Raw genomic sequence first — 57,671 nt, forward strand, 5'->3', positions numbered from 1 at the left:
CGTTTGAACATGCTTTCTACTAGGTCACCAAGAACAGAAATCACAACTGTAATCAATGTGATGATTACCATGTGAATTGGGCTGGTAAATTGAATATCAAACCAACCTGCGAACAACCATCCAACAATTAATGCTGCAATGATGCCGCCAATCAAACCTTCGATAGTCTTGTTTGGACTAACATGTGGCGCCATTTTACGTTTACCCATGCTTTTACCAGCAAAGTAAGCTCCACTGTCTGCAGCCCATACCAAGAAGCAAACGTACAGCACAAGTTTTGCGCCGTGGTATGGATCTACTGAAATATCGGAAGCTCTAAGGATGATCACACTCCAAAGGAAAGGGATCAAAGTTAGAAAACCAAACACATGACGCAATGCTTTACTGTTTTGCCACAGGTTGGTTGTTTTAGGGTAAGTAATGGCCATCCCACTTGCGATAATCCACCATGCAAAACCGAGCGCTAACACTGTGTAGTGCGGAGTTGCTAGTTGGTTAAGGCTTGCCGCATCTGGCGAGATGAATAGAAAACTGAGTCCGGTTACGACAACGGCTGGTACAAGCGCAGCGATGCGTGAATTGCTTTCTGTAAACTGGGTCCACTCCCAAAAACCTAATAGCGTAATCGCAGTCAAAGCGATAATGAAGCCGATTAGGGGTAATTTAAAAATACCTAAAATTACAAGGGGAGCTAAAATTAGTGCTGTTATTATTCTCTGTTTCAAACTAACTAGTCCTTATTGAGCAGCCATCAATGCCTTTACTTGCTCGCCAGTACAACCAAAGCGACGCTCTCGGTTAATAAACCAAGTCACAGCCTCTACTAAGCTGTCTTCATCAAACTCTGGCCAGTACTCCGGAGTAAAGTACATTTCAGCATACGCCATTTGCCACAGCATAAAGTTACTGATGCGACACTCACCACTCGTACGGATCAAAAGATCCACTTCAGGGAGATCTGCCATCGTTAAATGCTGGGTAATTAACTGCTCATTGATATCCTCTACACGGATTTCACCGTTACGCGCTTTTAGCGCCAACGTTTTTGCCGCCTCTGTGATGTCCCATTTACCGCCATAGTTAGCCGCAATGTTAATCACCATGCCCGTATTGCCAGCGGTGAGTGCTTCTGCTTCGATGATTTTGCCTTGCAGTCGCTCACTAAAGCGGCTGGTGTCACCAATAACGCGCAAACGCAGATTGTTTTTATGCAGCTTTTTCACTTCGCTAGAAAGCACGGAAATGAACAGCTCCATCAGGAGACCTACTTCTTCCTCAGGACGACGCCAGTTTTCACTACTAAAAGCGAACAACGTCATGGCTTTAATACCGAGTTTAGAAGCAGCAGCGACGGTCTTACGAACGGCATTAACGCCTTTTTTATGACCGAATACGCGAGGTTTTCCTTTGGACTTAGCCCAACGACCATTACCGTCCATAATGATGGCAATATGTTTAGGGAGGGAATCAGAGAAGGCTTGAGAATTTTGCATAGGGAGTTAATTGAGTTCCATCAGTTGGATAGATTAACACAAAAAAACGCTGCACTGTGAGCACAGCGTTTTCCAACAGTGATGTAGGTGGGAGTATTAAACTTCCATCAACTCTTTTTCTTTAGCGGCAAGAACTTCGTCGATCTTCTTAACTGCTACGTCAGTCAGTTTTTGAATTTCGTCTTGTGCTTTACGATCTTCGTCTTCAGAGATTTCTTTATCTTTTAGAAGACCTTTTAGGTCGCTGTTTGCGTCACGACGGATGTTACGAACTGCAACACGTGCGCCTTCAGCTTCACCACGAACGATCTTAACTAGGTCTTTACGACGCTCTTCTGTTAGCGGTGGAAGTGGAACGCGGATGATTGTGCCAGCAGACATTGGGTTTAGACCAAGGTCAGACATCATGATCGCTTTCTCAACTTTTTGAGTTAGCTCTTTGTCGAATACAGTAATTGCTAGAGTACGTGCGTCTTCAGCAACAACGTTCGCTACTTGGTTAAGAGGAGTTGGCGCACCGTAGTACTCTACAGAGATACCAGATAGTAGGCTTGGGTGTGCGCGGCCAGTACGAACTTTAGAAAGGTTGTTCTTTAGCGCTTCAACGCTTTTGTCCATGCGCTCTTGCGCGTCTTTATTGATTTCGTTAATCACGGTTTCACCTTAAAAATGTCATCTTTCATGAAGAAAGCTTAAAGGGCTTAAGCAAAGCGAAACGCCATCCAATATCTCTTGTTGAATGGCGTTGAGATTTACGCGTCAGCGCAGATCAACGTGCCTTCAGCTTCACCCATTACCACGCGACGTAGTGCGCCTGGCTTATTCATGTTAAATACGCGGATTGGCATTTTGTGGTCACGAGCAAGTGTGAACGCAGCCAAGTCCATTACTTTCAATTCTTTATCCAGAATTTCAGTGTAAGATAGCTTATCATACAGCTCTGCGTCTGGGTTTGCTACTGGGTCAGCAGTAAATACACCATCAACTTTCGTTGCTTTTAGAACTACGTCAGCTTCGATTTCGATGCCGCGTAGACACGCTGCTGAATCTGTAGTGAAGAATGGGTTACCAGTACCTGCAGAGAAGATAACTACACGGCCTTGGCGAAGTTCGCGGATAGCGTCTGCCCAGTTGTAATCGTCACACACACCTTTTAGCGGAATTGCAGACATTACGCGAGCGTTTACATAAGCACGGTGAAGTGCGTCACGCATTGCTAGACCGTTCATTACTGTTGCAAGCATACCCATGTGGTCGCCTACTACGCGGTTCATACCCGCTTCTGCAAGACCTGCACCACGGAACAGGTTACCACCGCCGATTACCACACCAACTTGAACACCCAGTTCAACCAGCTCTTTCACTTCTTGAGCCATACGGTCAAGAACCGCTGGATCAATACCAAAACCTTCTTCACCTTGAAGAGCTTCACCACTTAGTTTTAATAGAATACGTTGATATGCTGGTTTAGGGTTCGTAGTCATGGAGTTTACCTTCCAAAGAGAGTTGTCGATTAACAGTCATGAATAGACACAAGCTCACTTATAGCTATTCATCACGGCTAATTTTGCCCGCTCTTTTCGTAAAAAGACCGCAGCCTAGGCTACGGTCTAATATTTACACAAGTCGCTAAGGATTAACCTTTTTGAGCTAGTGCTACTTCTTCAGCGAAGCTCATTTCAGCTGCTTTCTCGATACCTTCACCTACTTCTAGGCGAACGAATGTAGCAACAGAAGCACCTTTCTCTTTTAGCATTTCGCCAACAGATTTCTTAGGTTCCATGATGAAAGCTTGACCAGTTAGAGAGATTTCGCCAGTGAATTTCTTCATGCGGCCGATAACCATCTTCTCAGCGATCTCTTGTGGCTTGCCTTCGTTCATAGCGATTTCAACTTGAACTTCTTTCTCTTTAGCAACTACGTCAGCTGGTACGTCTTCTGGGTTAACGAACTCAGGCTTAGAAGCAGCAACGTGCATTGCAACGTGCTTAAGAGTTTCTGCGTCGCCTTCACCAGCAACAACAACACCGATTTTCTCGCCGTGACGGTAAGAAGCGATTGCAGTACCTTCAACGTAAGCAACGCGACGGATGTTGATGTTTTCGCCGATTTTAGCAACTAGAGCTACGCGCTCTTCTTCGAACTTAGCAACTAGCTCTTCAGCAGTAGCTTTAGTCGCTAGAGCGTCAAGTGCTACTTTGTCTGCGAATGCAGTGAAGTTACCGTCTTTAGCAACGAAGTCAGTTTGGCAGTTAACTTCAAGAAGAACAGCAACGCCGTTTTCTTCTTTGATGATGATTGCGCCTTCAGCTGCAACGTTACCAGCTTTTTTAGCTGCTTTCGCTGCGCCTGATTTACGCATGTTTTCAATTGCTAGTTCGATGTCAGCGTTTGCTTCTACAAGCGCTTTTTTACATTCCATCATGCCAGCGCCAGTGCGCTCGCGAAGTTCTTTAACTAGAGCAGCAGTTACAGTTGCCATTCTCTATTCCTCGTTTGATTCGAAATAAGGTAAAAAACAGGGGCCTACATTGTCGGCCCCCATTGCTAACTATAACTCAGTCTATGCTACAACAAGGTTTCACATAGACTAAGTGTGACACAGAGCCGTTATTATTCAGCTTCTACGAAACCGTCTTTTTCAGCAACTGCTGCAACGTCTTTGTTGCGACCTTCAGACACTGCAGATGCTGCAGCGTTTAGGTATAGTTGAACTGCGCGGATCGCGTCGTCGTTACCTGGGATGATGTAGTCAACGCCGTCTGGGTTAGAGTTAGTATCTACCACAGCGTATACTGGAATACCTAGGTTGTTAGCTTCTTTAATTGCAATGTGCTCGTGATCAGCGTCGATTACGAATAGAGCGTCTGGTAGGCCGCCCATATCTTTGATACCACCAAGAGATTTCTCTAGCTTCTCCATTTCACGAGTACGCATTAGAGCTTCTTTCTTAGTTAGTTTTTCGAAAGTACCGTCTTGTGCTTGTGCTTCGAAATCTTTTAGACGCTTGATAGACTGACGAACTGTTTTGTAGTTCGTTAGCATGCCGCCCAACCAACGGTTGTTAACGTAGTATTGGTTGCTTGCGATTGCAGCTTCTTTAACAGCTTCAGATGCAGCGCGCTTAGTACCTACGAATAGAACTTTACCTTTCTTCTCGCCAACTTTAGCTAGTTCAGCTAGAGCTTCGTTGAACATTGGTACAGTTTTTTCTAGGTTGATGATGTGAACGCGGTTACGAGCACCAAAGATGAATGGCTTCATTTTTGGGTTCCAGTAACGAGTTTGGTGACCGAAGTGAACACCAGCTTTCAGCATATCGCGCATTGATACAGTTGCCATTTTAAAGTCCTCTATGGGGTTAGGCCTCCACATCCCCCATAATTCCGACCAAGCTTCTGCTCAGCACCCCGGAACATGTGACGGAATGTGTGTGATTTAAAGATAAAAGTTAATTGGAAGAAGCTTGCTTCGCTACTCTTCTAATGAAAAGTAAAGAGAACAGTCCTCGATTCCGGCGCGCTTTATACCATATTTTAGCCTAAGATGGCTAGTAAAAATTGTTTCTTACAATTCTAATTTCCCTATCACACCTATCCCTACTCTCTTCTAAATTCCATGACTAGACTACAAGTAAGAATGACTCATATTCTTAACTGGCTTGGGTTAATCGCAAGATGTCTGATAGAATGCGCGCATTCGCACGTTTACGTGCTTACGAATAAGTAGAGAAAGCCAATGTCAATCAAGATTAAAACTGCTGAAGAAATCGAACGCATGCGTATTGCGGGCAAGCTAGCCGCAGACACTCTAGAAATGATCGAACCGCACATCAAGGCGGGTGTGACGACAGAAGAATTAAACAAAATCTGTCACGATTACGCTCTAGAGCGTGGCGCTTACTCTGCACCGCTTGATTACCATGGATTCCCTAAATCAATCTGCACGTCAATCAACCACATCGTTTGTCACGGCATCCCTGCGACAGAAGATGAAAAAGGTGCAAATGGCCAAATGAAGCCAGCTGTACTTAAAGATGGCGACATCATTAACGTTGATATCACGGTTATCGTACCTAACGATGAAAACGCAGATCTAAGCGTTCGTCCACAAGGTTACCACGGTGACACTTCTAAGATGTTCCTAGTTGGTGATGTATCTCCAGCAAACAAACGTCTGTGTATGGTTGCTCAAGAGTCACTTTACATCGGTATGCGTCAAGTTAAGCCTGGTGCAACTGTTGGCGATATCGGTACAGCAATCGAGAAGTACATCAAAGAGAACAACAAGAACAACCCACGCAACAAGTTCTCTATCGTGAAAGACTTCTGCGGTCACGGCATCGGTGATGAGTTCCACGAAGAGCCACAAGTGGTTCACTACAAGAACAAAGACCGCCGCGTACTAAAAGAAGGCATGTGTTTTACTATCGAGCCAATGATCAACGCGGGTAAATTCGGTTGTACTGTTGATGCTCAAGATGATTGGACGGTTTACACTGGTGACGGTAAAAACTCAGCACAGTGGGAACACACCATCGTGGTAACTAAAGAAGGTTGTGAAGTACTAACACTTCGCAGCGACGATACCATTCCACGAATGATGAAAAACGTTTAATCGCCCATCACTTTCCATATCCCCGCCCATGCGGGGATATTTTTTATCTGCAGCAAATTTGTTAGATTGCTAATAGTTTTAGCTTGCACGGATAGCAAATATGACCCTTCAGTCACCTCTTACGTTTACCGATGAACAGATAAACATCGGCGAACTTAAGCAAGAACTTGAAAAATTCAGTTCATACCAAAAAGAAGAATTTCTACAGCACCACCCTGTGACCAACCTTGTTTTGTCACGCGCTGAGTACATGGATTTACTCCTCAATCGTTTATGGCAACACTTCGGATTCAAAGACATCCATAATATTTCCTTAGTTGCCGTCGGTGGTTACGGACGTGGTGAATTACATCCTCTGTCTGATATCGACATTTTGATTCTGTCGCAGAACAAGCTGCCAAATGCTCTGGAAGCTAAAATCAGTGAGTTCATTACCCTATTGTGGGATTTACGCCTAGAAGTCGGCCACGCAGTGCGCACTGTGGATGAATGTGCAGAGATTGGACGTTCAGACTTAACCGTAGCCACGAACCTGCAAGAAGCGCGTTTGCTTTGCGGAAGTGAAGACACTTTCCAAGCCTTAAAGAAAGTAGTGTTGTCTGATTCTTTCTGGCCAAGCGAAACTTTTTACCGTGCCAAGATTCAGGAGCAGCGTGAACGCCACGCACGCTACCATGACACCACCTACAACCTCGAACCCGACATCAAGTCCACGCCGGGCGGCTTACGTGATATTCACACTTTAAGCTGGGTGGCACGCCGTCACTTTGGCGCAACATCGTTACTAGAGATGAGCCGCTATGGCTTCCTGACCGACGCAGAATACCGAGAGCTGGTCGAGTGTCAGGACTTCTTATGGCGCGTGCGTTTCGCCCTGCATATTGAGCTTCGTCGTTATGACAACCGACTGACCTTCGCTCATCAAGCTCAAGTCGCGGAGCATCTTGGTTATGTTGGTGAAGGCAATCGCGGCGTTGAAATGATGATGAAGGAGTTCTACCGCACCCTACGTCGCGTGGCAGAGCTGAATAAGATGCTGCTCAAACTGTTCGACCAAGCCATCATCAACGGTGGGGCTTCACAAGATGCTGAAATTATCGACGAAGATTTCCAACGCCGTGGTTCACTGATCGAGGCTCGCAAACCTGCACTGTTCCAAGCTCGTCCTGAAACCATTTTGGATATGTTCCTGCACATCGCCAATGATTCGAGCATCGAAGGTGTAAGCCCTCCTACGTTGCGTCAGTTACGTACTGCGCGTCGTCGATTGAACAAGTTCTTGCACACTATCCCTGAAGCGCGTGAAAAGTTTATGGCGCTGTGTCGTCATCCAAATGCGCTGCATAAGGCGTTCAGTCTGATGCACAAGCTTGGCGTACTAGCGGCATACCTTCCGCAGTGGAGCCAAATTGTCGGTCAGATGCAATTCGACCTATTCCATGTATATACCGTGGATGAGCACAGTATTCGTCTGCTCAAGCACATTAATACCTTCAGCTACGCCGAGAACCACAGCAAGCATCCAATTTGCTGCGAGGTTTATCCTCGAATTCAGAAGAAAGAGCTACTGATTCTGGCCGCGATTTTCCATGATATCGGCAAAGGGCGTGGTGGTGACCATTCGGTAATCGGGGAAGGTGAAGCGTACGATTTCTGTATTGAACACGGCTTGTCTAAGCCAGAAGCGAAGTTGGTAAGTTGGCTAGTAAGACATCACTTATTGATGTCGGTAACTGCACAGCGTCGTGATATTTACGATCCTGACGTGATTACCGAGTTTGCCAAGCAAGTGCGCGATGAAGAGTACCTTGAGTACCTTGTGTGTTTGACGGTAGCCGATATCTGCGCGACCAACCCTGAGCTTTGGAACAGCTGGAAGCGCACCTTGCTCGCAGAGTTATTCTATTCCACCCAACGTGCGCTGCGCCGTGGCCTAGAAAACCCTGTAGATGTGCGTGAGCGTATTCGTCATAACCAACAAATGGCCTCTGCCCTATTACGCAAAGAAGGCTTCTCTGCTCGTGAAATTGAAGTGCTGTGGCAGCGCTTTAAAGCCGATTACTTCTTGCGTCATACCCACAAGCAAATCGCTTGGCATTGCGAACATTTACTTCGTATGGAAGATCCAAGCAAACCATTGGTTCTGATCAGTAAGAAGGCCACACGTGGCGGTACTGAAGTGTTCGTCTACAGTCCAGACCAACCAGCGCTGTTTGCTACCGTGGTTGCTGAGCTTGACCGTCGCAACTTTAACGTACATGACGCACAAATCATGACCAGTAAAGATGGCTATGTACTCGATACCTTTATGGTACTAGACCAACACGGTAAAGCGATTGAGGAAGGTCGTCACAGTGCAGTGACTAAACACATTACGCATGTACTGGAAGATGGCCGTCCGACAAAAATTAAGACGCGCCGTACACCAAACAAACTTCAGCATTTCAACGTAAAAACCAAAGTCGACTTCCTGCCAACCAAGAGCAAAAAGCGCACTTTGATGGAGTTTGTCGCTCTCGATACACCGGGGCTTCTGGCGAAAGTGGGTCGTACCTTTGCTGATTTGGGCATTAACCTTCATGCAGCAAAAATCACCACCATTGGTGAGCGCGCTGAAGACTTGTTTATTCTGACGAGCGAAGCCGGCGGCAGGCTCAGTGAAGAGCAACAAGACGAGCTGCGTGAAAAGCTGATTGAAAAACTCTCTGACCCAGTTTCGGCTTGAGAGAAAACCAGCGCTTGATCAACAACTAAGGTGGGCAAGAACGATAGCGATCTTGCCCACAAGTTGAGCAATTTGACTAAATATCAGCTATCTAGCTCATAAATGGGCTGCTACAGTTGTATGGACTCCAATTCAATACACAGAGGTAGCCTATGTATCCACACCTCACTGGTTTGGGCATCCATGACCCAAAACAGATTGAACGTTACTCCCTGCGCCAAGAAGCACACAAAGACGTCCTAAAGATCTACTTTCACAAACAGAAAGGCGAGTTTTTCGCTAAGAGTGTGAAGTTCAAATACCCACGCCAAGTTAAAAATGTATTAGTAGATAGCGGCAGTCATAAATACAAAGAAGTAACCGAAATCAACCGTAACCTGACGCTTGTGATCGATGAGCTAAACAAGATCACCAAGCCTGTGAAAGTGGCTGAAGTGGATGTAAAAGAAAAGATTCTCTCTGATCTTCGTCACTTGGAGAAAGTCGTTTCCAGCAAGATCGCCGAGATCGAAGCGGATCTAGAAAAGCTGAAATAAAACATTAAGAACTGAAAAATCAAAAAGGGGTTGGTACCGATACCAACCCTTTTCTTTGTTTAATATTGCTAATAGCTGATTAACCCAACCGCTTATTGCACCAACGATGCATCCCACTCAAATCTCGCAAATAACCGCTGCCAAGTTTCATCGATATTGGCTTTCATCACGATTTCTTCATCGGTAAACGGATGCACAAAGCGCAATTCTGATGCATGCAGCAACAGTCGATGAGAGTCGAATTCGGTACGGTACAACTTGTTGTGCTTGCCATCACCATGTGTCGTATCCCCAACGATTGGATGACGTAGGTGAGCCATGTGACGACGCAACTGATGCTTACGCCCTGTCTTTGGCTTCATTTCCATCAAACAGTATCGTGTGGTCGGGAACTTACCTGTTGAATAAGGAACTTCCACTTTTGCCAGCGGTTTGTATGCCGTTACTGCTTCTTGTGCTTCTTTCTCTTGAGAAGCAAACTTATCGGCAATCTTATCGAGTTCGACTTTCAGAGCGTAATCCAGTACGCCTTTTTCCTCGATCCAGCCTCGAACGATCGCATGATAGGTTTTCTCCATCTTGTGCTCAGCAAACATAGGCATGACTTGTGAAGCAACTTCACTGGATAAAGCAAACACAAGTACACCTGAAGTTGGGCGATCCAAGCGATGCAGTGGAAACACATGCTGACCAATTTGATCGCGCAGCGTTTGCATCACGAATTGAGTTTCATGCTTATCCAACCAACTACGGTGCACTAGCATTCCGGCAGGTTTGTTGACCGCAACAAAGTACTCGTCCTGATAAACGATCTCTAATACAACGGGTTCAACGGATGGTGATGTTTCTTGTTCTGACATTGAGGTTACTTACATAGTTCGTCGATGGTTCGAATAGTCACTAATAGCTCGGCGTAATGCGGCTCTTGTTTCCACGCTTCTGCAAAATACGGCTCAATAGAAAAGCCACGTGGCAAAGGTTGGTTACTTTCCACTAACGCATGCATACGGGCAATAAAGATCCACTGCAACCACTCATGCGGATGAAGTGTATCAATAGCAAATGGTTCCGTGCTTTGCAGTGCTTGTTCCGATGGCATAGTGTGCTGCCACAGCTCATGATGGCGCAATTGTGCTTCAAGTTGTTGAAGTAAGTCGACCAATTGGGTGTTTGTTGCCATTAATTCCGTCTCGAACCTTGAATTAGCCGAGAATGATACCATTTCTTGTGAAAAGAACATTAGGATGTCGTATTTAATGGAAAACATTCAAACCCTCACTCAGCTGTTAAACAACAGCCATTGTGAATATCAAATCTTCGACCTTGGTCGTCGTATCAAAACCATCGATGCACAAGTGTTTGCGGATGTGGAAAAAGGCCAGTGCCCTTACCCATTTCCAATGCAGCGTAAAGCGCACCTCGCAATCGCGTACTGGAATGAGCAAAAGCAGCCTTGGATTTGGTTTCTAAAGTTTGAACTGGATGAGCGTGGTTTACTTAAGCAATCTGACATAGGAAACTTCATTAAATACGTCGTTGAAGCGATGGGTACTCGCCTAAGTGAGGAAATGTCGGAAGAGCAACAACAAAAGCTTTCTAACAACCCATACACGTTTAAACCTGCAGAAGAAAAGATGGCTGTCTTCCACAGTCAAGTTCGCGCGAACTTAGACTTACCCACCAGCCAGTATTACGAGCACACTCAGCACTACTTTACCGGTGACCTAGGTTGGGACAACTGGCAAACCGTTGGTCTGCAAGGCATCACTGATATCGCCGCACGCTTAGGCAAAGAGCAAAATGCCGTGACTTTGCGTAAAGCGCTTAACCACTTGCCTAATGAACCACTTTACGCCCTACTCGGCGCGCTTGAACATGTCGACCTACAAGAACGTTTGGCAGAACGCATTGCGGAGAAAGCGCAGCAAGAAATCGAAAGCAACGAACCTGACTTGTTCTTACTCTCTGCTTTGATTCGAGCTCTAGCGGGTGCACCAACCGAGATTTCCTTGCCAATCTTGAAGGCAATTTTACAAAGCCCACGTTTGAGCCACCAAGAAGTATTGATCGGCATCGCTGGCCGTACTTGGCACCTACTCGCTGACGCAAGCGTCGCTGAGCAATTTTTGCTGCGCCTCGCACAAACTGGGAACCAAGCCCTATTTAATCAATTGTTTGCCGATTTAGTTATGCTGCCAGAGCTAAGAATGGTATTGCTACCTTTACTGCACTCTAGCCCATCGGAAGAGCTAGCGACGGCATTAGTCAAACTGCAGCAAGCAACAAAGGGATAATGAAGGATTAGGGATGATCGGTGACCTACTAGCCATTTTAGGACTGTGCTTTTTTTGTTTTTTATTTTGGCAGCAACGACGTCAGTCGGAGTTGGCAAAAGCGGCTATTTCGCGTAAGTGCGATCAGTTAGATTTGCAATTAGTCAGCATTGCATTTGGTGCGCATAAATTGAAAACGCCAGACGGAATCTGGCGTTGGCATACAGTGTATCAATTTGAGTTTTCATCCCTTGGTGATGATTGTTACCAAGGCGAGTTAACGATGATCGGGTTTAGGCCGCTGAACTTTCACCTACCGCCACATCGCTTGTAAATTCCATTTCAAAGTAAGGGCCGTAAAGGTCCTTGCTTTCTCTCGTTTTTGTAAATCCTAGTTTTTCCAGCACTGCCATGGATGCTTTGTGGTGGCTATTCACATTTGCTTTGACTTTGTGTAGCCCAAGCTCACGGCACGCTTTCGGGAAAAACGCCTTTAGCGCTTCTGTCGCTAACCCTTTACCCCAATAAGCTTTATCAAAGATAAACCCTAGCTCTGGTTCATGATCTAGGTTTGAAATGAACACGTGTCCCATATAATCACGGCTGGTACTCTCAAGCACCGCCATACTGTGGACATTCTCATCGTCCAGAATCTTCTCAAACAACTGTTTGGCAGAAGACACCGTATGAGGTCCATTCATCTCTGCGCGATTTTTAGCGCAGCAATTCAACATCACGAACTCTAGTTGCAACGACTCATTGTAGGGTAGAAGAAGCATTCTTCTGGTTACTATGGTCACATCTGTTCCTTGATTACAGCAAACTTAATTTATCCGCATAGCAGAAGCTCAAGAGCTATCGATTGAAAAGCCATCGATTTGTATGCGGCACATAACGCCTTTTAGAGAAGCCGAAAGTTAAACCAACTGATTGGAAAGGATATTGATCTGGATTGTTTTTTATTCAGTGTTATGAGGAATTTATAAATAATGTGATATCGCCTACTTTCAATCACTCAAAAATATGAAAGCGCGATAAATAAGAAAGACCCCGACACAAAAGTATCGGGGCCATAGTCTTACTCGCAGCAGTCCGGCTACTAATTAGTGCTCCATGCATCATCCATAATAGTGGCTGAATCCGTCAGCTTAGTCCTTACGTCGCCGTCCTAGCGGTGTCCTTATCATCCTGATTGCTAACATTCCCCGTTAGCACACATCACTTGTTCCTTGAGCGGTGTCCTTTGCATCGTCCTGATGCTGTCCTTACCTCAATCCTATGAGGGGTCCATTGTCTATCCTTAGTCATCAACATCCTATTGATGAATGTATCCTTACAATGTCCTACGCTCCTTGCTTGATCACTCATCCTGAATAATCAAATCGTCGTCCTGACGATGACCAAATCCTTGGTGCTTTCCTGTTCCATGTCTGCTTCCTGCCGACAAGGTTTAATTTACGCTTTTCCCTTTAAATCACAATCTACCCGAGAAAATCTTTTGTTGAAAAACTTCGTTAACAGCATGTTAAAATGATATTTTTCATATGCTTAAATGCAAAACATTCTGTTTGGCTGATGACGAAATCGTTTTCTCTCACAACCCGTGTGAGAGATCTCGCACAAGGCACTGCCGAAATTGCTATTCGCTAAAATCAACCGCGCAAAGTATGATGATAGAAGTCATTTTAGTAGGGACAAATTATGTTAACTCAAGACGTCACTAAAGAGCTGGAAGCCGTGATGGAGCAGCTACAGCAGCAAGGCAAAGAGCCCACTGTGGCTCTGGTAAAAGCACGAATGAAAACGCCCGTGCCGATGCCTGCATTAATCGCAACCATCAAAAGTTGGAAGAGCGCAAACCGTATCCCTAAAGTGGAAGTAGCGCTACAAGCTCCGAAAGAAGAAGATCGCATTGTTGCGCTGGAGAATACCGTGGCGAAGTTGGTTGCTCGAGTAGAGGAACTGGAAGCAAAACTCAATGAGAAAACATCATGAAGCTGTGGGTAGATGCGGATGCTTGTCCGAAAGTAATCAGAGAGACGATTGTACGCGCCGCTGAGCGCACAGGCGTTGAATGTACATTTGTTGCCAACCATGTGGTCCCTGTACCTAAACGAGCCAATATCCACTCCTTGCAAGTCCCTGCTGGCTTTGATATTGCCGACAATGAAATTGTTCGTCGTGTCGAAGCCAATGACTTAGTGATCACCTCTGATATCCCATTGGCAGACGAAGTGATCAGCAAAGGTGCTCAAGCACTGAGCTCACGAGGCGAGTTATACACTAAAGACACCATCAAAGCGCGCTTGAATATCCGTGATTTCATGGACACCATGCGCTCAAGTGGCATTCAGACTGGCGGCCCTGCAGCTTTGTCTCAAACGGAACGCAGAGAGTTCGCGAACCACCTCGATAGAATCCTTGCCAAGCGTTGATTACCCCTCCTCCTTCGCATGAAATTCATTCGTTGATGAAATAGGAATCACAAAACTCCGTTCTTTGTTGTTAGAACAAGAACGGAGTTTTATTTATGAAGTCACGGATTGCCTTTTCTCTCACTTTGCTTTTATCGAGCCCTCTTTCATTGGCTAACGATGAGTCTTTTGGCATTGTTGGCGGCAGCGCCACCTATGGCGAAAGCGTGTTTTCCGTCAAAGACCCCCCTCAATTTGGCGCAACACCGAATCTGTTTTATTCAGGCTCGATAGGTTTTATCGATGGCAGCTTAGCCAACTGGCAAGCGTTACCCTACGTCGGCGTATCGGCCAATTGGCGTTTTGCAGAAGTCTCCGATACCTTTGCCGATTTGCCAAATGGCATCAACGACCGCGATGGTAATGGTGAACTTGGTATTACCTTAGGAACGGTTGGCGCGAGACTGACTTATTTGCATGATGTCACTTCAGAACACAATGGCTATGAAGTTCAATTGCATCTCGGTCGGACGTTAGAAACTTGGTTGCCACCTTTTACCCTGACTCCATACTTTGAAGTCGACTATCGTGACAAAAAACTTTCTCACCACCTCTACAGTGTCTCTGCACAAGAGGCCGCTGCATCTGGGTTAAGCGAGTTCAAAGCCGAATCTACTTTTGTTTATCAAGCGGGAATTATCGGTTTGTATGAGTTCACACCATCTTGGATTGGCATTTCTAAAGCTGAGTTTGTGCATCACGATAGCGACAGCCTTTTAATTCAACGTGATGTGGGATGGTCGTTTGAAGTCGGCCTAACTTATCGCTTCGCTGGACTTTAAACAAAAAAGCCTGCGATAAACGCAGGCTTTGAGAGCTGAGTGAGGTTGCCAATTAAGGCGTGTAGTACGTTGCCGCACCAGGACCTACTGGTAAACCGAATACGAATACCCATAGGTAGAACAACACACTCCAACCTACGATGAAGACAATCGAGTACGGCAACATAGTCGCGATCAGCGTACCGATACCTAGATTCTTCATGTAGCGCGTTGCTACCGCCAAGATAAGACCGAAGTAGCTCATCATTGGTGTGATGATGTTCGTCGTTGAGTCACCGATACGGTAAGCCGCCTGAATCGTTTCTGGCGCGTAACCCACAAGCATTAGCATAGGAACGAAGATAGGTGCTGTTACAGCCCACTGTGCCGATGCAGAGCCAATCATCAAGTTGATGAAGCCACACATTAGGATGAAGGCGAAGAACAGCATTGGGCCAGTTAGACCGATTTCTTGTAGGAAGCTTGCACCCGCAACTGCAAATACTTGACCAAAGTTAGTCCACTTAAAGAAAGCAACAAACTGAGCAGCAAAGAATACCAACACGATGTACATGCCCATTGAAGACATAGACTTCGACATAGCATCAATCACGTCGCGATCGTTTTTCATTGTGCCAACCACTCGGCCGTACACAAAACCAGGTACCGCGAAGAACACAAAGATAAACGCTACGATACTCTTCAGGAATGGAGAACCGGCAACTGTGCCAGCATCAGAACGCAGAACACCGTCAGCAGGAATGATAGTCCATGCCAGTAGCGCCGATACTGCTAGAACAGCGATACCCGCCAGTTTAAGGCCTTTCTTCTCTACGTCAGTAAGTGTACCCATCTTATCTTGAGACAGATCTTCCGCTGCTTCTTCATCGTTGTATTTGCCAAGTTTCGGCTCAACGATTTTCTCCGTTACAAATGCACCGGTAATCGCGATAAAGAAGGTAGAAACAAACATGAAGTACCAGTTTACTTCTGGACCTACCGTGTAAGTTGGGTCAATCATCTGTGCAGCTGTTTCAGTGATACCTGAAAGCAATGGGTCAACTGTACCAATCAGTAGGTTTGCTGAGTAACCACCAGATACACCAGCAAATGCGGCTGCTAGACCAGCAAGTGGGTGACGACCTAATGAGTGGAACAGCATTGCAGCTAGTGGGATCAACACCACGTAGCCAAGCTCAGATGCCGTGTTTGAAATGATACCTGCGAAAACAACTGTCACAGTAACCATGCGCTGAGAAGCGCCCATTACTAGGCCACGCATTGCAGCAGAAAGTAGTCCAGAATGTTCTGCAATGGCAACACCAAGCATCGCAACCAAAACCGTACCTAGCGGTGCGAAGCCAACAAAGTTTTTCACTAGGTTAGTAACAATCAGTTCTAAGCCGTCAGCATTTAGCAGACTGATTACTTGAATCATACCGTCCGCTGCACGACCCGGTGCGCCTTCTGGGCGAGGATCCATGACTGCGACTTCAAAGTAGCCCGCGATACCGGACATCACTAGGATTGCAAGACAGAAAATGGCGAAAAGTGTGATTGGGTGGGGTAAAAGGTTCCCCAAATATTCAACTGTATCTAAGAAGCGTGTGAATAGTGGCTTCTTTGGCGAGTTTTGTTTCATTGAAGCAGATGAACTCATCTGTTCCCTCCTTGTATTTATTCCTGCGCATTTGTGACAAAAATGTCATAAAGCTTGCGCAGGGTACTCGACACAAGGGTTAAGTGAAAGTTCAAAACGTTACAGAATGTAACTTAGAGGCGGATTTATGACCTATTATCGATAAAAATATAGTTATATCACCCACATATAGATCATAAATCAGCATTATAAGTAACTGCATCCCATAAATTATTACGATATTTATGGTTATTTCTGCACCGCCTTGAAGCGCGGGTTCGACTTACAAATAACGTATAAACGCCCTCTTCTTTTTACGATTTGGCAATCAGGGTGTCGGCTTTTTGCGCTCTTTAATGATTTAACAACTTTCATCTCTTAGTCCTTATCTTTATTAAATTGACTAAAGCGACGATTAAAGTTCGCAATACGACCTTCCGCTTGAACCACACGTTGCTTACCGGTGTAAAACGGATGAGAAGCGGATGATACATCGAGAGTGAAATATGGATAAGTTTTGCCATCTTTCCATTCGATAGTGCGATCAGTGTGTAGTGTCGACCCCACAACAAAGTACTCATCTACGCTTGTGTCGTGAAATACCACGGGGCGGTATTCTGGGTGGATACCTGGTTTCATATTAATTGTCCTTTCGATTAATTGTTATGTTATAACAATGCAATTAAGAATTATTATCAACAAAAAAGCAAGCGGAATTTTGTGGTACTTTAGTTTCCATCTCCCATGCATAAGACAACGTATCCATGTATTCCATTGAGCCTATTGGCGTTATTGAAAGCCCATACAAAGAGAAATTTGCTGTCCCTCGCCAACCTCGTTTGGTGCCGGCCGCGCGCTCACGCGTCAAACTTCAAGGCGCAGCAAATAGCCCAGAAGCCGTGCGCGGATTGGAGCAGTTTTCCCATGTTTGGTTGTTGTTTTTGTTTGATCAGAATTTAGAAGCCGGATGGAAACCAACGGTGCGCCCACCTCGTTTGGGCGGCAATGAGCGTATTGGTGTGTTTGCTTCACGTTCGACCTTTCGCCCGAATGGCATTGGTATGTCAGCGGTAGAAGTTAAAGGTATCAGCAAGCAAGGCGATCAGATCTATTTGGATCTTGGTAACGTAGACTTGGTCGATGGCACGCCAATTGTTGATATCAAACCATACATCCCCTACTCAGATTCTATTGCAGAGGCACAAGGTGGCTATGCGGAAGACGAACCTGAAAAATCACAGATCGACTTCTCTTCAGTGGCACTGGCGGCACTCGAAAAACGTGACGATACTGAGTATGTCAAAACGGTGATCGAGCAGGTTCTAGCACAAGATCCTCGTCCGGCTTACAAGAAAAACAAGCCTGACAACAAGGAATATGCGGTAAATTTGTTCGATCTGAACGTTAAGTTCATGGTTAGCGATAACTTAATAACAGTTACTGCGATTGAAAGCTTTTGACAAAGGCATTTGGCTGATATTATAAGCGGCTAACAATTTTCCCCTTGTGGGACCTTCATACTCCTGTCCATTCTGGCTTGAGTATCTAACTTTAATAAACGGATAAATTTAATGCGTACCAGTAATTATCTTCTTTCTACTCTGAAGGAGACTCCAAACGACGCAGAAGTAGTGAGCCACCAGCTCATGCTACGCGCGGGTATGATCCGTAAGCTGGCTTCAGGTCTTTACACCTGGCTGCCTACTGGTCTACGTGTGCTGCGTAAAGTCGAAAACATCGTTCGTCAAGAAATCGACAATGCAGGTGCAGTCGAAACTTTGATGCCCGTTGTTCAGCCGTTTGAACTATGGGAAGAGACAGGTCGTTCTGAGAAGATGGGTCCTGAGCTACTTCGCTTTACTGACCGTCATACTCGTCCGTTTGTTCTTAGCCCTACAGCTGAAGAAGTGATCACTAGCCTTGTGCGTAACGAAGTGAGCTCTTACAAACAGCTTCCGCTAAACCTGTACCAAATCCAGACTAAATTCCGTGATGAGCGTCGCCCACGTTTCGGCGTAATGCGTGCACGTGAGTTCTGTATGATGGATGCATACAGCTTCGACATCGACAAAGAAGGTCTAGAGAAATCTTACCAAGCGATGCACGATGCTTACTGTAAAGCATTCGACCGTATGGGCCTTGAGTACCGTCCAGTACTTGCTGACTCTGGCGCTATCGGTGGTAGTGGTTCTCAAGAGTTCCACGTACTTGCTGAAAGCGGCGAAGACCTAATCGCATTCTCTACTGAGTCTGATTACGCAGCGAACATCGAAAAAGCAGAGGCGGCAGCACCTGCAGGTGAGCGCGCTGAACCAACTCAAGAGATGACGCTGGTTGATACGCCAAACGCGAAAACAATCGCGGAGCTTGTAGAGCAACACGGTCTAGCAATCGAGAAGACAGTAAAAACTCTATTCGTTAAAGCGTCTGATGAAGTAGATGCTGACATCATCGCTCTTATCGTTCGTGGTGACCACGAGCTAAACGAAGTGAAAGCAGAAAACCTACCTCAAGTTGCTTCTCCACTAGAGATGGCATCTGAAGAGGAAATGCGTGCACTTATCGGCGCTGGTGCTGGTTCTCTTGGCCCTGTTGGCCTTGAACTGCCATTCATCGTTGACCGCTCTGTTGCTGTAATGAGCGACTTCGGCGCAGGCGCAAACATCGACGGCAAACACTACTTCGGTATCAACTGGGGTCGTGACGTTGAACTAGGCCAAGTTGAAGATCTACGTAACGTAGTAGAAGGCGATCCAAGCCCATGTGGTCAAGGTACGCTAATGCTTAAGCGTGGTATCGAAGTTGGTCACATCTTCCAACTAGGTAACGTTTACTCAGAAGCAATGAACTGTGGTGTTCTTGGTCCTGACGGTAAGAACGTAATCCTAGAGATGGGTTGTTACGGTATCGGTGTTTCACGTGTTGTTGCTTCTGCAATCGAGCAAAACCACGACAAATACGGCATCATTTGGCCAGACGCACTAGCGCCTTTCCAAGTGGCTATCGTTCCTATGAACATGCACAAGTCTGAAGAAGTGAAAGAAGCAGCTGAGAAGCTGTACGCTGAACTGACGGCTATGGGTATCGAAGTACTATTCGATGACCGTAAAGAACGCCCAGGCGTAATGTTCTCTGATATGGAACTTATCGGTATTCCTCACACTATCGTGATCGGTGATCGTTCAATGAAAGAAGGCAACTTCGAGTACAAGAACCGCCGCTCTGGTGAGAAGACAGCCGTTGCAATGGCAGACATCGTTGAGCACGTTAAAGCTCAACTACAATAAGCTGCACTAAGCACACTGTGCTGAATATATAGCGATGAAAAGGGTTGGCTTCGGTCAGCCCTTTTTTACATCTGATTTTCTAAGTGTGTAGACCCTCTCTAATATTTGCGTTGTTAATCTTTGGTTCAGATTTATCACCTTACACTGGATTCAATCTAGTAAGGAGGTTACTTATGGATCTAAAAAGTCTTCTTAACCAAGCACTCAAATCAGACCTACTTAAACAAGGTAGCGACGCGCTCAGTAAAAAAACGAGCAATATCAAATCATCATCAAGTTCTAGCCAGCTAAAAACGCTTGGCGCAGGCGCGATTGGTGGCGGACTTATCGGCATGTTAATGGGCTCTAAGAAGAGCAAAAAGATGGCCAAGAAAGTGGGCACTGGCGCACTCAAAGTCGGTGGCGCAGCGGCATTAGGTGCTTTGGCTTACAAAGTCTACAACGATTGGCAAGCGAAACAGGGTACGCAGGGCGTCAACGAAAGCTTCGATCCTGATGACAACAAACATGCAAAGCTGATCCTTAAAGCCATGATTGGTGCAGCGAAAGCGGATGGCCATGTCGATGAAGAAGAAATGGCTCGCATCGAACAAGCACTGACAGAAATGGGCGCAGATAATCATGTAAGACAGTTGGTTCATCAAGAGCTACATAAGCCCCTCGACCCGGCAGAAATTGCACGCTTGGCGACCTCTCCACAACAGGCATCAGAAATATATCTGGCATCACTGATTGTGGCCGATGAGCAAAACTTTATGGAAAAAGCGTATTTGCAGGAACTTGCTAAGCAACTCAACCTTGCTCCAGAAGTGACGCATCAATTGGAAGCACAGTTGCAGTGATGAATGTTTGCTCAAGTTGCTTGTTAACTTGAGCCAAAACAATTCTCTGCTTTGAGTTTCAAAACGGCTATGTGTATATTTGAGAGCAGTTATCATTTATTAAGGATTTAGCCATGCAAGTATACGGCTGTTGTGAATTAGTTCGTGAGCTTTACGCTCAAATCGGTAGTGGCGATCAAGCTTACGTGCCTCAAGCGATCTCGTGTGCCGTAAGAGCACTTAATGACGTTGCTGCAGACGAGTCTCTACCAAAAGACGTTCGTGAAAAAGCGGCGTTTGCTGCGGCAAACCTACTGATCTCTGATTTCGAGGATAAGTAATGAATTTAGCGAACTTCGAATCCATGGATCCAATCATGCTGATGAGCATCGTCAACATGAAGCTACGTGACGACTTCGGTGGTGATCTGGATAAGCTGGTTGCATTCTTTGATATCGACCGCGCAGCACTTGAATCAAAACTGGCTATGGCGGGTTTTGACTTTCTGCCTGACGCAGGTCAGTTCCGTTAACCGCCCATCGCGACGGACAACGTAAACATCGAATAGAAAAAAGGGCTTGATGCATTCATCAAGCCCTTTTCTTTTGTGCTTTGTGTAAGTCGATTAGCCGAACGAAGCCCAAATAACGGTCGCTACCAGAATCGGACAAACAAACTTCACGTATGCTGGCCACAACTTACCGAACCAACCTTGAGTAAACTCAGGGCAACCTTGTTCAAGCTCTTTGATTTTTGAGTGACGATTCCATACCCAACCACCAAATAGACAGAACAATAGCGCCGCCATAGGTTGTAGATATTGCGTTGCGATGGTCGCAACCATGCCAAACAGTGCGCCGAAGTTAAATACGATAACCACACTGAACAGCGCAATCAGGCCACCTAATACCCAGCTTGTCGTGCTGCGTTTCGTGTTGAATCGCTCACCCACCAGTGCAACCGGACATTCAAGCATCGAGATAGATGAAGTCAGTGCTGCGATCGTCAGTAGTAAGAAGAAAACAATTGAGAACAGTTGGCCAAGCAAACCTAAGCTATCAAACATCAGCGGTAGAACTGTAAATACCAGTGTATCTGAACTTAAAAGCGAACCATCTTCTGCATAGATTTGAACGCCTTTTTGCATCGCAACGAACATTGCAGGCATCACCACTAGACCAGCAATAAAGGCAACTGCAGTATCGACCATAGTCACGTTCATAGCCATCTTCGGCAAGTTCTCTTTCTTACTTAGGTAAGACCCATAGATAAGCATCGAACAGCCACCGATGGTCAGTGAGAAGAAACCTTGGCCCATTGCGGCAAGGATTAGTTTGCGATCCCATACTTTCTCGAAATCAGGCACTAGGTAGTGCTTCAAACCTTCCATCGCACCGTTTTGCGTCATAATGTAGATAAACAGCAAACCAAACAGAACAAACAGTGCTGGCATTAGACGTGTAGACCACTTTTCAATGCCCTGTTTTACGCCGCCCTGTACGATCAAAATGGTTAATACATAAAATGTAATCGTACCAAACAAGTTGCGTTCAACGCTGAAGCCTTTCAACCACTGTGTCGCCGCTTCCATGCCCATGATGTCGGTCACTGCACCCAACATAAAGCAGATCAACCAGCCGCCTACAATCGAGTAAAACGCCAAAACCGCACTTGGTACGCTCAGGCCAATCCAACCAACTAGGCCGCCAAGCTTCTTGCCCACAGGGTTGTCTGTTAGAGAACGCATACTGTCTACTGGGTTGGCTTGACCATGACGACCGATCGCCATTTCAACCACCAGCATTGGGAATGCAACGATAAGAATCATCACCAAGTACACCAACAAGAAGGCGCCGCCGCCGTTACTTGCTGCTTGGGTAGGAAAGCCCCAAATGTTACCTAGACCCACTGCAGCACCTGCTGCCGCTAAGATGAATCCAAGGCGTGAGCCAAAATGCTCACGAGGCTGAGAAGAAGTTTGTTGTGTCATACCACTCACACAAAATATCAATGAACTAGCTGACTAGTACACTATAGCAATATCTTCTACTCAACAAGAGTCATTAGGTTAATTACTCGACAATCAGATCAATTAGCAGACATTCAGTTTGTAAATTTCCACGTACATCTCATATTCACCAAGTATCGTTTTTTGTCTTTTTGATGAATTTATAAATCAGCGTGAAGTGAGCCGAAAAATAATGAGCCGAGTTGTAAAGTACGAATAGTTCAACGTGATTTCGTGTTGAAAAGTGAAACATAACCCTTCGAATTTCTCTCCTGAGGTCTATTTATCAACTAGTTATCTAACTATATCTGTTCATGTTCTTACGAACATCGAGTAACTCAAGGAGAGAAAAATGAAGTTCACTCTACTGCATGGTGCAGTGATAGCCGCTCTTAGTGTCAGCTATCAAGCTCAAGCCTACAACTGCCAAAACTTATCAACGTGGGATAGCACAACCGTCTACAACTCTGGCGACCAAGTGCAAACCAAAGGCGCTGCGTATGAAGCTGCTTACTGGACTCAGGGTAATGATCCGGTAAATAACTCTGGTCCATGGGAAGCGTGGAAAGGCCTTGGACAATGTGATGGTGGCGGTACAAACCTCCCTCCAACGGTATCTTTCTCCTCTCCTGCAGATAACGCTCAGATCCCAGAAGGCAGCGTAATCACTTTGTTAGCAAACGCCGCTGACGAAGACGGCCAAGTGGCTCAAGTCGAATTTCTTGCTGGTAACCAGACCGTTGCTGTTGTTACCCAATCCCCTTTCCAAGCTGACTGGACAGCAGTTGAGGGCGTCTCTCAGTTAACGGCAATCGCCACAGACAACGAAGGTGCGGTAACCACAACCAATGTTTCTATCTTCGTTCAACCGCAAACCGAACTACCACCTCCAACCGTTTCTCTAACGAGCCCAACAGGCACAGAAACACCAAGTGTGGGTGACACTATTTCGGTAACGGCCGATGCAGCAGACAGCGATGGTTTAGTCACCCAAGTTGAGTTCTTCATAAACAACCAATCCGTTGCTGTCGATACTGCGGCTCCATATGAATATGTCTGGACGGCGGCAGTCGGCACTCATACCTTCAAAGCGCAAGCAACCGATGATTCAAACCTGTCAACCATGAGCCAAGAAGTCTCGCTCGTCGTCAGCGATTCCAGCTCCGGTGGCTGTGCAGATGCTGTGCCTTATGTAGCTGGTAACCGCTATGAAGCAGGCGCACTCGCCTCTAATCTCAACCAGAAATATCGCTGTGATGTTGCAGGCTGGTGTTCTTCTGATGCAGCCTGGGCTTATGAGCCGGGTGAAGGTTTGTACTGGCAGGACGCGTGGACAGGGCTAGGTGCCTGTTCGACACCGCCTCAAGTCGCTATCACCGCACCAAGCGAAGGACAAGTCTTGCTAGCAGGCGACAGTGTTGAAATCTCAGCGGATGCCGGCGATGCAGATGGTAGCGTGACTCAAGTGGAGTTCTTCGCTAATGACACCAGTTTAGGCGTGGTTGCTCAAGCACCATACTCAGTCTTGTGGAATGCAACGCTAGTTGGTGCCAATCAAATTAAAGCCGTTGCAACAGACAACGATAACAATACGTCCGAGTCTGTCGTTAACGTGACTGTGAGTGACCAAGACTTGGTGATCTCATTGACGTCACCAAGTGCAGGTCAAACCGTCGGTTTAGGTAAGAACCTCGTTCTAAGCGCAGATGCAACCTCACTAACCTCTGGCGTGAAACACGTCGACTTTATGGTGAACGGCGCGATTGTCGCAACAGACACGACGGCACCTTACTCGGCGAACTGGACACCAGCCGCGATTGGTAGCTTTACGGTAAGCGCTCAAGCCACCGACCTTGCAGGTACGACAGCGCTTTCTGATGCAGCATCGATTACCGTTATTGAACAAACGGAGAAACGTCATAAGTTGATTGGCTACTGGCACAACTTCGTGAACGGTGCAGGCTGTCCTATCCGCCTCGCGGACATGTCTGATGCATGGGATGTGATTGATATTGCGTTTGCAGAAAACGACCGTAACAGCGATGGTACGGTGCACTTCAACCTGTATTCTGGTGACATCTACAGTGATTGTCCTGCGCTAGACCCAGCTCAATTCAAGCAAGACATGGCAGCACTGCAAGCTAAAGGTAAGAAATTCGTTCTGTCTCTTGGTGGCGCAGAAGGCACAATCACGCTAAACACAGACCAAGATGAAGCAAACTTCGTATCGAGCCTGACCGCATTGATTGCCGAATGGGGCTTCGATGGTTTGGATGTGGACCTAGAAAGTGGCTCTAACCTGCTGCATGGTTCGCAAATCCAAGCTCGTTTAGGTGGTGCTTTGTTGCAAATCGAGCAGAACATGGGCGGCGATATGTACCTAACCATGGCACCTGAGCACCCTTACGTACAAGGTGGCTACATTGCTTATAGCGGCATTTGGGGCGCGTACATTCCTGTTATTAACGAAACACGCAGCACACTCGACCTGCTACACGTTCAGTTATACAACAACGGCGGCCTGCCAAACCCTTACCTGCCAGGTTCTGCACCAGAAGGTTCTGTGGATATGATGGTGGCGCAGTCTAAGATGCTGATTGAAGGTTTTGAATTGGCAGACGGCACCATGTTTGAGCCACTGCGTGATGACCAAGTGGCGATTGGCTTGCCATCAGGTCCAAGCTCAGCGAACTCAGGTCAGGCGCCAACACAGAACATTCTAGACGCACTAGACTGTCTGACTAAAGGCACTTCATGTGGCACAGTGAAACCAGCGTTTAACTACCCGAACTACGCTGGCGTGATGACATGGTCAATCAATTGGGATGAGCACGATGGCTTCAACTTCTCGAAACCTGTAGGCGATAAACTAACTCAGATGAATGCGGAATAACTCGAATAGAGACTAAATAGTACCCATGTAAAAAGAGCGCCGATAACAGGCGCTCTTTGTTATTTGTGTTTCGCGAATTAAATCGTAAAGACTTGGTAATCTTTTAATGCTGGAATCTTCTTCAGCAGATCTTGTTCTTCACCTGCCATATCATCCAATGATTCACACAAATCTTCCGCTTGTTTTTCGACGTCTTTCGAATGCTCAGCTAAGCGTTCTTGTACCTTGGCCTGCAGTTCCGTCATGCTTTCAGACAGCGCCGTTAAGTTCAAACCACCGTCTTCTTTCATCTTGACAGACAAAGCGTCAAATGCGCTGGTTAGGAATTCTTTGTTAAAGATTTCTTGTGCCTTTTCGAAGTCTTGTGACCATGATTCTGTCATCGAATCAAAACTGTCAGCAGGCAGAATAAAATCACCGTCTTTGTAGTAACGGGCTTCTACATCGGCAAAGAAATCCTTTACCGCAACCTTAACGTTATCAAACGAATCAGGCGCATCAAGGCTTACTGCGATATCATCGATTATGTCATTTGCTAGCGCTAAGCCATCACTCGCGAGCTGTTTCGCTTGCGGAATATAAGCATTCATCTTCTCGCGGTAACTTTCAATTGCCGCTTTTTGATCATCGTCTAGCTCGATCATTTCACCTTTGATGAACAAGTTATTGTCTTCATCGACGACCGCTTTTTCACCATTGGCATGTACGATTTCTAAATTCTGACCATCCATACGAACTTCGTTGTTAATATCAACGCGACACTGAGCTGCGTAGCCACTGGCACTGATAGTCAACAAGGAGAGCGTGAGCAGTTTCTTCATTACTTTCTCTTTTTCATGGTTATTCTGTTTAACTATAACAGCCACCTATGGGTGGGATGTCAGCAAATCGTCACGACTTCATAACAAGTTGTTTTATCGCCAATTTTCATCTCCACTTCCTCCCCTTCTTCTTTGCCCATCAAAGCACGACCAAGGGGGGATTTCGGCGTAAGAACAAACACCTCTTTGCCTTGCCATTCGACAGTCAGCCCACCAGAGCAAGGGCCGATAAAGAAGGCTTTTTCAACATCGTTCTCGTCCACTAATTCCACATAAGCACCAACCGCGATACGAGCATCGACAAAATCACGCAGCACAAGAGTGCGGTACTGGCGAAGCTCTTCTTCACTCTCTTGCACGCGCATCGCTTGCCCGTGCGCGAGGTAAGATGCCTCTAAAGCGAGTGTGTCGTACTTATGCTCTGGCACGGTTTCTTCATCCGTCGCAGCGTCAATCGCTCTCTGAGTCGAGGCATGAGCAACTTGCAGTTTATCTTCGAGTTGTTGAATGATTATTTGGACTAAATCGACTTTGTTCATACTTTTAGGGCGCGCGTTTGGCACTCAGGGTGTGTTAATGTAACCCAGTTTATCATCAAACCAAGGTTTCCCTATTATGCAAAGTGACTCGCTTCAGCAAACGCTTCAATCCGTGTTCGGGTTTGACTCATTAAGACCCGGCCAACAACCGGTGATTGAAGCTGTAATGAACGGACACTCAGCCGCTGCCATCTTCCCAACTGGCTCAGGGAAATCGCTTTGTTACCAGCTTCCAGCTACTCAGTTACCACACCTGACGTTAGTGATTTCACCGCTTCTTGCATTGATGAAAGACCAACTTAGTTTCTTACAAGGCAGAGGCATTGCTGCGGCATCTATCGACAGTAGCCAAAGCCGTGAAGAAACACAGCAGGTGATGGCTGGCGTGAAGAATGGGCATATCAAGATTTTGATGATCTCGGTAGAGCGACTCAAGAATGAACGTTTTCGCGAGTTCATTCGTCAAATTCCACTTTCTCTCATGGTGGTCGACGAAGCGCACTGTATCTCGGAGTGGGGTCATAACTTCCGTCCTGATTACCTTAAACTGCCGCAATACCAGCGTGAACTGAATATCCCTCAAACCCTCTTGCTGACCGCAACCGCTACGCCAGCAGTTATCGAGGACATGCAAAGTAAGTTTGATATCGCTAGCGAGAACATTACCGTTACCGGTTTCTATCGCTCTAATCTTGATATTTCGGTACTTCCATGTGAAGAAGAAAACAAGCTAACTCAATTGAGCGACATTATTGCTGCTGCACCGAAACTGCCAAGCATCGTGTACGTGACTCAACAGCAAACCGCAGAGCAAGTTGCTAACTCACTGATTCGTTTAGGTATCAATGCTCACGCGTATCACGCAGGAATGAAGAGCGACATTCGCGAAAAAATCCAACAGCAATTCATGGACTCGCAAATCGACTGCATTGTCGCCACAATCGCCTTTGGTATGGGTGTAGATAAATCCGATATTCGCCGTGTGATTCACTTCGATTTACCGAAATCTATCGAAAACTACGCACAAGAAATTGGCAGAGCGGGACGTGATGGGCAACGTTCGGAGTGTATTCTTTTGGGGAATACCTCTGGCTTAACGGTATTAGAGAACTTTGTTTATGGCGACACGCCTGAGCCAAGCTCAATCAATTATGTATTGGAGCAAATTCGCGAGAACACGCCTCAGTGGGAAGTGATGGCGCTGCGCTTATCTCGCGACAGCAACATTCGCCAACTGCCGCTGAAGACCTTGTTGGTTTACCTAGAGCTGGCAAAAGTGATTGAAGCCAAATACAGCTATTTCGCCGAATATCGCTTCAAGTTCTTACAAGACCGGTCTTTCATCCTCAATCAGTTCCAAGGCGAGCGTCGCCAGTTTATTGAAGCTATTTTTGCTTGCTCTACCAAAGCGAAAGTATGGTGTCAGGTGGATTTGGAAGCGTTATGGATGAACTATCAGTCTGAGCGCAGCCGTGTGGTTGCGGCGCTTGATTACTTCCACCAAAACGGTTGGATTGAATTGGAAAGTAAACAGCTCACGGATGTGTATTCGGTTCTCCCGGTTACTCAAAACCATGAAGCGACCTCTCAACATTTGGTTGAACTGTTCCAATCTAAAGAACAAAAAGACATTGAACGAATTCATACGATGTTGAATCTGTTCCAATCATCGGACTGCTTGAGCTATCAATTAGCGCATTACTTTGCTGATCACAATGCACCGACGCAATGCGGTCACTGCTCAGTATGTCGTGGACAAGTCGCATCATTCCCTCAGCCACAACAAGAGCAACCTGAACTGGCACATTTATCCGCTTGGGTTGATGAGTTTGTTCAGCTTTCACCAACGGCGATCAGTAATGCCGCCGTAGCTCGATTCCTATGTGGTATTAGCACGCCAATCATCACTCAACTTAAAGCCAGTAAACTTCGGGGCTATGGTTCAATGGCGAATGTCTCCTTTGAACTCGTGCTCAAGCAAGTTGAGTTAGCGCGAGCTTAGAAGAAACTCAATTGCCGTGCTTGTTCTTCAGGCTTGAGCATCACACTCAAGCCTAACAAGCGTATCTCTCGACCGTTTTGGCGCTTAAGAATATCTCTTAACAAAACTTTGAAATCATCCAGTTCTAGTTGGGGGTGAATGTGCTCAATCGTTGTGAGCTGAAAGTCAGCAAACTTGAGCTTGATACCCTGCTTGATGATCGATTTATCTGGACTGGCTTTTTCTAAGCGTCTCTCCAGTTCTGGGTACAGCTTATCTTCAATCACCTTCCAACATTCGTCGTAAGTCGAAATGTTTTCGCTAAAGGTTCGCTCTACCCCAACCGATTTACGTTCACGTTCCACCACCACTTCACGATCATCAATACCATGACTGCGTTTCCAAAGCGAAGCACCTTGACGGCCGAACTGACGCAATAGTTCACGGTAATCACTGTTTTTTATGTCTTCACATAGATAGAAGCCAGCCTGATGGAGCTTCTCTAAACTCACTTTGCCAACACCTGGGATCTTTTCCAAAGGCAATTTATCGACTACCTCTTGGACTTTATCGGGTGGAATCACAAACTGGCCATTGGGTTTGTTCATGTCGGAGGCGACTTTGGCAAGAAACTTAATCGGAGCAACGCCTGCAGATGCAGTAATTCCCAGCTCATTCCGGATATCATTACGAATCGATTCCGCAATCAAAGTCGCGGAACCACGACATACCGTAGAATCGGTGACATCGAGATAAGCCTCATCAAGAGAAAGCGGTTCAATAAGCGATGTATACCGTTCAAAGATGGTGCGAATCTGCTGAGAAACTTGTTTATATACGTGCATGCGCCCCGGGACAACGAGGAGGTTCGGACATAGTTGTAATGCTCTTGCGGTTGGCATTGCACTGCGTACACCAAACTTACGTGCTTCATAATTACACGTGCTGATGACACCTCTTTGCTTCTCATGGCCACCGACTGCAAGCGCAATACCACGGTAATTTGGATTGTCTCGCATTTCTACCGCCGCATCTTCGAACTTGTGGGTAGAAAATGTAAGTTTAACTGACTGAGTGAGTGAATGCGCTTTATAACATGGAGTTAGATGTGAATTTTTACTTACAAAAGCCCCTTACAAAAAAATCTGAGAAATTAATGTAAAAAATGGACATTTTCTTAAAAGTCCACTTACAAAAATCACAAAGGGAGTTGTAATTGATCAGTTGATTTCTTGGGTTCAATACCAACACTTAATCCGACTAAACGTATACTTCGACCATGACTTCTAGCAAAGGCTTCTTCGCATAACTTGTTAAAAAACTGCATATCCATTTCATCATACTTATGTTCAACCGTTGTTTGTTGAAAATCGTTGAACTTTAATTTTACACCGAGTTTCGTGATCACTTTATCTGCAAGCGCTTTTTCTAACCTTTGCTCTAATTCGACATACAAAGGCTTTATTGCAAGTATACATTCACCCAAGCTATGAATATCATTTAAGTATGTTCGTTCAACCCCTACTGACTTTCTTATCCTTTCGACAACAATATCCCTGTCATCAATACCATTGCATCTTTGCCAAAGTATGAGCCCAAACTTACCAAATTTTGAAATCAAAGCACTTTTGTCGAAATTCTTTACATCCTTTCCTTTATACAAACCGAGTTTGTTTAATTTCTCCAACGTGACTTTTCCGACTCCACTTATTTTCCCTAAATCCAATTGGTCTATGAAATTCTGGATTTCAGAAGGTGGGACGACGCAAATACCATTAGGTTTATTCACATCTGAGGCGACTTTTGAGACAAATTTTAACGGGGAAACACCAGCCGATGCCGTTAAGTTCAATTCTGACTCAATTGCCTTACGTATGTCCTGAGCTATCAGTGTTGCAGAACCTTGAAACAGCTTGGAATTCGTTACATCCAAATAGGCTTCATCTAACGAAAGTGGCTCAATGATATCGGTGTAACGTCTAAAGATTTCATGAATTTGCTTAGACACAGCCTTGTACTTTTCCATATTTCCAGACACCACCGTTAAGTGTGGACATAGTTGTAACGCTTTTGCTGTAGACATAGCCGAACGAACCCCAAAAGCTCTCGCCTCATAGCTACAAGTTGCAATAACGCCGCGATCATTTTTCCCTCCAACAGCTAGAGGAATTCCACGTAAAGATGGGTTGTCCCTTGCTTCTACAGAGACATAGTAACTATCGAGATCAATGTGAATTATTTTTCGCATACTTTAATCGATGTTTTTGAATGGTTTAAGTGCATAAACCTTTTTCAACACCTTTAACTGTATATTTGCACAGCATTATAGCAATTCAAATCCAGTTCTAGCAAAAGAATCTGACGATGCAGTTATTCAACTATATAGATGAAAAAGCCGAAACAATCCTTTTCCTAAATGCCCCAAGCCGAAGCTCATCAAATACTCTTAGACTCCCTCCGAAACCGTCTTCATAGACACGGGCAGCGTTACTTCCCCAAGTAACATTCGAGCCGTTACTTTCTTCAACCAACAGCAAAGAGCGGGAATTACTAGAGGCATTACGCTTAATGGGAATCTGAGGCTTGTTTGGCTCTCTCATATGGCAACATACTAGAAGACGAGGGATATGCGTTTCCTTGCTAACCCAAAAACTGATCACACAAAAACTGGGGGCATACAAACTCGTTTTGGACAGAAATCGGTTAGAGTCATAGCTTAAATTAATAAAGCATGAATCAACTTAAGTATAAACAAAGTCGCTTACTTAGCTTTCCTGTTTTGATGTTGCAGTTCACATATTCGTAACTATCAGAATTTGTTACCTAATAGTTCGTGCTAATGCTACTATTTGCATTCAATCGAATTAATGATGTGATTACGTGAGTCCATTGAACTAAACATAAGGGAGTATATGGGTTTAGCTGAAGCTTTGATTAGTATTCCACAGTCTGAAAGAGGCGGTGAGATTGCTCAACGTGGGTTTGACTATCAAACTTGCTGGGCGTTGTCTCAAATGCTGGAATATGAACTAGATGAAAAGAACTATGTGTTTATCTTCGAATATCATGATGATGTTCTTATTCTTGATGACGAAGTTAACCCAACAGACCTCACATTTGCTCAAGTAAAAACAAGAGAAAAACACTGGACTGCATCAATTCTGAGTAGTAGTACTAAGAAGAAACCCGTATCGATCATTGGTAAGTTATTTATTCATTATAAGAATTTCGCCGAATATTCACCTAAGCTACTTTTTGTTACTAATGCCTCTTTCAATCTGTGTGAGGAAAACGGTGGTAAGTCTTGTTTTGGTGCAAATGAAGTCAAAAAAGAGCATCAGACGAGCTTTAAGAAAGCAATCAAAGATCAAGTAGAGCTTGATGACTCCAGTATCGATCTTTCTGTCATGCGATTTGTCCAATCCTCATTAAGCCTAGATGACCACATTACACATCTAAAAGGTAAACTATGCGATTTCCTTAGCAAGAAGTTTGGCGATAGTACTAACCTGAGTGTCAATGCATTAGCATCTTTGCTTGAACAGGCGTGTCGAGACAAATCCAAGGTAAAATCCGCAGATATTATTGATTTTTCAGATCTTATCTCTCGAAAAGGTTTCTCATCAGAAGCGTTGAACGGTGTACTTGATTCCTTGAATGTAAGTAATAGTTTAAAGCCCGATTGGAACAAAGCGAGTCCCCTATTCACTGATCTTGGCAAAACATCGCTCCAGCTTATTATACTGCAAGCCACTTTCTCACAAGTTTGCATCGAACTTAACCAAAACACAAAAAATCCATCGACCGTATATCTAGAGTATGCAATTAGCCTTTACGATGAGGCGAGTGTCCACTCGGATTTGAAACTATACGTGACTGAAACTATGCACAAAATTGATGCACTTTGTCCAGATTATGCATTGACTCTAAAGTCAGGGAAGAAAGAATGTATCGTTGTTTACTCAGTGATCCAGAAGCTATTTGAGGGAGGTGAAGAATGAAAAGCATCTACTTCAAAAGTGCTCATATATTATCCCTTCGCGATAAGAAAGGGTTTTCTTTCAAGTTCTCACCTGACATAAATATCATTACAGGTGAGAACGACACAGGTAAATCTAGCTTTATTAAGAGTCTATATCATACATTAGGTGCCGATATTCGACTGGATAAAAAGTGGAAAGAAGATGACTTTGTTTCAAAAGTTGTTATTTGTGTCAGTAATCGTGACTACGCGTTTCTTCGCCACGAAAAACGTATTTCCATCTTCGATATAACAGAAGGACAAGAGCATCACTTAGTGACCTCTAGTTCTCGCACAGATATTGCTTTAACTGTACGTGATATTTTTGATTTCAATTTGGAACTTGTGACAAAAAGTAATTTGGTTCAGGGACAAGCACAACCAGCAAGTCTCTATCTTCCTTACTATATTGATCAAGATAACGGTTGGGGAAAAGTTTTAGATTCATTTAGCAGCTTGGCAATGTATAAGGACTGGCAAAATAATATCTTGAATTTTCATACTGGTGTAAAGCCAAAGGAATATTACACTTTACAAGGAAAGATTAATTTAATTGATATCGATCTTGTTGAAATCCGAGCGACGTTAAAAGCTCTAGAGGCAGCTAAGAAGAGATTCGAAGAGTCATTTGGAAGAGTACTTTTTGATGTGGATGTACAATATTATGAAGAGCTGCTTGAGCGCTTTCTTCACAAGTGCCAAGACCTACATAAAGAAGAGACAGAATACAGAATTAAGCTTATTGAAGTATTGTCTCTACGGGATGAACTAGTAGCAGAAATCGAAGAGTCGAAAAGACAGCTCGACGAAAATAATATAGATTCCTTGCCACCATCAGCAGGCTTAGAAGCGAGGTATGCGGTACTTGAACACAGAGACAAGCTGTTGCAAATCATACCAGAGTTGTATGAGCAAAAGTCTGTATATGATGATCAAATCACTAAAATAAAAGAAGATTTGAAAAATGCTAAAAGACTAAGCTCAGAACTCAAAGAGATGCTTCAGGAAGTCAAAGAGCAATTGTCTCTTCAGGACGTTATTAACTCTCAGGCAAGTAAGCAGGTTGAGGTGACTTTCGATGAGCAAATTAATGAATTGCTGCAAAAAATTGGTGAATTGGATGTTGCTAGAACTAAGCTTTCAAAAGAAATAGCAAAGTTCGAAGATAAGAAACGAGCAAAAGAAATCAATGACAAGTTTAAAGAGTCGCTGAAATTTGCACAAACTGAGTTAGGTATCAAAGATCCTAAAGTTGGAACTATTCTTCAATATGGTCCGATTTCTAAGAGCGAAACAGGCAGTCGTGCTCCAAGAGCAATATTGGCTTATCACTATGCTCTTCTCAAAACAATAGAAGACAAATCGACAAGCCCTATGCTTCCAGTGGTAATTGACTCGCCTAAACAGCAAGATCCAGATCCGCGCACAACGAAAAAGCTATTCGATTTATGTATTGATGGTCTATCAACTAATTGTCAACTAATTATCGGCTCTGTTTCATTAGAAAGAGAAACGAATCAGTTTAAAACGCTGACTATGACTGACAAATACAGTCTGTTAAAACCAGAGCTTTACAATCAGGTTTATCAAGAGATTATGCCTCTTTATCAAAAAGCTGCGTTATCATAACCTGAATCATTAATATGGAGACACACTCAACTAATGGGTGTGTCTCCACATAGTTACACTGGCTCTCAACTAAACTAGCCTATTCAATTAACCTAACTTCACCATCAGCTAGCTCATTGCAAATCTTGAGGCTGGGGCCTACATTGCTTTTTGTCTATCCATTAGCTCAAGTATTAAACATTAGATCTTAGTAACTTGCTCTACATAGAAACTAACTCTTTTTTGGACATTAATCATTTTTGGAAAATTGAATACTATAAATTCATAAATAAGTTCAGGTGTAGAAAGTTAATCCACTTTGAGTCTGGTATTGATGTTGCGGATCTCGATTGGCTTGCACTTCGAACTTCGAAGTGGTCGAATATTTTCTGCATAACAAATTTTAAAGACGTGATAATACATACTTGCACTTGGTGCTTTTCATTGCTTAAAAATTTTGACCAACTCTTAAGAAAAACTCAATTCTTCCGAGGGTATTACATAGGGACTGTTTATCTTGAGGTGTGTAGTTCTCGCGTAAAAACCAAAAGTAACTACAGTTCGTGTAGTGAACTAGACTATTATAAATCAGGCAGTATTCCACTATTTACCTGTTTCAATTATCGAGTACTTTTTCAGTTTTAGAGCTAACGAGATGAATACTATTATTGAATATTTTATACACGTAATCAGCAGAAGATATCGTTTCAGTCCTATGACTAATGAATACTTTTGCGACATTAATTTTCTTTAAATTATAATTTATTCTTATTTCTGATTCTTTATCTAGACTACTAGTTGCTTCATCCATAAATAAAATATCAGGTTTCTTGTATAAAGCTCTGGCTATGAGAATCCTCTGTACTTGTCCTCCAGATAAAAAACAATTATCCTCACTGATAATAGTATGATAACCCATTGGTAACTGAGAAATAACATCATGTACTAAAGCTGAATTAGCCGCAGATATCGCCAATTTTAAATCGCAATTCTTATCAAAAAAGCAGATATTGTCTAATATTGAACCTGAAATTATTTTATCATTCTGTAAAACACAAGAAATTTTATGTCTATATCTACTATCATTCCTTATGTTTACACCATCCAAAGTAATTTCGCCTTCATTTACATTTTTCAAACCAATCATCGCCCGAAGTAAGGATGTTTTACCACTACCAGATGGACCAACAATTGCAATACTGTCACCTGGCCTAACTATAAGATTAATATCTCTAATCAAACACCTTCCATTAGGGTTATAGATTGCAACATTATCGACAATCAACTCTTTAAAAAGACTAGAATCATTTAGATGGTAGGGCGAGTTATAAATAGGCTCTTGCTCCTCCAAAAAAATATCATTCACCTTATCCAAATCTACATTTATCAATCTCTTTTTAATATAATAATCTACAATAGATGATAATTTATCATAATATAGCCTGACATAAATAAATAAGATAATTATGCTAGATATTTCGGCGTTACTTCTATTGTCACTACTGATATATAAAAAGGTAGCCAGGATAGTCAATAGCATTAGGATATAACGATCAAGAGAGACATATAAAGAGTTTATAAAGTACAACACCCCCATATTACTTGATTTGTCAATAACCTTATTAGACCAGTTATCACTGACGTAATTTTCTTTTTGAAAAATTTTAATTGTATCAATATTTTTTACTATATCATAAAAAAAGCTAAGCTCATCTTTTTGTAAGCTCTTTGCTCTATTTTTAACCTCACATAGTTTGTTTAAAGGGAAATACCTGAGTGCAACATATAATACTGAAACTAAGAGTAGTAGTGAAAATAATCTATAATCAAATACAAAAAGAACCAATAATGAAAGAGATAGTAGTATCTTATCTGCGATTAGGTTTATAAATCCTACCGTTGATACTTCGATTATCTCATAAAGTGAATTGAATGACGTATATACATGAGAAGAGTTTCTTCTTTCAAAAAAACCAGATGGGAGAGATATTAAATGTTCAAAGGATTTTTTAATAACTCGTTCTTTATATAATCTACAAAGTAAATTTGTTTTTGATATGGAGAATAATGACAATGAAAATTCCAAAGTAATAAGCAGTACTATTGCTACTGTTAAAACATTCAACGCTTCGCTTCCACCAACTAAGTTAGCGTTTGATATCACTTCTCTAAAATATATTGGTGTCGATAAAAGTATAACTTGAACTAATATTAAACTAAATAAAATTAAATAGAAGTTGTGGTCAATTAATACAGGTTTAATAGCTGAAGATAGCTTAATACTTTCATTATCCTGGCTTGTCAGTGTCGCTATTTCGTCACTGTAAAGTTCCAGTAAAATTCCTGTAAACCTTTGACTAAAACTATCCTTGTCAAGACGAATACATCCTACTTCAGGATCATGAATAATGTATTGATCATTTTTTATTTTAGAAAGCACAACAAAGTGATTCATATCGAAATGAATAATTGCTGGTAATTGATTGTTTTGTATTCTCTCGGGTGATATCTTTAATGCTCTACTTGAAAGGTTCAGTTTTTTAGCTATGTTAGCGATATCATATAAACTTTGTCCATTTTTATAAGAAGATAATTCTCTAACATGTCTCAAATTTATGTTTGAACCATAATAGTTGGAGATCATTGTTAAACATGCGAGTCCACACTCATGAGATTCACTCTGTAATACTAAAGAAAGCTTTCTAAATAAAAACATCTAACCTAATTCCAACATTTCTTGATATTTTTTAATAATTAACTTATAGACTGGAATACTTTTCGTTTGGAAAAGTATATTAAATGTCATCCCTAACTCAAATGTTTCATTTCCAGCGTCAAAATCCAAATATATAACTTTAGATATGGTACCATCTTTTTTTAGTTGTTTATAACTAGTACGTTTAAGGATTTTTACGTCATATGGCTTATATATATTGTTCTTATCATAAGTGAAGGTAAGTTGAGCATTTTCTAACCCTTGAATTCTTTTAAATGTATCAATATCAAGAGTAACTTTTCCTATCAATTTACTACCTTGACGCTTAATCAAAGCGAGAGGTTGTCTCTTATGAACCCAATCATCTTCATTAACAATAATTGAATGAAATTCATAACCGATTGGTACTTGATAAAAAAAATCATTACTAATATCTTCAATTTCTTGATTAATATTCGAAATTTCGAAATCAATTTTAGTGTTTTTTTTCAGAAGTTCTTGTTTGTATGATTTGTAGTCTATATTGCTAATTTTTATACTCTCAATTTTATCTTCTAAACTACCAGAACTGATGATGGCATCAAGATTTTCTTTTCCACAAAAAATTAATCTGTCATAATTATCTTGAATATTAACATATTTTTTTTCATAAAGGTTTCGATAGCTTTCTGTTATTTCCGAACATCCTTCCTTTATCTTTAGAATGGAATCAATGGTTTTCCTATATCGAAAAGAAAGATTTTCTTTGAGTGCTTGATTAAGATTGTACTTGTTATCAATAAACTCTAACAGTAAGAGATTGTACTTTTTTATTTTGTTTTTGTATTCTATTTGGCTATCTAAATGTTTTATAAAGTAGGATAAATCTGATTTTCTAAGTTTTCTAGTTAATAGAATAGTACTTTCGTCACTACTATAGACATAACCATCGATGTTACTTCTAATGATTTTATATCCACCATCAAAATCAAGGATTCCTTCAGCATAGATCTTTGTAGGAACTGGAACAAGTGCTATGAACAATAAAGATAAAAACGATATACTTAATATCCACAGTTTAAACCCATTGCCAAATTGAATGCTACTTTTATAGATGTTATTTTTTTTATCACCTGACTCTATCTTACGAAATATATCTGCCATGAATTTTAATGCTCTTCATTAAATACATATTTTTATCTTTATCATAGTCAATTATTTCAAAAGAGTTTTTTCTATAGAATTCTATAACTTGGCTCATATCAGCATCAGAATGTAACTTTAAATTTCCGTTGAAATATAAATCAACCATTTCTAGTATTAAAGAACCATAACCATGATTTTGATGATTTCTTCTGATATAAAGAGAGTTCAAGTACGTGCTGTTAATATCAACTGACATATATCCAGCTATAGAATCATTTATTTTAAAAAATAAATGAGAACGTCTGTTATTCAATCCTTTCTCGTTAATTTTTTTCATCCAAAGTTTAAACTCATCTTTTCTACTTACCGTATAAAGATAAATACTGTCCATAATGATATCTTGGACAAGTTTTTCATTTCCAACAACTTCTAAAAACTCAATTCTATGGGTATGGGTGTGGGAATTCAGAAACGCTATGAGATCCGCTGTTATCATATAACCTATTAACTCCTAGAAATCGATAATTATGATCTTCTTCAATTTGAAGTAATTCAGGAATAATTACTTTTGTACAATATATTCCATATGATTTACTCATTTTACTACTCAAATCAATATAATAAGAATTTGGGAAAACATCTACTACTCGCGCTATTAGCTCTTCTGTACAACTTATATTTTTTGATTCGAGAATGTTTTTTTCTACGATCTTAGTGTTATGAGTAAAGTCAAATACAAAGCTATTTTTAACGTCTGCATAAAGTTCTATTCTATTAACGAATGTTCTAACGTTACAATAGTTGTCTCCAGGTTCGAATTTCTCATTAAATTTCAAATAATTTTGCCAACCAAAGCCTTGTATTATTTCTTCTAAAGCTCTAACTATAGCTTCTTCATAAGTTAGTTTCGCAGCAGCTCCTACCAAGTGATAAGGTTTCAGCCGTTCATCACTATTTAGTGTAGCAAGCACAAATACTGACGGCACTTTCAAGTCATGAGTCGAGGTATCAAATATTTTAACGTTATACTTATTTGTTGAAATTATTTTTAAAATTTTTTTTATTTCATCATTATGAATGAAATCATCAATGTTAATCTCTTTTACATCTTTACGCCTATTCCAAAATAATAAAGACGAGTCTCTTTCTATTAGCTCTAACAACCCAGAGCGTATAGATTCACTAATAGAGTCGCCTGCCGCAGTTCCTGATGTTGATAACTTGCAATAGATATCGCTGTTGTCGGGTGAATCACAAGTGTAAATAAGACTTGAAGGTATTAATACAGATTTATTTTTATCTAAATACTTAACAGAGGTCCATTCGACAAGATCAATACTTGATATCTTTGAGTACTTAAAATGTGGAGTATTATATTGTTCTTCAGAGAAAAATTTTGGAACAAAATAATTTCTACAAGTCGCACTTACTTCTTCTAGACTTGCTGTTAAGTCGATTTTTTTAAACCTAAGAGATAACCTTTCAAAACTCTCGCCTATATTTTTTCTTAGTGATTTATCAAAGTTGATCGAAACTCCGCCTGTCGTAACGTATTTTTTTCTATCTGAAAAATTAGCATTTACTAGTTCATCTAACGAGTCAGGGTAATACACTGTAGAAGTTAAATACTCAACTCCTTGGATATAGGATACGTCAAAAATATTCTTTATAATTCCTATGTTGTCATCAATTGCATCGTCAACTTGGAAGTCTCTATCGCAATAAAGTTCACTACAATCTGGATAGCACGGTATTTTTAGGGATTTTTTATTCTCGGAGTATTCTGCCACTCCTAAGCTATCATTTTTAGAAATTAAATCCAATATACCGATAACTTCAGAATGTGAAAACGAATTTTTTATTATATTGTTGTTTTTAACCACGTAATGGCAATAATCTATATTTAGAGAGTTAGCAAACAACCGTCTAAAAAAACATTTCCTGCATTCACCCAAACCAACAATAAATATCTTTTTTTCAAATGGTATTATATCAATAACTCCATCCCTGTTCGTACTACATATCTCCTCAAAATTGATTTTATTGTTAAATCTTATAATTGTCTTATCTTCTTTTTTACAAGAAAAATTATGGTAAACAACGTCCGAATCAAGACCTTTTAACTCAACAACAGAATCAAAATCGTATATGTAGTAGAGACCGTTACTAGAACTATTTTGTAAGTCATAATAATTTGATTTTCCACTTAACACGTCTAGCTCTTCTTTATTTACCCTATAAAATATGGATTGATCATCTTTTTTAAACACATATTTATAGTTATTATTGCTATCTACTTTTCCATTTTCAAAATATAACACTTATTTTCCCTGATTTAATGTCATCCACACTAATCGATATAAGTGGATGATAGCTTACACCACTTTTATGTTCTTCCTTATCAGCTAAGGCTAAAGAGTACCTAATATCTTCTTTAGATTTATGTATATACGACATATAAGTTGCTATTGATATGTCAACTATATATCCATCAACTCCAGTAAACCAAAAGTGATACTTTTCCCTTAAATTCAAATTGCTATCTTTTAGTTCTATTTTATCTTTTCCACCGAGGTGTTCACCGTAATCAATGACGTAACCAATGCTCAAGTGGCAATCACCATCTAGATAAGATAGAATTTCTTTTAAATTGTTTTTAAAGAAATCATTAGTATGTAAGCCTTTATGAAACTTAGTCTTTATTAACTTTAAAAGTCCATTTATATTGATAGTACATTTTTCACGTAGCATTACTGTCTTATAAATGCTTTTTTTATATTCATCTATATACATATATCATAAATTGGTGTCACATTGTGACACCAATACATTTAGCTTTATTGATAAGACTGTGACATTGATGTACACAGAGCGGCAATTTTCATTGTACTAAATTGAGCTAAGTCATCGTCAAATGAAAACGCACCAGCTCCTGATACTGTTTTCATTTCCTCAATTGTAAGTTCTGAATTTTTATTTTCGTCAAATTCAACTTTCTCAATTTTTGTACTAATTTTTTTGCTATTCAGATTCATTTTATTTTCCTTAATTAATGGTTAACAGCCTACTTGGCGCAAATTAAGGTAACAGAGGTGAAACGTACAAACAACATCTCGAAATAAAATAAGAACAAAATACTACAAATTTGCAACACTCTAAGCGAATGTTTTTTTGATAATTTTATCATATACTTATAATCATAAGTGTATTTTGAAGCTATTACTTCTCTACGGGGAAATGAAAATTTGGCACAACAATACTAACGATACTAGAGGGAGGAGTCTTTCACTAAAAAAGCCTCTACGGCTGCACTTACTAATCGTCACACCCTCATGCCCAAACTTCGTTACAAAACAACCAACTGGAAGCAATACAACAAGGCAAGCGAGTTAGACCGCAATCGATTCAGCGACTTAGCAATTACTACCACTTGGTATTCAATTGGTAAAAACAACTTATAACGTAAGCGCTCATTACTCAGCATAACTAATCGTCCAACCACAACGATTTAGTCTTTAGCCAAGTTCCAAGGTAGTAGCGCTTCTATTTGCTCAAGGGTTTCTGCGTATGGTAGTTGAGTAAGAAGGGTATGTAGGTAGCTATAGGGTTCCAGCCCATTCAACTTGGCGGTTTCAGCCAAGCTATAGCAGACTGCACTCGCTTTGGCACCTTGTTCGGTATCGGCGAACAGCCATGCCTTACGGCCTACCACGAACGGACGGATCGCATTTTCAGCCATGATGTTACTGATACGCAGCTCGTGGTGACCTGCGTAAACTACCAGTTTCGACCATTGGTTGAGCGTATAGTTGACTGGCTTGTAGGTTAAGCCATCTTTTGGGCACTTGCTGAGGCTCTTCTCCAAGAACGCTTTCAACTCATCTAAGAGTGGAACACTGTGTTCTTGGCGGTAGGCCAAGATATCTTCAGCTGTTATCTTTGGCTGCTTTTCCCTTAGGTCAGCCAACTGCCGTTCAACACGGTAGAGCTTGTTGATGGTGTTAAGCGCGATATCCGCTTTACTTACTTTAACGTTTTTACCTTTCGGTTGTGCTTTCTGCGCATCCACGAACATGCGGCGAGCATGATCCATACAGCCTACATGCGTTAAGCCATATTTCTTACAGGCAGCATAGTACCCCGCATAACCATCGGTTTGCAGGTAGCCTTCGAAGCCTTCAAGTAAATCCACGGGGACATCGCCACTACGAGAGGGCTCGTAGTGGAACAACACACTTTGCTGGGTGGGTGAGCCTCCTAACGAGACCCACATGTACTTATCTGAGGTGATTGAGTTCAATGCCAATGGAAAGAATATTATTGCAGAGGGTAACTGGTAGCGTTTCAGCTAAGGGTTGTACGATGTAAGACCAAAGCTTTCGCAACCATCTCGATTAGAAGTTTATAGAGGAGAGTTTGTGTTGTCCAAATACTACTTGTGCTCGCAAACTCTCTCATGCTGCTAACCTTCGATGATTAGGGGGACGTTGCCGTTAATGATCTCCGTAAGTCCTTTCAAGCCATCAGAACAGTACATCAAACTACAATAGTCAAAGTACAATTGAGCGTTGTATCGACCCGCGCATTCACTCATGTTGAAACTCTCCATTTCTTTGAGGGCTCCATCATCAAACTCGTAGCCATTCTCGGCATTCATATACATCCATATAGCACCAATACGAGACAGCATAATATGATTGTTTGATTGTTCGAATTCTTCACTTTCATTCACAATATCAGGCACTTTTCCTCCTTTTTCAATTAATTAGAATGTGGCTAGATTTTAGGAAAACCACTAAATTGACAATAATTATTAACTGTATATTATGTCTAGTCCCCAAAATAGGGACAAGCAAATGATACATCGTCCCCAATTTGGGGACAAACAGTATAAAGCCAGATAATGTCCAGATGATTAAGTATGTAAATCATCCAAAATATGAAGCGTTGATAGCTTGGCTTAAAACTGCTCGCCTTGAGCAGGGCTTGTCTGTACGTGAATTAGGCGTGAAAATTGATGAATCGCATCAATTTGTGAATAAAATTGAACTCTGCCAGAGGAAATTGAACGTTTTTGAGTTCGTACAGTACTGTGATGCTCTCGGATTAGATCCCAAAACAGGTATTGAGCTATTATCTAATGTAAAAAAACAAAGACAAGTGTAGCCCGAAGCTAGGGAGTTTTTGGGACACTTGCCTTAGCAAAAAGAAACTGTACGTGGGTTCAATAATGTTAGCCATATAGCTAACATTTATTTTGAATGGCAAAAACATAGCCATATAGCTAACTTTGAGAATTTATGACTACACGTTACGACATCGGAAAACAGATAAAGCAGAGAAGAAAAGCAAAACGATTGACTCAAGTACAACTTGAAAAAATGACTCGCATTAACAAAACGACGATTTCGGAAATTGAGAACGGTAGATTTACCGGCTCTTTCGATATTTTTGAACGATTACTCGATTCACTAGATTTACAGTTTTCAGTAACCCCAAAAATTCACACCTTGCCCGACTGGGATGAAATTGAAACCGTCTTTAGAGAGGATTGATGAGTCAATCTCACCGAGTTTCTATAAACTGAGTTTTTTGTTTAGGACGCTCACCGTTCCTCTTGACCTCCCGCCCATTCACCTCGGCAGGTATTTAATATCTAAAACACCGACTATGTTTTTGTTGCGGTACAGGCTTAGGAGCCGATGACCGCAATAGGCGCTTGCATCTTTGGGGCCTGCTACGCAGAAAAATAATGACCGTTTACTAGCAGTACATTGACCCAAAAACGTGACAATTAGCCACCGCTATGAATCACACAAATGACTTGCACTGCTACAAGAACTACCCTTTTATCCCCACCCAAACTTTAGTTAATCAGACTCTTTATAGTCTCTGCCATGTTCACCGTAATTAGAAAGTCTAGTGGTAGTCTTCCTGTTTGTTCTTTGCTGTCTGAGCAAACCCTTTTTTCATAGATAAACTTGTTTGCCTCTAACCACTCAATAACACCAGTTTCAACTTCAACTTCAAAGTCACTTTCCATCAAGTACGCTGAAGTCAACAGTATGGAGGCGTCATGGTACCGAACTACAAACTGATGTTCACCTTCCATAAGGTCTACAATAAAACGATTTCCATTACCACCAAAGGTTAGTCTGATATCCTCATTCGTTAATACGATTGAGTCAGATACACCTTTATACTCACCTATCACATTTTGACAACCCATAAACCTCTACCGTTAAACATTCCATAACGTTACCCTTAAAAAATTATAGTCTGAATAAAATGATATGCCCGTTCAAATTGAAGATGCAGGTTTTAGTAGCGACATCGTTAATGTTAGGTAACATTCCAGTTCTAACAAGGTATAGCTTTTTGGACGCTTCATAGAAGCCCTAACTTTCTCTTTAAGTCGATAGGTAGGCCAGCTGCGGCTAAATCCAATATTTCTTTCGTGCTGCGACTTTTGAGTTCATTGTACTTCTTTTCTAAAGATTGGTGACTTTGAACAATGACTTCTTTTTTCTTAACTCTGATGCCCGTTTTTTTTCTGTTTAACTGCTTATTTTGTTCAAGCTCATGCATCTCTAAAAGTTCTTGATTAACATCATCAAAGAAGGCTTCAATGTCTTTACTGAATGAGGACGCATTAAAAATACTTTGTGCTGACCGCCCCACAACTTTGGCTACGTTAGACTTTTTAATTTGGTAGAACTTCTTAGTCTTTTTTGTTGCTACCTCACCAAAGCTTGAAATCGCTTCTTCGGCTTCCTTCTTCAAATCAAGAATGGCATGGTACGCTTTATGGGTTGTATGCTCTGGATCATCAATAACCCATGCTGGTTGTTCATTCTGAGCAGGTTCGGTAGAGGCATCATCTAACGAGTCCATAAACTCATCCGACATAAGTGCATCTAAATCAACATCACTATGCATAGAGTTCTACCTCTTCCTTAACCTTACTTTCTATCGCATTCATTGCTTTAGTAATTGCAGCTAAAATTTTATCAACACTGTCAGCATTCTTTTCGTTTCTAAGCTCTTTAATGCGCTTCCAGCTTGATTTGAGTGTTGGTAGGTGCGCCTCTAACAAGAAACCAAAAGCGTGCTCCTGGAACGCCTCTTTCACCATTGGTTGAATCACTCGCCATATCCCTTTGATGTTGCCCTCGGTGATGAGTGCATTGGTACAATTCAGACAAAACTCAGGCTTGGCATCTTGTGGGTTTAACGACCCCATTTTCGAACATTTTGCTCTAGAGTTCGTACCATCACGAGGAATGCAAGTAGCGAAAGAATTCACCTGAACATCAATGATACGACCACTTACCGTCTCTCTTAGAGCAAGCATCCCGTTATTATCTTTCACTTGCGTTAATGATGTCGCTTTTTTCACGAACTGCGCCAGGCCGCCTACGTATTTTTCACCAACTTGCTCTGACTCTATAATCAGCAACTCGACCAATGAGTTTAGGTAACGCTGCTTCGCTGATTGCATTAGCCCTCTAGCATCTTTATCTCTTAGATACGCCATAAAGAACGAATTATTTAGGTGGGCAAACTGATGGCGAATGACCGCCCCCACATCCCCCTGATAGCGCGTGAGAACTGACTCTGCCCATATATGTCGAAAAGCGTGAGGAGACGGATAACGCACACCTTCTAATAACTCAGAGACAATATCTTTCATTGTTTTCATATCACTCAAATCTACTGAGCCACTAGTTAGCAGTGCTTTCGTTTCATCGGAAAGATAAGTTTCGAAAATTTCCTGATGCTTTGTATTTTCAAGAGGCTCACCTTTAGAGAATAAAATAATAGCGGCTTTCAGTTTTGTGTGAGCTGTAACGGAGTCAAAACCTGTACAGGACAGTCTCAACCAATCTTTTTTCACTTCTTGCGCACAAGAAAGCAAGTTCTTATAACGAGCACTGCCAATACTGTATTTGTCTGACAGTAATTCTAATTCTGTTTGTTCATCAATCGTCAACTGAGTAATGTGCTTTTCACTTAGAGTATCAAGCTTAATCACATCATTAAAAGGTTGGTAAGCTCTGACAAAGCCTTCCCAGTTGGCTTTCACTCTATTCTCAATATATGTCTCAGACTGATTAATGTTTTCTCTTTTAGCATTTGCTGTGTATGAATACAGGCACGGCTCAACACCTTCACGCCCAAACACCTCATTTAATTGTGCAGCAACTTGATAACATTGAGAGGTAATTTCTCGATTAATTTTGGTCGAAGCTCCCGTTTTAGGGACATACCACTTAAGCTTGAAGCGAAATGGCACATGCGCATTGTCGAGAATATCCAAATTCGGTTCAGAGTGTATCGCACTCAATGGAAAACCGAATTCAGATTGTCGGTAGCCTGTCCACGCCACAACAAGGTTAGTCATCGCATGCAATGGAATATCTATAACTGCTTTAAAGCTTTTATACGTTTTGGACTCTGAATAAGACAATTGTTTATTTGCCCAAGTGCCAATATCAGCAAGAAACGGCTCTCTCCCCAGTCTTTGTTTAGAGACAATGGCTAGCATTTTTTCGTACACATCATCTACGGATAATTGGCTTAACGATTCAGCCTCTAAAAAGGTTTTACCTAGGGAAAGTAAGTAGCCTTGCCATACCTCATGGGTTGTCTTATTCCCCTCCAAACCTAAGTACTTTTGCAGTATTAATACTCGGATTAATTCCACTGCATCACTTCGAGAGGATAAGCCTAACTCAATAACTAATGCTTCAATAGATTGGTCTTTTAAAGAGGTTACCAACTCAAATCGCTTCGAGTACTCCTCAAAAAGCGCATCTCTCACGTCCACTGCAAGAGCATTAAAATTAATCCCTACCCTGTGGGCAGTAGGCTTGTACTCCACATCTCTTAGTATCGCTGCAAGCATGACTTCACGAAGTGTATTAGATGAACCATTATCTACACTCTTCATCCCATATTTAGTGCCGATACTCTCAAATACCAACCTACATACGGAAGCATACAGAAAGTCGCTTTGATAAACCTGATTAAGATGGTCAACGTAGTACTGCCCCAACTCAAGCCCTAGAAAGTTAAAGCTACCACCTTTTTTAAACTCAGCGAGCGTGGTGCTGTATTGTGCTTGACAAACTTCATCTAAGCTCATTTCAATTTTCTTTCGTGTTAGAGAGGAATCAATAACGCCAACCACACCAAGCGCTTTGAGGTTGTTTCTTATTGTATGGAATGGAACTTTTTTAATTGCCCCTCGATAAGAAGGCGTAGATATGCGACTAACAAACCCATACTGGTTGACGGCTCTCCCCATAAACGACGTCCAAAAGGATTCTAGTAACGACACAGTAAGGCTTGTGGCGCTATTCTCTTTAAAGAAGGCGAAAATGTGCAACATCATTTTATAAGCAGAAAGAACTCTATCAGTACTCGTAGGAGTGATAACACTAAAGCAAACTAACTTTGCATATTCCTTCGCATTCAAAGGGTAGTCATACCCATCCTTTAAATAAGTTGCTATGGATTCATGGTTAAAAGCAGGCAAATCAAACCATGAAAAATCTAACGTTGTGGCGCTGTCATTCTTTGTAGATTTAATGTGCCAAATATCAGAATATAAATCACCATGCTCACTCATGAAATATGCGCTGGCGATCAACTTTAAATTCTGATCATACCAAAAACTATCAATTGGATCTTTTAACACGCTTAGCGCCATCGCTCCCCCTTACATTGAATGAAAGACGCTCATTACCACGCCATTTTTTATCATTAAGTAAAACAACTCCCGACCTTCACGCTGTGACGCTTTGCTCATCTTAGGTAGGGTGTCTTCTAGCCATTCCACAGTCGGTATCACGGTTTTAAACAAGTGTTCAGGGTTATGAGAAAGGAGCTTCTTATAATTCTTTTTGAATTCATGGAGGTAATTGTGCATTTTTAAAACCGTGATAGGGCTATCTGAAACATAGATTGGCGATAACGCTTCGTTTCCTTTTTGGTCACTCAACGCCATCACGCCCACCTCATTAACACGCCCATTCTCTTGCTCTGTGACAACTCTAAGCCTCGCATTCATTTCTTCATGTTTGTATGCAATCAAATCTGTGACTGCCATGAACTCACTATTAAATGCTGTGACTTGTTTTTCATTCTCAGGTTCAAAATTTAAGTTAAAAACATTCTGAATTAAATCCAGCATCACCTCACGAGTAATTCGACCAGAGCTATTCATCCATTCTTCATTCTCTTCGGTTAAGTAGCTTACTTTCTCGGTTTGGTTTGAGTGGGAATTGCGATTAATTAGGTAATTCAAGGTGTATGGGTCACTAAATGCATGAACCGCACTATTTTTAATAGCTTGGAGACCAAAAATGGCTTTCTGACAAGGCGATTGCGATTGAGCAACTAATTTACGCCTCTCATCTGGCATTATTTTTTTAGGGTTATCAATAACATTTCCAGGATGAATACCGTGTGAAATCAGGGCGCAAATTGCTTGAGGCATTAGATTGGGTAGTTGCTGTTTTTCGTGCGCAACTTCAAGCTTTTCAGACAAATCGCTTATTTGAAGTAGCGCATTAAAATCACCTAAAAGTGAATTGATTTTGTAACTAATCACCAAGACTTGCATAGTAAAGAATGGCAAGCCTTCACCTTGCTGTTCAAGCAACTTTAAAAGCGCTTTACCTTCTGGTGTTCGAACGGACAAAGAACGGGTTGTATGAAACACTTTAGCCCGACCTTTAAAATACTCACATTCAATATTGGTGACTCTCCCGCCAACTTTCATCAATCTAAAGTCAGAGTGTGTCAGCTTAGGTATATCAGTCGGTTGCACTGTTAAGCTTGCCATTAACCAAGCAAACATTAGTCCCTCATAGAAGTCAGTGTTTTTGATGAATCACCCTTTAACACATCCTTAATCCACTCAATAGAGAAAAGATCGCCATCTAGTGATATAGTAAAATTAAGTTCTGTGAACTTCACATTAACTTTCGCTTTGTCACGCTCTTTATTCAAAAAAAGTCTATCACACTCATCCTGACTCTTTAATGCAGAAGAAATCGTGCTGTAGGCATCTAAACTACTTGAATTAGAAAGAATGACAGTCCCTAGTGCTGCTTTAAGTGCATTCGATGGATTATCTTGCTTGTGGTAAGCAGACAGCATCAAATAAATGATATTACCAACTGCTTTACGCCTATCAGAATAACTATCCTTTGACTCAATAGCTAACCAAGGACTTAACAGAGATTTTATACTCGTAAGTAGAGCTCGCAGTTCATCTTTATAGGTCTTCAGTTCAAAAATGACAGTAGCTGCGGTTAGGCTTAATGAATTCACCGCCAGCTTTGGGGACGCAAGAGCAGAATAAAGCTCACTTCCAATACCAATATCGCCTCTTCTTAACCAATCTAACGCACCGAAATAACTGGCTATGGATTTTGGGGATTTATTCAGGTTAGGAGTGTGTTTCGTCTTGCGAAGCTCAATAATATACGCATACTCATCACTACTTAACTCTTCTCTTAATGAGTCAGACTCAATGCCGTAACCCAATACAGTCTTTAAATTAGGTAATGGACTAGAACCACCATGACTCTCTAACTCATCCATACGGTCGGTTTCGTAAAGTTTTAGTATTTCGTAGCGGTTTTCAATTTTATGGGCATTAAGCCATGCAATGAATGGTTTGGCTACTTTCGAAAATAATCCTTTTGAAGTAACCGCAACGCTTTTATCAAAAAAGGCGTAGTTATAAGCCGCAATCATTGCCTTGTAGATAATCGCTTTATCGGAGTCTTCTGTGTCTGTCATGGATAGGGTATAAGCAGCATTACCAATACCTGATTTAGGGATGGAAATAGACCGAGCCGAAAAAGGCAGCGCTAGCAATGTAATAGGTTGCTCTTTCATAAATTCACTGGATAGCGCCTTTTCTATCTCAGCGCTAGAAAATTCCTCGAAATTACCCATGAACCACCTCCTTTAGTAACTGCTCTCTCTGACCACAAGCATGAATGTACACTTTGGTGGTTTGGTTTGAATACTTGCTATCTACTTTGTGTCCTAAGCGCCTTGCGGTTTCAATGTACACCGCAGATTCCGTGGTAATCGATTCGTACGATTTCTTTGCCTTTTGGCAACCTTCATGAAAAACATCAGTGCCAAATGAGTGTCTTAAGTGGTGGTAGCTCAGCGCTTCATCCAACTCTTGATATCCTGCGTAAGCTTCTGGATTCTCTTGCATTAACTTGCGCACTTTCTTTAGTACATCGGCAAAAACATCACTTCCAAATCGCTTAGATACAACTTTGCCTCGACTAGTATTAGCTGAATTTGATACCAGTAACTGATTGCACTCCGTTTTTGTTCGCTCCAAATCATAATATCGCTTCATCAATACAAGGTGATTGCGCGTAATATAAAGCTTTCTCTTTGAACCAAGTTTTGCATGAAAAGAAGCTAGATGATATTCGAATTCTTCTTTATCAGGGTTATCCACCATATCTTTAAAAAGGGTCAATAAGCCTTTTTGAGTAGAGCCATCAGCTTTAAAGTCCTCCAAGTAAAATCCTTGGTTTTCACGAGTTCGACAGCCAAGTTCCCCACCATTTCGGAGTATGATTTCATTTAATAAGGTGCTGCAATTTCTATAAAGCAACTCTCTTGTTGCTGGAAGGAGGTATTTTATAATGAGTTTCGACTTGTTATTTGAACGAACAATTTCTCTATTTTCTGAATAAATAAAGATTTTCTTATATGGTGTATCAAAAAAGTAAGAGAGCCAGTTGTAATAACTACTTAGTGACACCACCGCTCGATTAACGACAACTTCACTCGCTTCCATCGTCTGAATTAGATGGTCGTTAATGAAGGTATTCATATATTCAGCAGGAAGAGCAGTATGGTTATCGAGTGTAAGTAGGGGGTGAGCTGATCCTTTGGCGTAATCTTCTAACCACTCGAGGAAGACGCCCAATTTCTCCCCCCTGACATATTGAGCATCTTCGCCAATTTCATCCTCCTTGAATTGGAACTCATATTGTTCGGTCTCAGGGTTCTTTACTTTCTCATGGAAAACAGAAAGCCCATTCAAGGTGGTATAACGATTATAAAGGCAAGGCAACAGAAGTGGCACATCGTCATCATCAAGATAAATCCAGTGCTTGTTGTAAGTTATATCATTTATCCTTTGCATACATTTTTCCCATTGCATCACCACCATTGAGTAAAGGATAGTAGGCAACAAGAATACATACAAATTTTATCTTAAATTAATACCCTCAAGTTTAGAAACAATCCATATCCACGTGAATAATTTTTCTTACTCGCTCAATCACGCTCTACACACAAACACACTGTTCAAAAACACAGTATAGCTGCAAATATACGTATTGGAAATACTGTTATCTGGAGTCAATATTGGAAATTTTTGTCGGAGTTTTTAATAGCGATGTATTCATATTTCGTTATTATTGATTCAAATAACACTAAAAAAGTAAGGACACTTCTTTGAGTAATAAAATACTGGTCGTCGAAGACAGTCGCGCCTTTAGAAACTATCTCGTACAGATCTTAACTCAGGCAGGTTATGAGGTACTTGCTGCAAAGAGCTATGCGGACGCTCAATCCATTTTAGCGGCTAAACCAGAGCTGTTGTGTGCGGTATTAGATTACTGCTTGCCTGACGCCCAAGAAGGCGAAATCATCGATCTCTCTTTAGCTCATCAACAAAAAGTCATCGTGCTTACGGCAATGTTTCAAGATGATGTTCGTGAAAAAATGCTGGCGAAAGGTGTGTTGGACTACATTCTGAAAGACAGTATGGCTTCCGTCTCTTACCTCCTTCCACTGATCAAACGATTGACCAATAATCAGCGACACAAGTGTTTAGTCGTTGACGATTCAATGACGGTTCGTCGCCACGTTGTTCAATTGTTAGAGCACCAGTACATCCAAACGTTGCAAGCTGAAAATGGCCAACAAGCCATCGAGTTGATCGAGCAAAACCCAGATATCACCCTAGTGCTGACTGACCACGATATGCCAGTAAAAGATGGTATTACCATGATCCGCGAGTTACGTCAGAAATTGGATAAGAACCAACTTGCCATACTGGGCATCTCTGGAAGCGACGATCACACCATGACCGCACGTTTTCTTAAGGCGGGTGCGAATGACTTTCTATATAAGCCTTTCAATCAAGAAGAATTCTTTTGCCGCGTTCATCAAATCTTAGACATGAAAGAAGCAACCACTGAGCTATTTAGAATGGCAAACCAAGATGCTCTAACTGGTTTATGGAACCGCCGCTTTTTGTTTGGACAAGCTTGTGGTGGCTGTGAGAAGCGTAATATCGCGATGTTGGACATCGACTTTTTCAAGAAGGTCAACGATAACTACGGGCATGATGGCGGTGATGCTGCACTGGTGATGGTAGCGAATATCCTAAAGATTTACTTCCCTGAAGACGTCATCGCTCGCTTTGGTGGGGAAGAATTCTGTATTCAAGCTTGCGGAAGCTATGATGATTTCGTCACTCGTTTAGAGCAAATGCGCCAAAGGGTAGAGAAAACCCCTATTCCGTATCAGGAAGAAGACATTCAAGTGACCATCAGTGTTGGCGTGTCAAATATAGAGGGTAATCTAGACCAACAGATAAAAGTGGCCGATGACCGTTTATATCAAGCGAAAGAAAGTGATCGAAACCAGACTGTCTATCAATAGCGCCCTGTTTCTCGATTACAAAAAAACAAAACCCAGCGACAAGGCTGGGTTTTCTATTTTGGTTATCGCCGATTAAGCAATGCGATCTTTTTCCCATGCTGCGAGCTTCTCAGCACGCGCAGCTTCACGGGCTTCACGTTTTTTACGTGCATCACATGGTTCTGGGCAGTTACATACTTTCTCGATACCTACTGCACCAAGACCACCACAGCTACCTTTTACAACCTTCTTTTGGAAGATGTAACCTACTGCCATCGCTGCAATCACCGCAACAAAGACAGCAAAAGTAATTAGAAATGTACTCATAAGGACATGCTCACTTCTGTTGTTATTTCTTCATGAACGGCTTGTATGCTTCCGAAGCCAGCTCTTTAAAACCATCATCTGTTTTCACAACCATGAAAACAGGAATGTTATTCTCGTTCGCGATTTCCATGCCTTTGTCTTCACCTAGCACCATTAGGCCAGTTGCAAGACCATCAGCCGTCATCGACGATTTATCCAGTACTGTTACAGACACCACTTTATGATGGATTGGTTTGCCTGTTTGCGGGTTAATGATGTGAGAGTATCGCACACCATTGCTCTCAAAGTAATTACGATAGTCACCGCTTGTTGCAATTGCCATGTCACCCGGCTCGATGATTTCTTGAATTGAGCGCTCATCAACGGTTGGCTTTTCAATTGCAATACGCCACGGCACACCTTCACGGTTGATGCCTTTCAAACGCATTTCACCACCAACTTCAACCATGTAGTTGTGAATACCTTCAGATTGTAGGTAATCCGCAACCACATCAACACCCCAACCTTTTGCGATAGTTGATAGATCAACGTAAAGGTTTGGAATGTCTTTAGACATTTTATTGCCTTCAATAGACAGATGATGGATACCTGTATTCGCTTTGCGAGCCGCTAGCTCTTCGTCTGTCGGAACCACATCTGGACGCGCTTCAGGTCCAAAGCCCCAAAGGTTAACCAAAGGACCAACAGTGACGTCTAGTGCACCTAAAGTAAGACCGTTTAGACGAATCGCTTCTTTCACTACTGTTGCGGTTTGTGGTGATACCTCGAATGGCTCACTCGTTGTGTGTTGATTAAAACGGCTAAGCTCTGAATCTTCACGGTACGTCGACATTTGATCGTTCACTTCTTCAAGTAGGCGATCGATTTCTGTCTGAAGCGCTTCAGGCGATGGTAGGCCGTCTTGCTGAATGTATTTGATGTTGTAAGTTGTGCCCATTGTTGGGCCACTTAGATGAATTTGATCCGCAGACTTTTCACAGCCAGCCAAAACCAATAGAGAAGCGAATGCAACAAGCCACTTTTTCACTTGTTTACTCCTATTGTCGTTAAATTGATATGGAAAATGGGTTCTCTTGAGATAAACCGATTTCCTATATCAACTGTTGAATATCGTCGTGTTTTCTACAAAAAATAATGGCTAGCTCTTAGAGAGCTAGCCATAGATTCAATCACTTGGAGGGATTAACCACCGAAGTCATCTAGTAGGATGTTTTCATCCTCTACACCTAGATCTTTTAGCATGCCGATTACAGCAGCGTTCATCATAGGTGGACCACACATGTAGTATTCACAGTCTTCTGGCGCTTCGTGATCACGTAGGTAGTTCTCGTAAAGAACGTTGTGAATGAAGCCAGTGTAACCATCCCAGTTATCTTCTGGCATAGGGTCAGACAGTGCACAGTGCCATACGAAGTTATCGTTGTCAGCCGCTAGGCCATCAAAGTCTTCTACGTAGAACATCTCACGCTTAGAACGTGCACCGTACCAGAATGACATCTTACGCTTAGAGTGCAGACGTTTTAGCTGGTCGAAGATATGAGAACGCATTGGAGCCATACCTGCACCACCACCAACGAATACCATTTCAGCGTCAGTGTCTTTCGCGAAGAACTCACCAAATGGACCAGAAATCGTACACTTGTCGCCTTCTTTTAGAGACCAGATGAACGATGACATGATGCCAGGTGGTACGTCTGGGTTGTTAGGCGGCGGCGTAGCGATACGCACGTTAAGCATGATGATACCGTGCTCTTCTGGGTAGTTAGCCATAGAGTATGCGCGGATCGTTTCTTCGTTTACCTTAGACTCGTAGCGGAACAGGTTAAACTTGTCCCAATCTTCGCGGTATTCTTCAGGTACATCGAAATCAGCGTATTTAACGTGGTGAGCTGGCGCTTCAATCTGGATGTAACCACCAGCACGGAAAGGTACTGATTCGCCATCTGGGATTTGTAGCTTAAGCTCTTTGATGAATGTCGCTTTGTTATCGTTAGAGATAACAGTACATTCCCACTTCTTAACGCCGAAGATTTCTTCAGGAAGTTCGATGTCCATGTCAGTTTTCATTGCAACCTGACATGCTAGACGCTCACCTTCACGCGCTTCACCTTTAGTAATGTGGTCAAGCTCGGTAGGTAGGATGTCACCACCACCTGATTTAACTTTTACGCGACACTGACCACAAGAGCCACCGCCACCACAAGCAGAAGATACGAATACGCCAGCACCAGCTAACGCAGATAGTAGCTTACCACCTGGTTGTGTAACGATCGCCAGTGAAGGGTCATCGTTCACAGAAATTGTAATGTCACCTGTTGGTACAAGCTTAGACTTAGCGAAAAGAATCACTAGTACTAGCGCAAGTACGATCAGAGTAAACATCACTACACCAAGAATAATGTCCATTGACTATTCCTTAATTGTTGCGGTTTACCCGACTTACAGTTGAACACCAGAGAAAGACATGAAGCCTAACGCCATTAGACCTACAGTGATGAACGTGATGCCTAGACCACGTAGACCAGGAGGTACGTCTGAATACTTCATCTTCTCACGGATACCTGCAAGAGCAACGATTGCTAGCATCCAGCCCACACCAGAACCGAAGCCGTAAACAACAGATTCAGCAAAGTTGTAGTCACGTTGTACCATGAAAGATACACCACCGAAGATCGCACAGTTTACTGTGATCAGCGGTAGGAAGATGCCTAGCGCGTTGTACAAAGGTGGGAAGAAACGGTCAAGAACCATCTCTAGAATCTGTACAAGTGCTGCGATTACACCGATAAAGGTGATGAAGTTTAGGAAGCTAAGGTCTACGCCCTCAACTAACGCGTTCTCTTTCAGAACTAGGTTGTAAACTAGGTTGTTCACAGGAACCGCGATAGTTAGTACTACCACAACTGCAACACCTAGACCGAAAGAGGTCTTAACTTTCTTAGATACGGCAAGGAAAGTACACATACCTAAGAAGAAAGACAGTGCCATGTTTTCGATGAAAATCGATTTAACTAGCAGACTGATGTAATGTTCCATGACGTCCTTACTCCTTCGCTTCGATTTGTTCAGGTCTGATAATGCGGATAGCCCAGATCATGAAACCGATTAAGAAGAATGCTGATGGTGCAAGTAGCATCAGGCCGTTTGGCTGGTACCAACCACCGTTGCTCACTAGAGGTAGTACTTCTAGGCCAAATAGTTTGCCTGAGCCAAATAGCTCGCGGAAGAAACCAACAGTGATAAGAACGAAACCGTAACCAAGACCGTTACCGATACCATCGATTAGAGATGGGATTGGCGCAGATTTCATCGCGAACGCTTCAGCACGACCCATTACGATACAGTTCGTAATGATCAGACCTACGAATACCGATAGCTGTTTAGAGATATCGTATAGGTATGCTTTAAGCACTTGGTCTACCACGATTACTAGAGATGCGATGATCGCCATTTGAACGATGATACGCACACTGTTAGGAATGTGGTTACGGATTAGAGAAACAGAGAAGTTCGACAGTGCAGTTACGAATGTTACCGCTAGTGTCATTACAAATGCTGTTTCTAGTTTAGTTGTTACTGCAAGAGCAGAACATACACCAAGAACCTGTAGCGCGATTGGGTTGTTATCCAACACCGGCGCCATAATGCTCTTTTTAATGTTTTGTGCGCTAGACATTAGTTCAGACCTCCGTCACGAACTTTTGCTAGGAAAGGACCAAAGCCCATGTCACCTAACCAGAAGTCGAATGTACCTTGAACACCGTTACCAGTTAGTGTCGCACCAGATAGGCCGTCAACGCCGTGTTCAGAACCTTCTGGAGCACCACCTTTAACAATCTTGATTGCTGGTTTGTGGTTCTCGTCGAATAGTTTCTTGCCAACGAATTGAGCACGCCATGCTGGGTTCTCTACTTCACCACCAAGTCCAGGAGTTTCACCTTGCTCGTAGTAAGTGATACCAGACACAGTGTCACCGTCAGTTTCAACCGCAACGAATGCGTACATCATTGACCAAAGACCAGTACCGTGAACAGGGATGATAACTTTAGATACTTCATCACCGCTTTTCACTAGGTAAACGATACCTGTGTTAGCACGACGTAGGATCTTAGCTTTGTCTTCTTCAGCCGTTAGCTTGATAGACTCTGCTGGATCTTTCGCTGCTTTACGTTGGTCGTAGTTAGCTGCTGTAGAACCGTCACCCGCAGTCTCAACAAAATCACCTGTTTTGAAGTCAACTAGACGAGGTTCAATGTACTCAGCAAATAGCTCAGGTACTTTTTTACCGTCAGCTTCA

58 protein-coding genes (2 of these 58 cut by a window edge) are annotated in these 57,671 nt (G+C 42.3%); 21 read left to right on the forward strand and 37 right to left on the reverse strand.

The features are described from left to right. From ATB78_RS12930 to rpsB, 6 genes are all read right to left on the reverse strand, one after another. Window positions 1-725: the 5' portion of a phosphatidate cytidylyltransferase gene (locus ATB78_RS12930; RefSeq protein ID WP_005436782.1), read on the reverse strand. It extends 118 nt beyond the left edge of the window; 725 of the gene's 843 nt are visible here — the first part of the coding sequence; its start codon is at window positions 723-725; its stop codon lies beyond the left edge, outside the window. A 12-nt stretch (window positions 726-737) separates the two neighbouring features. Then, window positions 738-1,493: an isoprenyl transferase gene (locus ATB78_RS12935; protein ID WP_005436781.1), complete on the reverse strand. Its 756-nt coding sequence runs from the start codon at window positions 1,491-1,493 to the stop codon at window positions 738-740. 96 nt (window positions 1,494-1,589) lie between these two features. Beyond that, window positions 1,590-2,147, reverse strand: coding sequence for a ribosome recycling factor (gene frr / locus ATB78_RS12940; RefSeq protein ID WP_005436779.1), 558 nt, complete (start codon window positions 2,145-2,147; stop codon window positions 1,590-1,592). Window positions 2,148-2,245: 98 nt separating this feature from the next. Beyond that, on the reverse strand, window positions 2,246-2,977 hold the full coding sequence (gene pyrH / locus ATB78_RS12945; RefSeq protein ID WP_005436777.1) for a UMP kinase: 732 nt from the start codon (window positions 2,975-2,977) through the stop codon (window positions 2,246-2,248). A 152-nt stretch (window positions 2,978-3,129) separates the two neighbouring features. Beyond that, the gene (tsf, locus tag ATB78_RS12950; protein WP_005436775.1) at window positions 3,130-3,975 is read right to left on the reverse strand and encodes a translation elongation factor Ts; all 846 of its coding nucleotides are present in this window, start codon (window positions 3,973-3,975) and stop codon (window positions 3,130-3,132) included. Between the two features lie 131 nt (window positions 3,976-4,106). Beyond that, entirely contained in the window at window positions 4,107-4,835 is a 729-nt protein-coding gene (gene rpsB, locus ATB78_RS12955; protein WP_005529366.1) for a 30S ribosomal protein S2, read from the reverse strand. A gap of 396 nt (window positions 4,836-5,231) precedes the next feature. Here rpsB and map point away from each other — a divergent pair, with 396 nt between their 5' ends. The 3 genes from map to ATB78_RS12970 all read left to right on the forward strand — a co-directional run bounded on the left by map (window position 5,232) and on the right by ATB78_RS12970 (window position 9,371). Next, the gene (gene map, locus ATB78_RS12960; RefSeq protein ID WP_005436764.1) at window positions 5,232-6,110 is read left to right on the forward strand and encodes a type I methionyl aminopeptidase; all 879 of its coding nucleotides are present in this window, start codon (window positions 5,232-5,234) and stop codon (window positions 6,108-6,110) included. Window positions 6,111-6,210: 100 nt separating this feature from the next. After that, complete coding sequence (glnD, locus tag ATB78_RS12965) at window positions 6,211-8,835, forward strand: bifunctional uridylyltransferase/uridylyl-removing protein GlnD (protein WP_009707424.1); 2,625 nt, start codon at window positions 6,211-6,213, stop codon at window positions 8,833-8,835. A gap of 152 nt (window positions 8,836-8,987) precedes the next feature. Beyond that, window positions 8,988-9,371 carry a DUF3461 family protein gene (locus ATB78_RS12970; protein ID WP_005436760.1) on the forward strand — a complete coding sequence of 128 codons (384 nt, stop codon included), beginning with the start codon at window positions 8,988-8,990 and terminating at the stop codon, window positions 9,369-9,371. 92 nt (window positions 9,372-9,463) lie between these two features. Here the strand turns inward: ATB78_RS12970 and truC are convergent, their stop codons facing one another. Next, entirely contained in the window at window positions 9,464-10,231 is a 768-nt protein-coding gene (gene truC / locus ATB78_RS12975) for a tRNA pseudouridine(65) synthase TruC (protein WP_061008853.1), read from the reverse strand. Window positions 10,232-10,236: 5 nt separating this feature from the next. Then, the gene (locus ATB78_RS12980) at window positions 10,237-10,551 is read right to left on the reverse strand and encodes a YqcC family protein (RefSeq protein WP_005436756.1); all 315 of its coding nucleotides are present in this window, start codon (window positions 10,549-10,551) and stop codon (window positions 10,237-10,239) included. Window positions 10,552-10,627: 76 nt separating this feature from the next. On the opposite strand from ATB78_RS12980, the gene ATB78_RS12985 reads away from it, so the two are divergent. Beyond that, complete coding sequence (locus tag ATB78_RS12985) at window positions 10,628-11,665, forward strand: DUF3549 family protein (protein WP_038895689.1); 1,038 nt, start codon at window positions 10,628-10,630, stop codon at window positions 11,663-11,665. A gap of 13 nt (window positions 11,666-11,678) precedes the next feature. Continuing rightward, on the forward strand, window positions 11,679-11,978 hold the full coding sequence (locus tag ATB78_RS12990) for a DUF3301 domain-containing protein (protein ID WP_009707427.1): 300 nt from the start codon (window positions 11,679-11,681) through the stop codon (window positions 11,976-11,978). Here ATB78_RS12990 and ATB78_RS12995 read toward each other — a convergent pair. Beyond that, window positions 11,938-12,423, reverse strand: a complete 486-nt coding sequence (locus ATB78_RS12995; protein WP_005436752.1) for a GNAT family N-acetyltransferase — start codon at window positions 12,421-12,423, stop codon at window positions 11,938-11,940. The genes ATB78_RS12990 and ATB78_RS12995 overlap by 41 nt on opposite strands. 922 nt (window positions 12,424-13,345) lie before the next feature. On the opposite strand from ATB78_RS12995, the gene ATB78_RS13000 reads away from it, so the two are divergent. The 3 genes from ATB78_RS13000 to ATB78_RS13010 all read left to right on the forward strand — a co-directional run bounded on the left by ATB78_RS13000 (window position 13,346) and on the right by ATB78_RS13010 (window position 14,900). Then, entirely contained in the window at window positions 13,346-13,639 is a 294-nt protein-coding gene (locus tag ATB78_RS13000; RefSeq protein ID WP_041058958.1) for a hypothetical protein, read from the forward strand. Next, window positions 13,636-14,079 carry a YaiI/YqxD family protein gene (locus ATB78_RS13005; RefSeq protein ID WP_005436748.1) on the forward strand — a complete coding sequence of 148 codons (444 nt, stop codon included), beginning with the start codon at window positions 13,636-13,638 and terminating at the stop codon, window positions 14,077-14,079. The genes ATB78_RS13000 and ATB78_RS13005 overlap by 4 nt, the downstream gene beginning before the upstream one ends. Before the next feature lie 95 nt (window positions 14,080-14,174). Continuing rightward, the gene (locus ATB78_RS13010) at window positions 14,175-14,900 is read left to right on the forward strand and encodes a MipA/OmpV family protein (protein ID WP_061008854.1); all 726 of its coding nucleotides are present in this window, start codon (window positions 14,175-14,177) and stop codon (window positions 14,898-14,900) included. A gap of 52 nt (window positions 14,901-14,952) precedes the next feature. Here ATB78_RS13010 and ATB78_RS13015 read toward each other — a convergent pair whose 3' ends face one another. The 3 genes from ATB78_RS13015 to ATB78_RS13020 all read right to left on the reverse strand — a co-directional run bounded on the left by ATB78_RS13015 (window position 14,953) and on the right by ATB78_RS13020 (window position 17,157). Continuing rightward, window positions 14,953-16,539 (reverse strand): AbgT family transporter, encoded by a 1,587-nt coding sequence (locus ATB78_RS13015; protein ID WP_061008855.1) that lies wholly within the window; start codon window positions 16,537-16,539, stop codon window positions 14,953-14,955. 228 nt (window positions 16,540-16,767) lie between these two features. Next, a complete protein-coding gene (gene ykgO / locus ATB78_RS28430) occupies window positions 16,768-16,893 on the reverse strand; it encodes a type B 50S ribosomal protein L36 (protein ID WP_009847431.1) in 126 nt (41 codons plus the stop codon). 3 nt (window positions 16,894-16,896) lie between these two features. Next, window positions 16,897-17,157, reverse strand: a complete 261-nt coding sequence (locus ATB78_RS13020; RefSeq protein WP_061008856.1) for a type B 50S ribosomal protein L31 — start codon at window positions 17,155-17,157, stop codon at window positions 16,897-16,899. A gap of 125 nt (window positions 17,158-17,282) precedes the next feature. Between ATB78_RS13020 and tsaA the strand changes: the two genes are divergently transcribed. The 5 genes from tsaA to ATB78_RS13045 all read left to right on the forward strand — a co-directional run bounded on the left by tsaA (window position 17,283) and on the right by ATB78_RS13045 (window position 21,158). Further along, the gene (tsaA, locus tag ATB78_RS13025) at window positions 17,283-17,978 is read left to right on the forward strand and encodes a tRNA (N6-threonylcarbamoyladenosine(37)-N6)-methyltransferase TrmO (RefSeq protein ID WP_061008857.1); all 696 of its coding nucleotides are present in this window, start codon (window positions 17,283-17,285) and stop codon (window positions 17,976-17,978) included. Between the two features lie 111 nt (window positions 17,979-18,089). Continuing rightward, window positions 18,090-19,805, forward strand: a complete 1,716-nt coding sequence (locus ATB78_RS13030; RefSeq protein WP_051119236.1) for a proline--tRNA ligase — start codon at window positions 18,090-18,092, stop codon at window positions 19,803-19,805. Between the two features lie 173 nt (window positions 19,806-19,978). Further along, window positions 19,979-20,647 carry a tellurite resistance TerB family protein gene (locus ATB78_RS13035; protein ID WP_061008858.1) on the forward strand — a complete coding sequence of 223 codons (669 nt, stop codon included), beginning with the start codon at window positions 19,979-19,981 and terminating at the stop codon, window positions 20,645-20,647. Between the two features lie 113 nt (window positions 20,648-20,760). Beyond that, window positions 20,761-20,967, forward strand: coding sequence for a YaeP family protein (locus ATB78_RS13040; RefSeq protein WP_005529380.1), 207 nt, complete (start codon window positions 20,761-20,763; stop codon window positions 20,965-20,967). Beyond that, a complete protein-coding gene (locus ATB78_RS13045) occupies window positions 20,967-21,158 on the forward strand; it encodes a DUF4250 domain-containing protein (protein ID WP_061008859.1) in 192 nt (63 codons plus the stop codon). Before ATB78_RS13040 ends, ATB78_RS13045 begins: the two co-directional genes overlap by 1 nt. Before the next feature lie 93 nt (window positions 21,159-21,251). Here ATB78_RS13045 and ATB78_RS13050 read toward each other — a convergent pair whose 3' ends face one another. Continuing rightward, on the reverse strand, window positions 21,252-22,616 hold the full coding sequence (locus tag ATB78_RS13050) for a sodium-dependent transporter (RefSeq protein WP_005436738.1): 1,365 nt from the start codon (window positions 22,614-22,616) through the stop codon (window positions 21,252-21,254). Window positions 22,617-22,986: 370 nt separating this feature from the next. Between ATB78_RS13050 and ATB78_RS13055 the strand changes: the two genes are divergently transcribed. After that, window positions 22,987-25,527 carry an Ig-like domain-containing protein gene (locus ATB78_RS13055; RefSeq protein ID WP_061008860.1) on the forward strand — a complete coding sequence of 847 codons (2,541 nt, stop codon included), beginning with the start codon at window positions 22,987-22,989 and terminating at the stop codon, window positions 25,525-25,527. Window positions 25,528-25,604: 77 nt separating this feature from the next. Here the strand turns inward: ATB78_RS13055 and ATB78_RS13060 are convergent, their stop codons facing one another. Both ATB78_RS13060 and ATB78_RS13065 read right to left on the reverse strand, forming a co-directional pair. After that, window positions 25,605-26,348, reverse strand: a complete 744-nt coding sequence (locus ATB78_RS13060; protein ID WP_061008861.1) for a YggN family protein — start codon at window positions 26,346-26,348, stop codon at window positions 25,605-25,607. A gap of 59 nt (window positions 26,349-26,407) precedes the next feature. Next, a complete protein-coding gene (locus ATB78_RS13065; RefSeq protein WP_005436729.1) occupies window positions 26,408-26,887 on the reverse strand; it encodes a GreA/GreB family elongation factor in 480 nt (159 codons plus the stop codon). Window positions 26,888-26,963: 76 nt separating this feature from the next. Between ATB78_RS13065 and ATB78_RS13070 the strand changes: the two genes are divergently transcribed. Further along, complete coding sequence (locus ATB78_RS13070; protein WP_061008862.1) at window positions 26,964-28,889, forward strand: RecQ family ATP-dependent DNA helicase; 1,926 nt, start codon at window positions 26,964-26,966, stop codon at window positions 28,887-28,889. On the opposite strand, the gene dinB (ATB78_RS13075) is transcribed toward ATB78_RS13070, so the two are convergent. Both dinB (ATB78_RS13075) and dinB (ATB78_RS13080) read right to left on the reverse strand, forming a co-directional pair. Further along, window positions 28,886-29,887: a DNA polymerase IV gene (gene dinB / locus ATB78_RS13075; RefSeq protein ID WP_061008863.1), complete on the reverse strand. Its 1,002-nt coding sequence runs from the start codon at window positions 29,885-29,887 to the stop codon at window positions 28,886-28,888. The two genes, ATB78_RS13070 and dinB (ATB78_RS13075), sit on opposite strands and share 4 nt — an antisense overlap. 179 nt (window positions 29,888-30,066) lie before the next feature. Next, the gene (dinB, locus tag ATB78_RS13080) at window positions 30,067-31,116 is read right to left on the reverse strand and encodes a DNA polymerase IV (RefSeq protein ID WP_061008864.1); all 1,050 of its coding nucleotides are present in this window, start codon (window positions 31,114-31,116) and stop codon (window positions 30,067-30,069) included. A 664-nt stretch (window positions 31,117-31,780) separates the two neighbouring features. On the opposite strand from dinB (ATB78_RS13080), the gene ATB78_RS13090 reads away from it, so the two are divergent. Together ATB78_RS13090 and ATB78_RS13095 are read left to right on the forward strand one after the other, a co-directional pair. Next, complete coding sequence (locus ATB78_RS13090; protein ID WP_061008865.1) at window positions 31,781-32,869, forward strand: DUF4297 domain-containing protein; 1,089 nt, start codon at window positions 31,781-31,783, stop codon at window positions 32,867-32,869. Next, on the forward strand, window positions 32,866-34,518 hold the full coding sequence (locus ATB78_RS13095) for a hypothetical protein (RefSeq protein ID WP_061008866.1): 1,653 nt from the start codon (window positions 32,866-32,868) through the stop codon (window positions 34,516-34,518). The genes ATB78_RS13090 and ATB78_RS13095 overlap by 4 nt, the downstream gene beginning before the upstream one ends. Window positions 34,519-35,113: 595 nt before the next feature. Here ATB78_RS13095 and ATB78_RS13100 read toward each other — a convergent pair. From ATB78_RS13100 to ATB78_RS13125, 6 genes are all read right to left on the reverse strand, one after another. After that, the gene (locus tag ATB78_RS13100) at window positions 35,114-37,213 is read right to left on the reverse strand and encodes a cysteine peptidase family C39 domain-containing protein (protein ID WP_061008867.1); all 2,100 of its coding nucleotides are present in this window, start codon (window positions 37,211-37,213) and stop codon (window positions 35,114-35,116) included. After that, on the reverse strand, window positions 37,214-38,356 hold the full coding sequence (locus ATB78_RS13105; RefSeq protein ID WP_061008868.1) for a hypothetical protein: 1,143 nt from the start codon (window positions 38,354-38,356) through the stop codon (window positions 37,214-37,216). Beyond that, window positions 38,337-38,834: a GNAT family N-acetyltransferase gene (locus ATB78_RS13110; RefSeq protein ID WP_061008869.1), complete on the reverse strand. Its 498-nt coding sequence runs from the start codon at window positions 38,832-38,834 to the stop codon at window positions 38,337-38,339. The genes ATB78_RS13105 and ATB78_RS13110 overlap by 20 nt, the downstream gene beginning before the upstream one ends. Beyond that, window positions 38,782-40,659, reverse strand: a complete 1,878-nt coding sequence (locus ATB78_RS13115; RefSeq protein ID WP_061008870.1) for a YcaO-like family protein — start codon at window positions 40,657-40,659, stop codon at window positions 38,782-38,784. Before ATB78_RS13115 ends, ATB78_RS13110 begins: the two co-directional genes overlap by 53 nt. Next, on the reverse strand, window positions 40,646-41,089 hold the full coding sequence (locus ATB78_RS13120) for a hypothetical protein (protein ID WP_155647805.1): 444 nt from the start codon (window positions 41,087-41,089) through the stop codon (window positions 40,646-40,648). Before ATB78_RS13120 ends, ATB78_RS13115 begins: the two co-directional genes overlap by 14 nt. Window positions 41,090-41,175: 86 nt before the next feature. Next, window positions 41,176-41,373 carry a hypothetical protein gene (locus ATB78_RS13125; protein WP_029848218.1) on the reverse strand — a complete coding sequence of 66 codons (198 nt, stop codon included), beginning with the start codon at window positions 41,371-41,373 and terminating at the stop codon, window positions 41,176-41,178. Between the two features lie 297 nt (window positions 41,374-41,670). Here ATB78_RS13125 and ATB78_RS30270 point away from each other — a divergent pair, with 297 nt between their 5' ends. After that, complete coding sequence (locus tag ATB78_RS30270) at window positions 41,671-41,799, forward strand: hypothetical protein (RefSeq protein WP_276278861.1); 129 nt, start codon at window positions 41,671-41,673, stop codon at window positions 41,797-41,799. Between the two features lie 47 nt (window positions 41,800-41,846). Here ATB78_RS30270 and ATB78_RS13130 read toward each other — a convergent pair whose 3' ends face one another. Next, on the reverse strand, window positions 41,847-42,644 hold the full coding sequence (locus ATB78_RS13130; protein ID WP_346393699.1) for an IS66 family transposase: 798 nt from the start codon (window positions 42,642-42,644) through the stop codon (window positions 41,847-41,849). Between the two features lie 156 nt (window positions 42,645-42,800). Beyond that, window positions 42,801-43,082, reverse strand: a complete 282-nt coding sequence (locus ATB78_RS13135) for a hypothetical protein (protein WP_061008872.1) — start codon at window positions 43,080-43,082, stop codon at window positions 42,801-42,803. A 167-nt stretch (window positions 43,083-43,249) separates the two neighbouring features. On the opposite strand from ATB78_RS13135, the gene ATB78_RS13140 reads away from it, so the two are divergent. Together ATB78_RS13140 and ATB78_RS13145 are read left to right on the forward strand one after the other, a co-directional pair. After that, window positions 43,250-43,504: a helix-turn-helix transcriptional regulator gene (locus tag ATB78_RS13140; RefSeq protein WP_061008957.1), complete on the forward strand. Its 255-nt coding sequence runs from the start codon at window positions 43,250-43,252 to the stop codon at window positions 43,502-43,504. A 134-nt stretch (window positions 43,505-43,638) separates the two neighbouring features. Continuing rightward, complete coding sequence (locus ATB78_RS13145; protein ID WP_061008873.1) at window positions 43,639-43,893, forward strand: helix-turn-helix transcriptional regulator; 255 nt, start codon at window positions 43,639-43,641, stop codon at window positions 43,891-43,893. A 311-nt stretch (window positions 43,894-44,204) separates the two neighbouring features. On the opposite strand, the gene ATB78_RS13150 is transcribed toward ATB78_RS13145, so the two are convergent. From ATB78_RS13150 to ATB78_RS13170, 6 genes are all read right to left on the reverse strand, one after another. Continuing rightward, complete coding sequence (locus ATB78_RS13150; protein ID WP_061008874.1) at window positions 44,205-44,567, reverse strand: hypothetical protein; 363 nt, start codon at window positions 44,565-44,567, stop codon at window positions 44,205-44,207. A 158-nt stretch (window positions 44,568-44,725) separates the two neighbouring features. Beyond that, window positions 44,726-45,277 (reverse strand): hypothetical protein, encoded by a 552-nt coding sequence (locus ATB78_RS13155; protein WP_061008875.1) that lies wholly within the window; start codon window positions 45,275-45,277, stop codon window positions 44,726-44,728. Then, complete coding sequence (locus tag ATB78_RS13160) at window positions 45,270-48,053, reverse strand: hypothetical protein (RefSeq protein WP_061008876.1); 2,784 nt, start codon at window positions 48,051-48,053, stop codon at window positions 45,270-45,272. Before ATB78_RS13160 ends, ATB78_RS13155 begins: the two co-directional genes overlap by 8 nt. A gap of 9 nt (window positions 48,054-48,062) precedes the next feature. Beyond that, complete coding sequence (locus ATB78_RS30110) at window positions 48,063-49,205, reverse strand: hypothetical protein (protein ID WP_240537398.1); 1,143 nt, start codon at window positions 49,203-49,205, stop codon at window positions 48,063-48,065. Then, window positions 49,205-50,314, reverse strand: coding sequence for a hypothetical protein (locus ATB78_RS30115; RefSeq protein WP_240537399.1), 1,110 nt, complete (start codon window positions 50,312-50,314; stop codon window positions 49,205-49,207). The genes ATB78_RS30110 and ATB78_RS30115 overlap by 1 nt, the downstream gene beginning before the upstream one ends. Further along, window positions 50,307-51,539, reverse strand: a complete 1,233-nt coding sequence (locus ATB78_RS13170; protein WP_061008877.1) for a site-specific integrase — start codon at window positions 51,537-51,539, stop codon at window positions 50,307-50,309. Before ATB78_RS13170 ends, ATB78_RS30115 begins: the two co-directional genes overlap by 8 nt. 314 nt (window positions 51,540-51,853) lie before the next feature. Here ATB78_RS13170 and ATB78_RS13175 point away from each other — a divergent pair, with 314 nt between their 5' ends. Next, window positions 51,854-53,068 (forward strand): diguanylate cyclase, encoded by a 1,215-nt coding sequence (locus tag ATB78_RS13175; RefSeq protein ID WP_061008878.1) that lies wholly within the window; start codon window positions 51,854-51,856, stop codon window positions 53,066-53,068. Between the two features lie 72 nt (window positions 53,069-53,140). Here the strand turns inward: ATB78_RS13175 and nqrM are convergent, their stop codons facing one another. The 6 genes from nqrM to ATB78_RS13205 all read right to left on the reverse strand — a co-directional run. Continuing rightward, complete coding sequence (gene nqrM, locus ATB78_RS13180) at window positions 53,141-53,374, reverse strand: (Na+)-NQR maturation NqrM (protein WP_005436655.1); 234 nt, start codon at window positions 53,372-53,374, stop codon at window positions 53,141-53,143. 22 nt (window positions 53,375-53,396) lie between these two features. Continuing rightward, window positions 53,397-54,401 (reverse strand): FAD:protein FMN transferase, encoded by a 1,005-nt coding sequence (locus tag ATB78_RS13185; RefSeq protein ID WP_005436654.1) that lies wholly within the window; start codon window positions 54,399-54,401, stop codon window positions 53,397-53,399. 155 nt (window positions 54,402-54,556) lie between these two features. Further along, window positions 54,557-55,780 (reverse strand): NADH:ubiquinone reductase (Na(+)-transporting) subunit F, encoded by a 1,224-nt coding sequence (gene nqrF / locus ATB78_RS13190; protein WP_005436653.1) that lies wholly within the window; start codon window positions 55,778-55,780, stop codon window positions 54,557-54,559. Between the two features lie 33 nt (window positions 55,781-55,813). After that, window positions 55,814-56,410, reverse strand: a complete 597-nt coding sequence (gene nqrE / locus ATB78_RS13195) for an NADH:ubiquinone reductase (Na(+)-transporting) subunit E (RefSeq protein ID WP_005436652.1) — start codon at window positions 56,408-56,410, stop codon at window positions 55,814-55,816. Between the two features lie 7 nt (window positions 56,411-56,417). Beyond that, entirely contained in the window at window positions 56,418-57,050 is a 633-nt protein-coding gene (locus ATB78_RS13200; RefSeq protein WP_005436651.1) for an NADH:ubiquinone reductase (Na(+)-transporting) subunit D, read from the reverse strand. Beyond that, window positions 57,050-57,671 carry the 3' portion of a Na(+)-translocating NADH-quinone reductase subunit C gene (locus ATB78_RS13205; RefSeq protein WP_005436650.1) on the reverse strand. 164 nt of this gene lie beyond the right edge of the window, so the window shows 622 of its 786 coding nt (coding positions 165-786); the start codon falls outside the window, past its right edge; it ends in the stop codon at window positions 57,050-57,052. Before ATB78_RS13205 ends, ATB78_RS13200 begins: the two co-directional genes overlap by 1 nt.

The organism is Vibrio sp. CUB2 (assembly GCF_001557945.1).
In the GTDB taxonomy this organism is placed as follows: Bacteria; Pseudomonadota; Gammaproteobacteria; order Enterobacterales; family Vibrionaceae; genus Vibrio; species Vibrio owensii.

Bases quoted from the DNA above. Each gene is read 5' to 3' on its own strand.
- ATB78_RS12935 (WP_005436781.1), bottom strand. From the start codon at position 1,493: ATGCAAAATTCTCAAGCCTTCTCTGATTCCCTCCCTAAACATATTGCC.
- pyrH (WP_005436777.1), bottom strand. From the start codon at position 2,977: ATGACTACGAACCCTAAACCAGCATATCAACGTATTCTATTAAAACTA.
- tsf (WP_005436775.1), bottom strand. From the start codon at position 3,975: ATGGCAACTGTAACTGCTGCTCTAGTTAAAGAACTTCGCGAGCGCACT.
- rpsB (WP_005529366.1), bottom strand. From the start codon at position 4,835: ATGGCAACTGTATCAATGCGCGATATGCTGAAAGCTGGTGTTCACTTC.
- map (WP_005436764.1), top strand. From the start codon at position 5,232: ATGTCAATCAAGATTAAAACTGCTGAAGAAATCGAACGCATGCGTATT.
- glnD (WP_009707424.1), top strand. From the start codon at position 6,211: ATGACCCTTCAGTCACCTCTTACGTTTACCGATGAACAGATAAACATC.
- ATB78_RS12970 (WP_005436760.1), top strand. From the start codon at position 8,988: ATGTATCCACACCTCACTGGTTTGGGCATCCATGACCCAAAACAGATT.
- truC (WP_061008853.1), bottom strand. From the start codon at position 10,231: ATGTCAGAACAAGAAACATCACCATCCGTTGAACCCGTTGTATTAGAG.
- ATB78_RS12980 (WP_005436756.1), bottom strand. From the start codon at position 10,551: ATGGCAACAAACACCCAATTGGTCGACTTACTTCAACAACTTGAAGCA.
- ATB78_RS12985 (WP_038895689.1), top strand. From the start codon at position 10,628: ATGGAAAACATTCAAACCCTCACTCAGCTGTTAAACAACAGCCATTGT.
- ATB78_RS12990 (WP_009707427.1), top strand. From the start codon at position 11,679: ATGATCGGTGACCTACTAGCCATTTTAGGACTGTGCTTTTTTTGTTTT.
- ATB78_RS12995 (WP_005436752.1), bottom strand. From the start codon at position 12,423: ATGCTTCTTCTACCCTACAATGAGTCGTTGCAACTAGAGTTCGTGATG.
- ATB78_RS13000 (WP_041058958.1), top strand. From the start codon at position 13,346: ATGTTAACTCAAGACGTCACTAAAGAGCTGGAAGCCGTGATGGAGCAG.
- ATB78_RS13005 (WP_005436748.1), top strand. From the start codon at position 13,636: ATGAAGCTGTGGGTAGATGCGGATGCTTGTCCGAAAGTAATCAGAGAG.
- ATB78_RS13010 (WP_061008854.1), top strand. From the start codon at position 14,175: ATGAAGTCACGGATTGCCTTTTCTCTCACTTTGCTTTTATCGAGCCCT.
- ATB78_RS13015 (WP_061008855.1), bottom strand. From the start codon at position 16,539: ATGAGTTCATCTGCTTCAATGAAACAAAACTCGCCAAAGAAGCCACTA.
- ykgO (WP_009847431.1), bottom strand. From the start codon at position 16,893: ATGAAAGTTGTTAAATCATTAAAGAGCGCAAAAAGCCGACACCCTGAT.
- ATB78_RS13020 (WP_061008856.1), bottom strand. From the start codon at position 17,157: ATGAAACCAGGTATCCACCCAGAATACCGCCCCGTGGTATTTCACGAC.
- tsaA (WP_061008857.1), top strand. From the start codon at position 17,283: ATGTATTCCATTGAGCCTATTGGCGTTATTGAAAGCCCATACAAAGAG.
- ATB78_RS13030 (WP_051119236.1), top strand. From the start codon at position 18,090: ATGCGTACCAGTAATTATCTTCTTTCTACTCTGAAGGAGACTCCAAAC.
- ATB78_RS13035 (WP_061008858.1), top strand. From the start codon at position 19,979: ATGGATCTAAAAAGTCTTCTTAACCAAGCACTCAAATCAGACCTACTT.
- ATB78_RS13040 (WP_005529380.1), top strand. From the start codon at position 20,761: ATGCAAGTATACGGCTGTTGTGAATTAGTTCGTGAGCTTTACGCTCAA.
- ATB78_RS13045 (WP_061008859.1), top strand. From the start codon at position 20,967: ATGAATTTAGCGAACTTCGAATCCATGGATCCAATCATGCTGATGAGC.
- ATB78_RS13050 (WP_005436738.1), bottom strand. From the start codon at position 22,616: ATGACACAACAAACTTCTTCTCAGCCTCGTGAGCATTTTGGCTCACGC.
- ATB78_RS13055 (WP_061008860.1), top strand. From the start codon at position 22,987: ATGAAGTTCACTCTACTGCATGGTGCAGTGATAGCCGCTCTTAGTGTC.
- ATB78_RS13060 (WP_061008861.1), bottom strand. From the start codon at position 26,348: ATGAAGAAACTGCTCACGCTCTCCTTGTTGACTATCAGTGCCAGTGGC.
- ATB78_RS13065 (WP_005436729.1), bottom strand. From the start codon at position 26,887: ATGAACAAAGTCGATTTAGTCCAAATAATCATTCAACAACTCGAAGAT.
- ATB78_RS13070 (WP_061008862.1), top strand. From the start codon at position 26,964: ATGCAAAGTGACTCGCTTCAGCAAACGCTTCAATCCGTGTTCGGGTTT.
- dinB (WP_061008863.1), bottom strand. From the start codon at position 29,887: ATGCGAGACAATCCAAATTACCGTGGTATTGCGCTTGCAGTCGGTGGC.
- dinB (WP_061008864.1), bottom strand. From the start codon at position 31,116: ATGCGAAAAATAATTCACATTGATCTCGATAGTTACTATGTCTCTGTA.
- ATB78_RS13090 (WP_061008865.1), top strand. From the start codon at position 31,781: ATGGGTTTAGCTGAAGCTTTGATTAGTATTCCACAGTCTGAAAGAGGC.
- ATB78_RS13095 (WP_061008866.1), top strand. From the start codon at position 32,866: ATGAAAAGCATCTACTTCAAAAGTGCTCATATATTATCCCTTCGCGAT.
- ATB78_RS13100 (WP_061008867.1), bottom strand. From the start codon at position 37,213: ATGTTTTTATTTAGAAAGCTTTCTTTAGTATTACAGAGTGAATCTCAT.
- ATB78_RS13105 (WP_061008868.1), bottom strand. From the start codon at position 38,356: ATGGCAGATATATTTCGTAAGATAGAGTCAGGTGATAAAAAAAATAAC.
- ATB78_RS13110 (WP_061008869.1), bottom strand. From the start codon at position 38,834: ATGATAACAGCGGATCTCATAGCGTTTCTGAATTCCCACACCCATACC.
- ATB78_RS13120 (WP_155647805.1), bottom strand. From the start codon at position 41,089: ATGCTACGTGAAAAATGTACTATCAATATAAATGGACTTTTAAAGTTA.
- ATB78_RS13125 (WP_029848218.1), bottom strand. From the start codon at position 41,373: ATGAATCTGAATAGCAAAAAAATTAGTACAAAAATTGAGAAAGTTGAA.
- ATB78_RS30270 (WP_276278861.1), top strand. From the start codon at position 41,671: ATGCCCAAACTTCGTTACAAAACAACCAACTGGAAGCAATACAACAAG.
- ATB78_RS13140 (WP_061008957.1), top strand. From the start codon at position 43,250: ATGATTAAGTATGTAAATCATCCAAAATATGAAGCGTTGATAGCTTGG.
- ATB78_RS13145 (WP_061008873.1), top strand. From the start codon at position 43,639: ATGACTACACGTTACGACATCGGAAAACAGATAAAGCAGAGAAGAAAA.
- ATB78_RS13150 (WP_061008874.1), bottom strand. From the start codon at position 44,567: ATGGGTTGTCAAAATGTGATAGGTGAGTATAAAGGTGTATCTGACTCA.
- ATB78_RS13155 (WP_061008875.1), bottom strand. From the start codon at position 45,277: ATGCATAGTGATGTTGATTTAGATGCACTTATGTCGGATGAGTTTATG.
- ATB78_RS13160 (WP_061008876.1), bottom strand. From the start codon at position 48,053: ATGGCGCTAAGCGTGTTAAAAGATCCAATTGATAGTTTTTGGTATGAT.
- ATB78_RS30110 (WP_240537398.1), bottom strand. From the start codon at position 49,205: ATGTTTGCTTGGTTAATGGCAAGCTTAACAGTGCAACCGACTGATATA.
- ATB78_RS30115 (WP_240537399.1), bottom strand. From the start codon at position 50,314: ATGGGTAATTTCGAGGAATTTTCTAGCGCTGAGATAGAAAAGGCGCTA.
- ATB78_RS13170 (WP_061008877.1), bottom strand. From the start codon at position 51,539: ATGCAAAGGATAAATGATATAACTTACAACAAGCACTGGATTTATCTT.
- nqrM (WP_005436655.1), bottom strand. From the start codon at position 53,374: ATGAGTACATTTCTAATTACTTTTGCTGTCTTTGTTGCGGTGATTGCA.
- nqrF (WP_005436653.1), bottom strand. From the start codon at position 55,780: ATGGACATTATTCTTGGTGTAGTGATGTTTACTCTGATCGTACTTGCG.
- nqrE (WP_005436652.1), bottom strand. From the start codon at position 56,410: ATGGAACATTACATCAGTCTGCTAGTTAAATCGATTTTCATCGAAAAC.
- ATB78_RS13200 (WP_005436651.1), bottom strand. From the start codon at position 57,050: ATGTCTAGCGCACAAAACATTAAAAAGAGCATTATGGCGCCGGTGTTG.